We start from the raw sequence: 54558 nt of genomic DNA on the forward strand, positions 1-54558 counted from the left end.
ATCTCCAGCTCATGGTGCTCGGCGTACTTCTCCAGATAGCGCACCACGTTGTCCCGGGCGACCCAACGCCCGAACTTCCGGGGGAACTTCAGGCCGGGGAGTGCCGACAGCCGCCGGGTGGTGTGCAGCTGGAGGCGGTCGTAGTGCCCGCGCCAGGAGGCGCCGACCCGGTCGGCCTTCTCCAGCACCACGGCCCGTATGCCCCGTGCCCGCAGCGCGTACGCGGCGGCCAGACCGCCCGGGCCTGCGCCTATGACGTAGACCGGGCGGTCGGCGGGTGTGGCGGAGAGGTGCACGGAAGCACAACGGGAGACGGCCATGTTCCGGAGCGTAATCACCCACTCCGTTGATGGGTCTCGGTCAAGACCGGAATTGGTTGCGGATTGATCACGTGTGTGGAGATGTGCGCGCTACAAGTGACGTAGCCCACGCGGATCAGGGGAAAGTGCGGGCGATTCGGAGCGGACTCACCGGTGGGCTTTGCGCGCCAGCTGACGTACCGTCAGATTCATGGACTCGATATGGCTCGATGGCGCGGAGTGGCTGGCGCTGCTGCGGATCGGTCTCGGTCTGTGGTGGCTGGAGAGCTGGCGGCACAAGGACAAGAAGGCCTGGTTCGAGCGCGGCAGCGGCATCGCCTGGGCGGCGGGGATCGCGGAGAAGCACCGCTGGGCACCGGTGCGGACCGGCTTCGCGACGGTGGTGAAACCGCGTCCGAAGCTGATGGCGTACGTCGTCGCCTACGCCGAACTCTCCCTCGGCCTCGGCCTGATCCTCGGCTTCCTGACCCCGGTCGCGCTGATCGGCGGCCTGCTGCTGAACGCGATCTACTTCGTCCTGATGATCCACGACTGGGCGGAGCAGGGCCAGAACTCGATGATGGCGCTGATCTCCCTCGTCGGCTTCTTCGGCATGTCCTGGCAGACGTGGTCGCTGGACGCGTGGGCGGGGTGGTTCTGATGGACCCGGTGCGTCACGACGTCCCCGAGCCCGACGCCTTCACGCGTCCCTACTGGGAGGCGGCCGCGCGGGGCCGGCTGCTGATCCGCCGCTGCGGGGCCTGCGGCCGGGCCCACCACTACCCCCGCGAGTTCTGCCCGCACTGCTGGAGCGAGCAGGTGACCTGGGAGGAGGCGAGCGGCCGGGCCGCGCTCTACACCTGGTCCACGGTCCACCGCAACGACCTGCCGCCCTTCGCCGACCGTACGCCGTACGTCGCCGCGGTGGTCGATCTGGAGGAAGGGCCGCGGATGATGACGCAGGTGGTGGAGTGCGCGGCCGGGAACCTGCGGGCCGGGCTGGAGCTGCGGGTGACGTTCGCCGAGCGAAAACCGGTGTTCCGTCCGGAGGCCGCGGCCGATCATGGGTCGTATGCGCCCTGAGAACTGGCATCTCACCGAAGACCTCGACGAGTTCCTCTCCCGCGCGGGCGAATTCCTGCGCTCCCGGCCGGCCCTGCACACGGTGCCGCTGTCGGTGACGGACGCGCTGCGCCGGCGCGGGCTGCGCATCTTCAGCGCCGAGGCCCCGGTCTTCGGCGTCCTGGACGACGGCACGGTCCGCGCGACCCTGCTCCACACGCCGCCCTTCCCCCTCCATGTCACCCCGCTCGGCCCGCGGGAGGCCGACGCGCTGGCCGCCCGGCTCATGGACCTGGACCACCCGGTGCCCGGGATCTCCGCCCGGCGGGAGACGGCGGAGGCCTTCGCGGCGGCCTGGCAGCGGCGCACCGGTACGGCGGCCACGGTCCGCCAGCATCAACGTCTCTACCGGCTGGGCGAGTTGGCCGTACCCGAGCCGAGCCCGCAGGGGCGGGCGCGGATCGCCGGGAGCGAGGACCGTGAGCTGCTGATCCGCTGGAAGGCCGCGTTCGACGCGGACACCGGCCACGGCGTCGGCATGGACCCGGCCGCGTGGGCCGACGCCCGTATCGCCGACCGCGGCATCACCCTCTGGGAGACCCCGGACGGCACCCCTGTCTCCTGCGCCGGAGTCACCCCTCCGACCGCCGGCCAGGTCCGTATCGCCCCGGTCTACACCCCGGCCGAGCTGCGGGGCCGCGGATACGCGGGCGCTGCCACGGCGGAGGTGAGCCGGGCCGCGCGGGCGGCCGGGGTCACGGAGGTCCTCCTCTTCACCGACCTCGCCAACCCGACCAGCAACGGCCTCTACCAGCGGCTCGGCTACCGGCCGGTGGCGGATTTCGCGGTGTGGGGGTTCGGGGACTGAGGGCGGGGGGCGCCGCGCACCCACGTCCCGCCGGTTCCTCCCGCTCCTCGCTCCCAGTGCCGGGGCACTAGGGCCAGAGCAGCGACTTGCTCCAGCCGAACTCGGTCCTGCGGTACTCCAGGCGCACGTGCCGCCGGTCCGCGTCCCCCTGGAAGAACTCCACCGTCCGGGGGTGCAGCCGGTACAGGGTCCAGGTCGGGGACGGCTCGGTCGGGTTCTCGCGGGCCCGCTCCCAGGCGGACTGCGACGCCTGCCGCAGTTCGTCGAGCGAGGACAGCTCCTCGCTCTGCCGGCCGGTGAGCGCCGCGGCCAGCGCTCCCGTGGACCGGGCCTGCAGATCCGCCTGGCTCTCCTCGGCCGGGGCCGCCGTCACCGGCCCGCGCACCCGCACCTGGCGGCCCAGCACCGGCCAGTAGAAGGCCAGCGCGGCGTACGGGCGGGCGGCGAGGGCCCGGCCCTTGCGGCTCGTGGCATGCGTGGCGAAGGACCAGCCGTCCGCGTCGGCGCCGTGCAGCATCACGACCCGTACGTCCGGCTCGCCCTCCTCGTCCGCCGTGGCCAGCGACATCGTGTGCGGTTCCGGCTGCCCGGCCGCCACCGCGTCCGCGAACCAGCGGGTGAACAGCGGCAGCGGGGTCGGCGGGGCGGTGTCCGGGTCGAAGGCGGGCAGCGTCGTAGTCCCCGCGTCCCACACCCGCAGCGACCTCAGCAGCGCCGGGAGATCAGTTCCCATGCCCCATGCTCACATCCGGCCCCGCCTGCTCACATCCGGCCCCGCCGACGCACGTCCGACCTGACCTGGCCTGACCTGACCCGACCCGGCCCGGCCCGCTCACACCTGGCCGAGATCCGACGACACCCACCGCTCGGGACGCATATGGACCACCACCTGCTCCCCGTGGTTCTTCCACGCGAAGTCGACATAGCCGTCGACCTTCTCGGCGGGCAGGTAGCGCGCCGAGATCTCCCGCAGCCCCTCGATGGTCGCCGGAGCCGTGCTCACCACCGGTCCCTCCACCGACACGTACCTGATCGTCGGCTCCAGCCGGTCGATCATCAGCGTGAACCGGCCCGCCGCGCTGATCAGGTCGTACTTGCGGGACTCCCGGCCGGTCATGATCCACACATCGCCGCCGGGCACGTACCAGTACCAGATCGGCACGGCCAGCGGCGCCCGCCCCGGGCCCGCGTCCACCGCCAGCGCGGCGACATGCGCCTCGGCCAGGAACGCCTCTCGCTCTTCACGGCTCAACGCCATGTGGGTCTCCTCCTGCGGGTCGTCCGTGGCCGGCCACAACACCGGCCCGCACGAGCCGTCTTCCCGCGGCGGCCCCGGAGCCGATCAGTTCCGGCCGAGCACCACCGTCCCGGAGGAACAGAACCAGCCCCCCGTCCCGGACACCACGCCGAGCTGCGGCAGCCGGCCGCCGCGCCGCCGCACCTGTCGCTCCCCGGCCTCCCCGCGCAGCTGCCGCACCGCCTCGACCAGCAGGAACAGCCCCCGCATCCCCGGATGCTGGGCCGACAGCCCGCCGCCGTCCGTGTTCACCGGCAGCTCCCCGCCCCGCACCAGCAGCCGGCCCTTCTCCACGAACGCCCCGCCCTCGCCCTTCCCGCAGAAGCCAAGGTCCTCCAGGGTCACCAGGGTCATGTAGGTGAAGGCGTCGTAGAGCTGGGCGAAGTCGATCTCGTCCGGTCCCACCCCGGCCCGCTCGAACGCCAGCCGCCCGCTGACCGCCGCCGGGGACACCGTGAAGTCCGCCCACTCGGACATCGCCGCGTGCGAGACATGCTCGCCGGTGCCGAGGATCCACACGGGGGCCGTACGGCAGTCCCGCGCGTACTCCTCGGCCGCCAGCAGGACCGCCGCGCCGCCGTCCGAGCGCAGACAGCAGTGCAGCTTGGTGAAGGGGTCGGCGATCATCGGGCCGGCGAGAACGTCGTCGACCGTGATCGGGTCGCGGAACATCGCCTCTGGGTTCAGTGCCGCGTTGGCCCTGGCCTGGACGGCCACCTGAGCGAGCTGCTCGATGGTCGTACCGTGTTCGATCATGTGGCGGCGGGCGGCCATCGCGTACTTGGCGATCAGCGTGTGGCCGTAGGGGACCTCGAACTGCAGGGGCCCGCGGGCGCCGAAGGACAGGTCGCCGGTCCGCCTGCCCGCCTTGATGTCCGCGCGTGCCGTCGAGCCGTAGACGAGCAGAACGGCGTCCGCGTGCCCCGCCGCGATCGCGTCGGCCGCGTGCGCCGCCATCACCTCCCAGGTGGAGCCGCCCACCGAGGTGGAGTCCACCCAGGTGGGGCGCAGGCCCAGATACTCGGCCACCTCCACCGGGGCCAGCGTGCCGAGGCCCGCCGAGGCGAAGCCGTCGACGAGGCCGCGCTCCAGACCGGCGTCCGCGAGGGCGCGGCGGGCGGCCTGCGCGTGCAGCGTGTAGGCGGTGGCGTCATCCACGCGTCCGCAGTCGGAGAGGGCCACGCCGACCACGGCGACTTTCCGGCTTCCACGACTCATGAAGGGCTCCTCCCCCTGGGCATATCGCTGCGGCCCTCCTAATATGACGCACCGTCAGATATGGAGGGAAGGCCATGGACACGCGCCTCACCGCCGAGCAGGACGAGATCCGCCGCACCCTGCGCGAGCTGCTGCACAAGCGGTGCGGCCCGCCGGAGCTGCGGACCGCCGTCGACAGCCCCGCCGGACACGACCCCCTCCTGTGGTCCGCCCTCGCCGACCAGCTCGGCCTGCCGGGGCTGGCCCTGCCCGAGCGGTACGGCGGTGTCGGCTGCTCGCTCACCGAACTGGCCCTGGCCTGCGAGGAGACCGGCCGGGCCCTCGCCCCCTCCCCGCTGCTTGCCACCTCCGTCCTCACCGCCCCGCTGATCCTCGCCCTCGGAACGCAGGCGCAGCGCGCCGAACTGCTGCCCCGGCTGGCCACCGGCACCCTGACCGCAGCGCTCGCCGTCCCCGGCCCGGCCCTCGCCACGGCCCTGGCCCTGACCTGTGGCAATTCCGGGTTTGCGGCGGGCGGCGGCCGGGCCGGCGGGGTCCAGGCCCGGCGCGCCGACGGCGACTGGCTGCTGTACGGGCAGGTCGACCAGGTGCTGGACGGACACAGCGCGGGGCTGCTGCTCGTCGCCGCGCACACCGGGGGCTTCGCCCGGTCCCGGACCCGGCTGTTCCTGGTGGCGGGGGACGCGCCCGGCGTCGTACGGACCCGGCAGACCGCGCTCGACACCACCCGTCCACAGGGTCGCGTCCAACTCCGCGACGTACACGCCGAGTTGCTGGGCGAAAAGGATGCGGACGCGGATGTTGACACGGACACGGACACGAGGGACACGGCGGTACTGTCCGCCCTCGCCGCACTCGGGGACCGGGTCGCCGCCGTACTCGCCTGCGAGGCCGTCGGGGCGGCCGACCGGGTGCTGGAGCGGACCGTGGAATACGTCGGCCGGCGCGAGCAGTTCGGGCGTCCGGTCGGCTCCTTCCAGGCGGTGAAGCACCGGCTGGCCGATGCCTATGTGACGGTGCAGGCGGCGCGGTCGGCTGCGTATTACGCCGCCTGGGCGACGGCGCAGGGGGAGAAGGCGGGCGGACTGGCCCTTGCCCAGGCGCTGGAGGCGCTGCGGTGTGCCGCCGCGGAAGGTGTCCAGCTGCACGGCGGGATCGGGTTCACCTGGGAGCACGACGTGCAGCTGTACTTCAAGCGGGCGGCCGGGGACGAGTTGCTGTTCGGGCCGGTACACCGCTTGCGGGACCGGGCCGCCGAGGTCGCCGGTCTCTTCGCGGGCGGCGGGGCGGCCCTCTGATGGCCGGCCTCGGTGTCCGCCTGGTGCAGCGGGTGTCCTCCACCCGCGCCTTCGCGAAGGTCGCCCCGCACGTCGTCCCGGCGCTCGACCGGACCGTGCACCGGCTCACCGGCGGCCGCGTTCTCCTCAGCGCCCAGATGCTGCCCGGGGTCATCCTCACCACCACCGGCGCCCGCAGCGGCCTGCCCCGCCGGACCCCGCTCGCATGCATGCCGGAGGACGACGGCAGGAGCTGGCTGCTCGTCGGCTCCAACTTCGGCCGGACCGGGCATCCGGCGTGGACCCACAACCTGCTCACCCATCCGGACGCCTCGATCAGCCGCCGTGGGCGGGACATCCCGGTCACGGCCCGGTTGCTGGAGGGGGAGGAGAGGGCGGAGGCATGGACGGCACTTCTGGTGTTCTGGCCGCCGTACGCCACGTACCAGGCGCGGGTGGACCGGGAGATCAGGGTCTTTCGGCTGACGCGCGCGGGGGGTTAGGCCTGTTGGACGGGTAGCCGTGCTGGCCGCCGGGCGTCTTCATGCAGTCACCATGCGGCGATCTCCCCGGCTGTGGGACGCCTCGGCGGGTCGACGTCGAGGCAGGAGATCAGCAGCTCCTCGAACTCCGGCCACGGCCATGGGCGTACGCGGTGCAGGGGGCGCAGACGAGCACCGGCCAGGACGCTCAGTTTTCCCTCGCGGGGCATGTCCTGCGGGTACGCTCCGGGCCGCTGGCCCGTCCAGCACCAGAACAGCGATGCCCCGAGTGCCCATACGTCCGCCTGCGGGGTGGGAGGGACGTGTACACGCTCGTCGGTGCTCCGCAGGGCCGCAGCGATTTCGGGGGCCATGGTGTGGGTGATCGCGCCCCGGTAGGGAAGACCGGTATGGGCCTCTCCCACGGGATGACTGAGGGCATAGTCGATAAGGTGCGCCCTTTCCGCCCCGATGATGGTGTTGGTGGGCTGGACATCGCCTTGTGCCCAGCCGTGCGCGTGCATCCGGGCGAGGCCCGAAGCCCACGTCGTGGTGATCTTCCGTACGTGGTCCCGAACCTGGGGTGTGTCCTTCTCCCGGGCGTCGGCGAACGCCTCCCACACCGGTCGTCCCGAAAGCCACGCCACCGCCGACCAGGGGGAGCATCCGGCGTATCCGGAGGCGACGGGATAGGAAGGGTCGATCGCGCCGTCCTGGACGAGGCGAGACATCGTGCGGATTTCCGCAGCGATTTCGAGAGCCTTGTTCCGCTCGGGATCGGGCACGCTGCTCAGTGTCTTCAGGGCGACCGTCCGCTGTGCCGTCTCCACTCGCCAGGCGCAGGAGCCTCGCCGGTCGCTGATCTTGAGCCAGGACGTCACCTCTTCCCCGAGCCGATCTCGAAGAGCCCGGATCTGCGGCGGCATCACAGCAGCGTCGCTGACCACGCCTTCAACTCCTCCCATGAATGCCCTCTGATCACGTCCCGTCCGTCGTCCTGTCCGGTGGCCACGGCGTCGGCCAAGTCGCCCAGTGCGGCCACTGCAACGCTTCACGCCCCGCACCGACGACGGTGACGTTCTCACCCACAGCGCGCCATGGTCGCCGGACGTTTCGGCGAGGGCTTGTGCCTCGGCCATGTGCGGGCTCCCGGCGTTCTGGAGGTTCAGTGCCTCGCCGACGAGTGCGGCGGCCCGCTGCTCGAAGCCGAGTTGCCCGCCGTGGCGGTGGTCGCTGGCGATGATCTCGGCGAAGCGCTTCTGTAGGCGGCCGACGTCGTGCGGCGACGGTCTTCAACTCGTCAGCCAGGGCGGCGGGGCCGAGCGTCATGAGGCTGGTGACGGCGCTGTCCCTTCGGCCGGAGGACCAGACACTGGCAGTCGGCGGCTGGAACGGCGTCACCGTGATGCCCTGGGCCGCGAACGGGGCATCATCGAGATAGTTCATGCCGCCGGTCCCGCAGAGATACGAGCGGGCGCCTGTCGCGGCGGCAAGGTCGGCGAGCCGAACAGAGCGGCCGGGCCGGGCGGCCAACCCGCTGCTGGTGAGGATCTGTCCCCGCCAACCGAGGAGGTCCAGCAGGACGCGGGTGGAGGCCTCGGCGACAGCGGCGGTCCGGCCGGTGTCGAACGCGGCCAGCACCGGCTGAAGGGCCCGGGCGAGGTGGGGCCAGTGGGGACTGGATTTGTAGTGCTGCCGCAGCATTCCCGCGGTCCGTCGCCGGGCGAGGTCCACATCGGCGATCAGGGCCTCACGGATGGTCGTTTGCCGCCCCCGGGGCAGGTGGGTGGGGATGGACAGCCACAGGCGCCGGTCCGGGCCGTCCAGGGCCGTCAGGCGGGCCCGGTGCTGGTAGTCGCGGCGGGTGAACTGCACGTCGTCCAGGACGATCCAGTAGTCCGCCGCGAACAGCTTGGCCAGCGTCGTGAGCCGGGGCAGGAAGTTCGGCTGGTGGATCGCGCACAGGCCGCCCGGCTCGGGCAGGTCAGGAGGCGATGAGGCGGCTGGTGAAGCCGTCGCGGATGAGGGATTCGTACGCTGCATGTACGTCCTCCGGGACGTCCTGCTCGATGGCGAACCCCAGCTTGGGATACTCGATCACCCGCTGGAGGTCGCCGATGAGCTGGTCGGTGACGAGCTTCTCGTCGCCGATGTTCTTGAGATAGTCGTCGAACTCCAGTGGCTCCGAGGCACAGGTCACGTCAACCTCGGGCCACAGTTTGCGGGCGGTGGCGAAGGAGCGTCGCTCCATATACGGCATGGAGATCAGCAGCACGGTGTTCACCGTGATGCCGGCGTCGGCCAGCACCTCGCGGGAGAAGGTGATGTTCTGGCCGGTGTTGCGAGCCGTGGGCTCCACCAGGATCGCCTGGTCGGGGACGCCGAGTTCGAGGGCGTGCTCGCGGAAGTGGACGGCCTCGCCACGGGGGAACCGTTCGGGGGCGGTGGGGTTGGGGCCGCCGGTGAAGACCAGGGTCGGGAAGAGTCCGGCGCGATACAGGTGAGCGCAGAACGCGGGCACACCGAGGTCGTGGCTGCCCAGGCCGATCGCGGCATCGGCCGGGCGGGCCTGGTGGTGCATCTGGTGGTAGTCCCAGATCAGCTTGGCCTGCTGGCGCTGGTCCTCGGTGAGGGCCCGCTGGTTGTCCGTCACGCTGCATCTCCCTGGTCACCGTCGTCGGGAGCCAGCCGGCCCCTCGGTCATTGTCCGGATGCTCTCGATGCTGCGGAGCTGGTGGCTCAGGCCGGCCTTGGCGGCCAGCTTCGCGGCGTCGTCGAGCACGCGCAGCCCATCATCCCGGGTGGCCGGGTCGGACAGCAGGATGTGACTGTGAGCGGTGTCCAACCGCACGCGTTGCATCGGCGAGTCGGTTGCCGCCGTGCTGCGGGCGATGTCGATGAAGTGCAGGGCGTGGTCCAGTTGGCCGGCCCCGCGATGAGCGAGGGCGAGTTTCTGGTGGGCGACTGACCAGTCGTCCACTTCGCCCAGGTCCTCGAAGTCGCGGGTCGCGGCCAGCATGACACGGGCGGCGTAGTCGTGGTTGCCGTCCTTGCTCAGCGCGGTTCCCACCCACAGCCGGGCCCTGGCGCGGTCGCGGCGGGAGAGCCGGTCGTCGACGGCGAGGGTTTCGTACTGGCGGGCGGCGATCTCCAGCTTGTCGGACATCTCCGCGACCACGGCCAGGGACAGGTCGAGCTGGGCGACGCGGCGGGGGATGTCGAGCTGGGTGAAGACCTGGCGGGCCCCGGCGTAGGAGTGCTGGGCCGAGAGCGGGCCGAGTACGGCGCCCTGGTCGCGCTTGAGGCCGCCGAGCAGGGTGGTGGACCGGGCGAACAGATACAGGCCCTTGTCGTCCAGCTCCAGCGGCCTGAACCGGCCGAGCCAGCGGCCCAGCAGGTTGTCGGCGAAGGCGAAGTTCTGACGGGACAGAGCGACCACGACCCGGTCCAGGTCGTCGGCCCAGGATTCGTACTCCCAGGCCCGGGGCCCGGAGGCGGTGACGCGTCGTCCGGCGCTCGTGACGGCGCTGGCCATCTCCGACAGGAGTGTCTCGAAGCGCAGGTGGACGGAGGCGTCCGCGCGGCCGAGTGCGGTGTCGAGGATGGCCTGGGTGTCGGGTCTGGGCTCGGTGTCGGCGAGCTTGCTCTCCCACTTGGAGACGGTCGCGACGGCCACGCCGAGGTGCTCGGCGAAGGCCCGCACGCTCAGTCGCAGAGCGAGCCGCAGGGCCCTGGCCTCCAGGCCGGTCCAGTGGTGCACGGTCGCCACGCGTCGCCCCCTTCCACCAGTCATCGAAGCAGACGCGTGCAGGCGGCGGGACGAAAGTGGAACGGAAGTAGAACGGCTGGTGATTGGCCAGGAGTTCGGCAGCGGCCACGCTTAGGGGCGTCACCACTTTTCCACCTCTTGGACGGTCCCCAGCATGGAACCTCTCACGGAGCATCGCCTGGTCAGCGGCCCGGTTGTCTACGGCTTTCTGCGGCTGGCGCGGGTCTCCAAGGCCCGCCAGGAGGCGCTGACCGACTCGCTCACCGAGTACTGCCGCAGTCACGAACTGCAGCTGTCCGGTGTCTTTTCAGACCGCGAGGTGAGTGCCGGGCCCGCCTCGGCGGCCTTCACCGGCCTGCTGGACGTGCTGGCCATGCCGGACGTCTATGGCGTGGTCGTCCTGGCCGCGTCTCACCTGGGCCCTAAGGCCATAGCCGCCGAGCGCGGCCGGCGCATCGAGGCGGCCGGCTCACGTCTGCTGCTGGTCCGCCCGGCCCGCCCCACACCCTCGTCGGTCTCCCGGAGCGGGCCGGTCCGCTGCTGTCCCGGAACTACCCGCGTCCTGGACCCCGAGTCATGAAGGCCACGATGACCGAAACGAACCAACAGTTCTTTGAGGCCCGGCCCGAATCCATTGGACAGGCACGGGATTTCACGACCATGACCCTGGCTGGGTGGGGCCTTCATGACCGTGTGGAGGACATCCGTCTGTGCGTCTCCGAACTGGCGACGAACGCCCTGGTCCACGGCACGGTCGCCGACCACGGTTTCCTGGTCAGACTCGATGCCGACGAGGAAGTCGTACGCCTGGAAGTACACGACAGCCGACACCGGCACCCCGAGGCCCGGCAGGCCGCCGACACCGATCTGTCCGGACGCGGTCTGGTCCTGGTGGCTGCGCTCGCCGACGGCTGGGGAGTCAAGGACCGCACCCCGATCGGGAAGATCGTCTGGTCCTGCTTCAAAGCCGCGGGAGGGACGACAGCGTGAGCGTGGTCCTCACCCCGACCGGCCCCGAGCTGCGGCTGCTGGTCTCACTCGCCGCCTGGACCTGGCCCGGCACCGGACCGGACGACGGCGAAGTCGTCCACATCGTGATCACCCACAGCCCACCTTCACCGGCCATCAGCCGACCGAGGTGATCGAGGCCCGCATGCGGTGCCTCGCCGACAGCTTCGGAGGACTGGGCCGGGCCACGGACGTCGTCCCGGACGTCGGCCAGTGCCTGCAGATCATCGGCAGCCAGGTACTGCTGCACTTCCCCGGCGCCTCCCGCCAGATTCAACCGCCCACCCGCCCGGCCTGGACGGCACTGCTCGCCCACAACACGGAGGCCGTCCTCCTGCTCGTCGTTCGGACGCGCCCGCACCCGCTGAACCCCTGGAACTTCTTGCACGGCCCCCGGATGGACGGATGAGAGGGAACTGCCATGGAAAACTTCGAACGAGCCCGGCTGGACGCCTACTTCGCCCGGATCGCCGCCCAGTTCGCCCCGGACGAGCAGACTGCCTCGTTTCTGGTCACGCACCTGCTGGCCGAACGCCCCGCGTTCGTCCGCGCCGTCGCCGCGATGACCCGGCTCACAGCGGTGCTGCCCAAGCCGAAGTCCATCCAATCGGCCGCCCGGCGCGAGGTCGAGCAGTCCCACACGGTCGACACCCTCACCCGCGACCTGTTCAACGACGAGACCACCGCGCTGGACTACCTCGAAGCCCGGGCCGCCGACCAAACCGTCACCCTGCTGGACGTTGGCGGCTACTTCGCCCCCACTCTCACCACCGTCCACAGCCGCTTCACCGGCCGCCTCGCCGGGGTGATCGAGGACACCGAGAACGGGCACCGCCGCTACGAGGACCTCGACAAACTGCCCTGCCCCGTCATCTCCGTCGCGCGGTCCCCGCTGAAGGACCCCGAGGACTTCCTCGTCGGCCAGTCCGTGGTCTTCTCCACCGAAGCCGTCATGCGCGACCGCGGCGACATCCTCCACGGCCGCCCCGCCCTGGTGATCGGATTCGGCAAGCTCGGCAGCTCGATCGCCCGCCTCCTGCACGCCAAGGGAGTGCAGGTCACCGCCTTCGACATCGACCCCGTCCGCCGCACCCAGGCCCTCTCCCAGGGCTTCGCCGTCGCCCGCGACCGCGAAGCCGCCCTCACCGGGGCCGGCCTGGTGCTCTGCGCCACCGGCGCGGTGTCCCTGCGCGGCGAGGACTTCTCCCACCTGCGCAACGGCGCCTACGTCGCCACCGTCACCTCCGGCGAGGACGAACTCGACCTCGCCGGTCTCCCCGACGTCTACACCCGCACACAGGTCGGCGACCACGTCACCCGCTACCAGACGACCGGCCACTACTTCTATCTGGCGAACGGCGGCAACGCCGTCAACTTCATCCACGGCGCAAGCGTTGGGCCGTTCATCTTCCTGGTCCAGGCCGAGATCCTCGCCGCGATCAGGATGCTCACCCGAGCGGACCTCGCCCCCGGCATCCACGAGGTCCCCGCGCCCGACCGCGAAGCCATCGCGGCGACGTGGCTCTCCTACTTCAACAGGTGATCACCATGGCCATCACGGCAGACCACATCCGCACCACCCTGACCGGCTACCTCGACCAGTACCCCGACGACAGGCCCGAACTCGAAGTCATCCGAAGCCTCCTCGGCGACGGCCACGACCTCACCAGCCGCAAGACCCTGCCCGGCCACGTCACCGCCGGCGTGATCCTCGTCGGCCCCGACAGTCGCGTCCTGCACATCCACCACAACGCCACCGGCAAATGGCTCCTGCCCGGCGGCCATCTGGAGCCCTCCGACAACTCCCTACTGCAGGCCGCTGGCCGCGAGCTCACCGAGGAAACCGGCATCCCGCCATACGTGATCACTTCGCACGGCGAGATCTTGCTGCACATCGACGTCCATCCCATCGATGCCAACCCTGCCAAGGACGAACCCGCCCACCAGCACTTCGATTTCCGGTTCCTGTTCCGCACGACCGCCGGCATCGGCGAACTGCAGACCGACGAGGTCTCCGATGCCGCCTGGCGTGACATCGGCGAGATCACCGACCCTCAACTCCGACACCGCATCGCTGCCGCCCTGCGCTGACAACCGACAGAGCCGACCGCCCCTGCGCGGTCGGCTCTCGGCTTATCCGGAGTGCCCAGGGTGGGCCCCCGGTCAGCGTGACGAAACCCGGGCGCAGGCCACGTCGTACTGCGAGACCGAGTGGGCGTTGCCGGAGTTCTGGGGCTGTTGGCCCGCGTAGTGGCTGCCCGCGACGCCGTCGGGGTTGAAGGCGGAGCCGGGCGCGGTCTCCGCCTGTCCGGGGCGGGAGGGCTGGTCCTCGCAGGACTGGTTCGGCTGGCCGCCGCCTGCGAAGGCGGGGGCGGCGGCGAGGCCCGCGGTGCCGGCCACCAGCGCGGCGGAGGCGACGGCGAGCGCGGCACGCTTCGGGAGCATCCTCTTCAGGAGCGTCATGATGGGCTCTCCTTTCCTGGCTCGGCAGGCGACACCTGTTCTGGCTCGCCCAGTGACTGGCTCACCCGGTGACACCTGTCCTGGCTCACCCAGAGATACGTGCGCGGGCCAGGAAAGGATTGCCCGCCCGGCTACAGCGTGGCCAGCCGTTCCACCAGCAAGAACGCGCCGATCCCCAGCATCGCCGCCCCCGACGTCCGGGTCACCGCGCGAGCCGCGGCGGGCCTCGCGGAAAGCAGCGCACGCGACAACGCGCCGACGGTGAGGTACACCGCCGCGCAGCACGCCATGTGGAGCAGGCCCAGCACCGCCGTCTGGGCGGGGACGGGCAGGTGGGTGCCGCGCAGGGTGAGGAACTGGGGGAGGACGGAGAGGTAGAGGAGCAGGCCCTTGGGGTTCAGGCCGCTGATCGTGGCGCCGCGGAGGAAGAGGCGCCCGTCTCCGGGCGCCGGGGTGTCGTCCGCCCCCGGTACCGCCGGGCGACGCAGGACGCTCCAGCCGAGCCAGAGGAGATAGCCGGCGCCGGCCACCGTCAGCGCGGTCAGCAGCTTCGGTGAGCCCGCCACCAGGACCGCGAGGCCCGCCGTCGCCAGGGCCGTGTGCAGGGCGTAGCCCGAGACCAGGCCGGCCACCGCGCGCGGCACCGAGCGGTCGCGCAGGGCGCTCGCGATGACGAACGCCCAGTCGGCGCCCGGTACGCACACCAGCAGCAGGTCCACGGCGAGGAAGGAGAAGAGCAGTCCCGAGTCCATACAGGGGACATTAGGCGTGAATGGCCCGAAAGTGTTCCCGGAATTTGCTCGCTGTCTGGGGTTTTGAGCAAGAATCTGTCTCATGGATGAGATGGACCGGAAAATCCTTGCTGAGCTGCAGCAGGACGGGCGGCTGACCGTGACCGAGCTGGCCGCGCGGGTTCGGCTGAGTGTCTCGCCGTGCCACCGGCGGCTGCGGGAGCTGGAGCGGTCCGGGGCCATCCAGGGGTACCGGGCGGTCGTGGACGCGGCCGCCCTCGGGCTGAACTTCGAGGCGCTGGTCTTCGTGTCCATGCGGCAGGAGGACCGGGACACGGTCGCCGAGTTCGAGCGGGCGGTCGGCGAGCTGGAGCACGTCCTCGACGCCCAGCGGCTGTTCGGCGAGCCCGACTATCTGCTCCGCATCGCCACCGCCGACCTCGCCGCCTTCCAGCGGCTGTACGACGAGCGGCTCGCGACCCTGCCCGGAGTGCAGCGGCTGACCTCGACGCTGGTGATGAAGCATGTCGTACGCGATCGTCCGCTGCCCGCGTGACCGTGCACAGCAGTGCAGGCGGCGGTTCGTCCGCTCACCGCGGGTGAACCACCGCCTGCCAGACAGGACTTGGGATAACCGGAACGCCGGGTGAAGAGGCGTGTGTTACTTGCTCGGCTTCTTTCCGGTCACGCCCAGGTGGACCAACAGCGCCAGGTTCGGCTTCAGTTCGGCCTGTTTCACACCCCAGGACGAGAAGCCCTTCTGGTGTGCGGCCACGGCCGCGAGCATGGCGACCAGCGAGCCGGCCACCGCCGCCGGGTTCACGTCCTGGTCGACCCTGCCCTTGGCCTGCAACTGGGCGATGGACTCCGCGAGGGAGTTGTTCACCGAGTTCAGGATCTTCATCCGGATCTTGTAGAACCGTTTGTCCCCCTCGGCCGCGCCGAGGTCGACGACCCTGAGGATCGCGTCGTTCTTGCGCCAGAACTCCAGGAAACCGTCCACGAGTTCCTGTGCGGTCTGCCACCCGGACTTCCCGGCCCAGGACCGCCCTTCGAGCAGTTCGGTCAATCCGGCGCCCTCGGTCGCCATTTGCTCGGCGATCTCCAGGACGGCGCCCTCGACGTCCGGGAAGTACTGGTAGAAGGTCGCGGGCGAAGTACCCGCCTTCCGGGCGACATCGATGACCTTGACGTCCCGGTAGGGGGAGGAGCTGAGCATCTCGCTGAGGCAGTCGAGCAGCTTCTGCCGGGTCGCCTGCCCACGCCGGCCGGCCACGCGGCCGTCGACGGTACGCACTTGTCCTGTCATGCCGTCAGCTTACCGAGGGGTGATCGGAGCGCGATTCGGCCGAGTGCAAATGGGGTGCATGAGTGCTCTGAGGGTGGTGTGCCTGGTCTGCGGGGTGCGCGCGGCCCGGTTACTTTGACGACATGGCCGAAAACAGGGCATCCGGGAATGAAGAGGGGGAAGAGGAAGAGGTGGTAGAGGCAGAAGTGGTGGAAGAGGCGGAAGAGGTGTATGGGGAGGGCGTGCCCTGCTGGGTGGACGCCCAGCTCGCCGACGTCGAGGCGGGCAAGCGGTTCTACGGTGCGCTCTTCGGGTGGACCTTCGAGGACGCGTACGGTGCCTCGGTGTGGGCCCGGCTGGGCGGGGCGCCGGTCGCCTCACTGGCCCCCAAGCTGGACGGCCGTATGCCCACCGTCTGGACCGTCTCCTTCGCCACGCCGGATGCCGAGGCCCTCGGCCGGCGGATCACCGCGACCGGCGGCCAGCTGGTCATGGCCCCGTTCCCGGTGGGCGACCTCGGGGTCGCCGCCCTCGCCGCCGACCCGGGCGGCGCGGTGTTCGGGCTGTGGCAGGCGGGCTCCCACCGGGGCTTCGGGCGGCGGCACGAGCCCGGCACCTTCGTCTGGGCCGAGCTGTACACCCGGGACACGGCCGCCGCCAACACCTTCTACGGCTCCCTCTTTCATGACGCCCTGTTCGGGGCGGGTGCCGAGCCCGACTTCGGCCGGGCGCACGTCACCGAGGTCTTCCCGGCCGAGATGCCCCCGCACTTCCTCACCCATTTCCGGGTCGCCGACCTGGACGGCGCTCTGGGGGGCGTACAGCGGCTCGGCGGCCGGGTGCAGGCGCCACCCTTCGACACGTCGTACGGACGAGTGAGCGTCGTCACCGACAATCAGGGGGCGTCTTTCGCACTGTTGCAGCGCTGAACCGTCCATTTTGGTCTGCTTTGGCGTGAGACACCCTTAATGTCACTGGGTTCGCAACCGGGCGCCCGGCCAGGAAGAATCGGGGTGCGTGCCGCCACGGCGGTGCGGTGGTGAGACGCTGCACTTCGGTCGCGTACATATATGAGATGGCGCGGCTCGTACGGGGAGGTGGCAGGCAAGTGGTGGATCAGCTGACACAGCACGATCCGCGGCGGATCGGGCCGTTCGAGGTGCTGGGCCGGCTGGGCGCCGGCGGCATGGGGCTGGTCTATCTCGCGCGCTCGGCGTCCGGCCGGCGCGTGGCGATCAAGACGGTGCGCACCGAGCTGGCCGAGGACCAGCTCTTCCGCGTCCGCTTCACCCGTGAGGTGGAGGCGGCCCGCGCGGTCTCCGGCTTCTACACGGCGGCCGTCGTCGACGCCGACCCGCGCGCCGCCGTGCCGTGGCTCGCGACCGCGTACGTCCCCGCGCCCTCCCTGGAGGAGATAGTGAACGACTGCGGGCCGCTGCCGGCCCAGGCCGTGCGCTGGCTCGCCGCGGGAGTGGCGGAAGCCCTGCAGTCCATCCACGGCGCGGGGCTGGTCCATCGCGACCTGAAGCCGTCCAACGTCCTCGTGGTCGAGGACGGCCCGCGGGTGATCGACTTCGGTATCGCCTCCGGTGTCTCCAACACCCGCCTGACCATGACGAACGTCGCCGTCGGCACCCCCGCCTACATGTCCCCCGAGCAGGCCAAGGACTCCCGCAGCGTCACCGGCGCCAGCGATGTCTTCTCGCTCGGCTCGATGCTGGTCTTCGCGGCGACCGGCCATCCGCCCTTCCACGGCGCCAACCCGGTCGAGACGGTCTTCATGCTGCTGCGCGAGGGCCCGGACCTCACCGGCCTGCCCGACGAGCTGCGTCCGCTCATCGAGGTCTGCATGCAGATGGAGGCCGCGGGCCGCCCCTCCCCGGCCGACCTGCAGGCCCAGCTGGCGCCGCATCTCTTCGGGTCCGGCTCCGACGACAGCGGCACCGCCTCCGCCTGGCTGCCCGAGAAGGCCGTCGCCCTCATCGAGTCCCGCCGCGGCGGCCGCCCCGCGGCCAAGCCCGCCCCGGTCACGACCGGCGGCCCGAGGAGCGGCGGCCGCTCGGCCATGCCCCCGCCGCCGCCGTACGACCCGCCCGTCCCGGTCGGCGCCCCCGACACCGGCCCGGTCCGACTGGCCGGTGCCCAGGTGCCCATCGGTCCCGGCCCGCGCGTCGCCGACGCCCGCGCCGCCGCCGTCAAGGCACCCCCGCCGGAGGCCGGCCTGGTCGCCAGCTGGTCCCGCCCCCGCCCCGGCGTCAACGGCGCCGACCCCGCCGTACCCTCCGCCCCGCCCGCGCCCCCGGAGCCGGCGAGCGGCTGGCGGCCCTGGCGGTTCCGTATGTCCAACGAGGTCTGGGGCACCCCGGCCGTCGACGGCGACCTGGTCTACGTCACCTCCTTCGAGGTGCACGCCCTGGACGTGGCCACCGGCCGGCGCCGCTTCAAGACCAGGGACGTCGCCTGGTCGATGGCGGTGGCGGACGGCCGTATCCACGCCTCCGACGGCCCGACCCTGTTCGCCCTGGACGCCCGCGAGGGCAGCGACCTGTGGCGGCTGTCCACGGACGCCTGGGTGTACTGCCTGAAGGCCGACCACGGCACGGTCGTCACCGGCACCCGCGGCGGCGGCGTCCAGGCCTGGGAGGCGTCGAACGGGCAGAAGCTGTGGGAGATCGCCGGCTGCCAGACCGACTTCGAGTCGCCCGAGGCCGGGCCCCTCGTCCACGACGGCACGGTCTACGTCTGGCAGGACGCCCGGCTGCGCGCCCTGGAGGCCCGCACCGGCGAGGAGCGCTGGTCGTACCCGGTCGGCGACGCGGCCTCCTGCGGCGGGGTGCCCGTCCGGCTCGCCCCGGCCCCCGACGGCTATGTCTACGTCTCCGCCGGCACCCGGGTCCTCGCCATCGAGGCGGCGAGCGGGATGGTCCGCTGGCACTTCGAGGCGCCGGCGGTCTTCCTCTGCCCGCCGGCCTTCGCCCCGGGCCCGGCGGTGACGGGCGGCGGTGTCTACCTGGCGGACTACCTGGGCACCGTGTACGCCCTGGACGCCACCGACGGCCGTGACCGCTGGCGCATCGCGACGGAGGCCCGCTCCTCCATCGAACCGGTGCTGGTGGCGGCCGGACACGTCCATGTCGGCAGCGGCAAGGGCCTGTACACCCTGGACGCGGTCACCGGCACCCCCAAGTGGCGCTTCCAGGCGGGCGGCGACGTCGTGGGCGCGCCGGCCGTGGCGGAGGGCCGTATCCACTTCGGCTCCACCGACCATCTGCTGTACACCCTGAAGGCCGACGACGGCCGGCTCAGGTGGAAGCTGGCCACGGGCGGCGAGATCACCGGCTCCCCGGTGGTCAGGGACGGAGTGGTGTACGCGTGCAGCAAGGACCGGTGCGTGTACGCGCTGGACGCGGAGAAGGGGACGGGGACCGCACGCACCGCATGAGGTGGTGCGACGGCCGTCGTACCGGTGTGTCACGGAAGGGCTCCAGACGGCGGCCGTCCCAGGGCTGACGCTACCCCCGGCACGCGTCCCCCGCCACGCGGTCACTCACCGTGTCCGTGGCTCCGTACGGCCCCTGTTCCCGAACAGCTCCGCCTGCCGCTCGGCCGGCAGATTGCCGAGCGCGACGAGATGCGGCGCCTGCGCGAACGCCTGCGCACGCGCCGCCTCCTTCGCCGCCCACAGCGCCCGCACCGTCCCCTGCACCCCCTGCGGCGGATACCCGGCGACGACGGCGGCACAGCGCACCGCTGCGGCCAACGCCCCGCCCTCCTCGGTGACTTCGGAGACGAGCCCGATCTCGTGGGCCCGCCGGGCGGAGATCCGCTCGGCGGTCCCCATGAGCATCATCCGGGCCGCCTCCCCGTACGGCATCCGCGCGGCCATCAGCATCGACTCGAAGGCGCTGACCATGCCGTAGGTGGTGTGCGGATCGAAGAACTCGGCCGTCGGGTCGGCGACGACGAACTCGCTCTCGCCCAGCAGATAGAAGGCACCCCCGCAGGCCATGCCGCGCACGGCGGCCACGACGGGCTTCCACAGGTCGTTCGCCTTGGGCCCGATGGCCAGCAGCGGATCGTCCAGCATGTACGGCGACGAGGGCTGCGGCACGACGACGTCCCGGTCGATCCCGGTGCAGAACGCCCGCTCCCCGCTTCCGGTGAGCACGACGGCCCGCACGGTGTCGTCGAACCGCAACGCCCGCCACACGCCGGTCAGTTCCCGCACCATCTCCAGATCGACGGCGTTGAGCCGCTCGGGCCGGTCCAGGGTGACGACGGCGACCCCGCTGTCCTGGTCGGCCTCCACCCGTACGGTGCTCACGCCAGCACCCATTGCGGCAGCCCGCCGTCGCCGAAGACGACCTGCACCCGGGCGCCGACCCTGAGGCGCCCCGGGGCGACGGAGTCGAGCCCCGCCCCGGCCCGGCTCACCACATTGCCGACGAGCCGGATCCGCGGGGCGTCCTCCAGCTCCACCACGACCACGTTGTACGGCGCCTGCTCGGCGTACCCGGGCAGCAGCGGTGGATGCGGCACGACGTACGACCACACGCGCCCGCGCCCCGACACCGGCCGCCACTCGCTCGCGAAGGACTGGCAGTGCGGGCAGCAGGGCCGGGGCGGGAAGCGGGGTTCACGGCAGTCGGCGCAGGCCTGGACGCGCAGTTCACCGCGGGCCGCGTACTCCCAGAAGGGCGCGCCGTCGGTGTCGGTGAGCGGGGTCAGCATGATCAGCTCCTGAGGAGGAGAGCGGAGGTGGGGACACCCTCGCCGGCGGTGACCAGACAGGTGGCGGCACCCGGCACCTGCGCGGTGCTGGTGCCGCGCAGCTGCTTCACGCCCTCGTTGATGAGGTTGAAGCCATGCACATAGGCCTCGCTGAGCCCGCCGCCACCGGTGTTGAGGGGCAGCCGCCCGCCGATCTCCAGGGCCCCCTGCTCGGTGAAGGCCCCGCCCTCACCGCGCCCGCAGAAGCCGTACCCCTCCAGGGAGAGCGGGACAAGGGCTGTGAACGCGTCGTAGATCTGGGCGACGTCCACGTCGTCCGGGGTGAGGTCGGCGTGCTTCCACAGGTGCCGGGCGGCGGTCCAGGCGGGCCCGGTGAGGGGGTCGTCGTTCCAGTAGTTGACCATGCCGTGGTGCTGGGCGGGCAGTCCCTGGGCGGCGGAGTGGACGTAGACGGGGGCGCGGCGGCAGTCCCGGGCCCGCTCCCGCCCGACGATCACGCAGGCGAGTGCCCCGTCCGTCTCCAGGCAGTTGTCGAAGAGGCACAGCGGCTCGCTGATCCACCGCGAGGTCATGTACATCTCGCGGGTCAGCGGCCGTTCGTACATCACGGCGGCCGGATTCTGGTTGGCCCGGTTGCGGCAGGCGAGGGCGACGTTGAAGAGATGGTCGCGGGTGGCCCCGTACTCGTGCATGTACCGCCGGGCCAGCATGGCGATCTCGTCGGCGGGCCGCAGCAGCCCGAAGGGCCGGGTCCACTGGGCCGGAGTGGGCAGCTGCACGCTGGTGTTGTTCCACGGCCGGGGCCCGCTGCCCCGCTTGCGCGACCGCCAGGCGACGCCGACCGTGGCCTGTCCCGCGGCGATGGCGGCGGCGAGGTGCGCGACGGTGGCGCAGGAACCGCCGCCTCCGTACCCCACCTTGCCGAAGAAGGTCAGATCCCCGAACCCCACGGCCTTCGCCAGCTCGACCTCGTCGGTCTCCTCCATGGTGTAGGAGGCGAGGCCGTCGACCTCGCCGGGCGCGATCCCCGCGTCCTCCAGCGCCGCGAGCACGGCCCGGCAGGCGAGCGTCTTCTCGTCCTCCGCAAGCCGCCTGGCGAACGCGGTCTGCCCGATCCCGACGATGGCGGTGGCGTCCTTCAGCCCGGTACCTGCCATGGTGTCCCCCTCTCCTGACAGGTCGTCAGATTACAGCTAATCTGACGGACAGTCAGCTACGTGGTGCAGGGGGCCTGCTATGAGCGACTGGGAGACCATCCCCGACCTGGTCCGGTGGTCGGCCGAGCGGTACGCGGACGCCGAGGCCGTGGTCGAGGGCCGTACGAGGATCACGTACGCCGAACTGGGCGCGCGGGTGGAGCACGCGGCGGCGGCCTGCCTGGCGAGCGGTGTGGCGGCGGGCGACCGGGTCGCGGTCTGGGCGCCCAACTCCCTGGACTGGATCGTGGCGGCCCTCGGCGCGGTCTCGGCGGGCGCGGTCCTGGTCCCCCTGAACACCCGTTTCAAGGGCGGGGAGGCGGCGGAGGTGCTGCGCCGCAGCGGCACCCGGCTGCTCTTCGTCACGGGCACCTTCCTGGGCACGTCGTACGTGGCGTCCCTGCGCCGGGCGGCGGGTCAGGGGGCGTCGGACGGCCGGGGCCCGCTGCCCGGACTGCCGGAGCTGGAGCAGGTGGTGGTCCTGTCGGAGGACGCGCCGCCGGACTTCCGCACCTGGAAGGAGTTCCTGGCGCAAGGGGAGGGGGTATCGGCGGCCGAAGTGCGGGACCGCGCAGCCGAGTTGGCGGGCCGGTCCGTGTCGGACATCGTCTACACATCGGGTACGACGGGCCGCCCCAAGGGCGCGGTGATCACACACGAGCAGACCCTGCGGGCGTACGCGATCTGGTCGGAGCTGGCAGGCCTGCGCCCCACGGACCGCTACCTCATCATCAACCCCTTCTTCCACACCTTCGGCTACAAGGCCGGGGTGATCGCCTGCCTGATGCGGGGCGCGACGATGATTCCGCAGCCGGTGTTCAGCGTGGAGACGGCACTGGCGAACATCGCGGCGGAACGGGTGTCGGTGCTGCCGGGCCCGCCGACCCTCCACCAGTCGCTGCTGGACCACCCTTCCAGGAACGCGCACGACCTCTCGGCGCTGCGGCTGGTGGTGACGGGCGCGGCGGTGGTGCCGTTGCGGCTGGTGGAGCGGCTGAGGGGGGAGCTGGGGGTGGAGACGGTCCTCACGGCGTACGGCCTCTCGGAGGCGAGCGGCATCGTCACGATGTGCCGGCGCGGCGACGACCCGTCGGTGATCGCGTCGACGTCGGGGCGGGCGATCCCCGGCACGGAGGTGAGGGTGGTGGACGCCTCTGGCGCTCCGGTGCCTGCCGGCACACCGGGCGAGATCCTGGTCCGCGGCTTCAACGTGATGCGCGGCTACCACGAGGACGCCGGGGCCACCGCCGAGGTGATCTCCGCGAAGGGCTGGCTGAGCACGGGCGACGTGGGTGTCCTGGACACGGCGGGCAACCTGCGCATCACGGACCGTATCAAGGACATGTTCATCGTCGGCGGCTTCAACGCCTACCCGGCGGAGATCGAGCAACTGCTGGGCGTCCACCCGGATGTGCGGGAGGCCGCCGTGATCGGCGTCCCGGACGCCCGGCTGGGAGAGGTCGCCAAGGCGTTCGTGGTGCGCGGGCCGGGCTCGACCCTGACCTCGGACGACCTGATCGCCTGGGCGCGGCGAGAGATGGCGAACTACAAGGTGCCGAGGACGGTCGAGTTCGTGGCGGAACTGCCCCGCAACGCCAGCGGGAAGGTGATCAAGGGGGTGCTGCGGGGGACAGGGAGGAGGTGAGGGGGCGATCTTGAACGGCCTTGCCTCGACGCGCTGTTGATCACCTGGTGTGAGTCACATCTCGTTGTACGTGCACGGCGCATCTGCCTAGCCTTCGGGGGTCCTCCCGGGCGGCCTCAGTCGCCGGGACGCCGAGTCCTGCGGGACGGGACCGTGGTCCCCACGACGAACTCCCCCCGCAGGCGCCGTTGAGGAAGCCCCCACCATGCGCCCTTCCATATCTCCTGCCCGCCTGGGCGTGGTCGGCACAGCCGCCGCGCTGCTGCTCCTGCCGTTCGCCACTCAGGCCTCCGCCGCCACCTCCGTCACCCAGGACAGCCTGACCCCGACCGCGATGACCGCGGGCGTCGCCGGCTCGGCCCAGCTGACCGTGCACTCCTCCAGCTGCTTCACGGCCAAGACGCTCGGTGTCGGCGTCCGTGACGCCTCCGGCCACAATCTGGACTTCCCGGGCAACGCCTCGAATGTCCGAATCTGTCCGAGTGGCGTGCACTTCACCAGCGCCCGGCAGTCGCTGTCGGCCGGCGCGTACACGATCTTCGGCTTCTGGCAGGACTCCGGCGGGGCCTGGCACAACCTGCCGTCGCACCGGCTGACCGTCGCCTCAGGCTCGACCACTCCGGCACCCACACCCACGCCCACCCCGGCCCCGTCGCCGTCCGGCGGCTCGCCGATCCCCGGCCAGTCCGTGGTCTGGTCGGACAATTTCTCCAGCGGCATAGCTTGGGGCTCGAAGTGGGTCGGCGACAAGTCCTCGTCGTACCACTACGGCAACCACAACCCGGACGACAACAAGCTCGACTGGCTGGACCCGGCCGACGTCACGGCCTCGAACGGTGTCGCCACGTTCACCGCACAGCCCTCCTCGCACACCCTGGAGAACGGCAAGCAGGCCTGGACCACGGGCCTGCTCACCACCGAGCGCTCCAGCGAGGGCTTCCAGGTGAAGACCGGCGACTACGCCGAGACACGGGTCAAGCTGTCCTCCGGCACCGGCGCCTGGCCGGCCCTGTGGACCTGGAAGGACGGCAACGGCGAGATCGACTCCTTCGAGTACCACCCGGACCACCCCAACCTGCTGGAGCTGACCAACCACATCACCTCCGGCTCGGACTACTACACCGACTCCGGTGCGGTGAAGCCCGGCGAGTGGGTGACCATAGGCACTCATTACGGCGCCAACTCGGTGGACTGGTACGTCAACGGCAAGAAGGTCTACTCCGACGGCCACGGGGTGGGCAGCACGTTCTCCGCGTACCTGATCCTCAACCTGTCGGTCAGCGCCGGCCAGTACCACCCCGCGCCCACCGGCTCGACACCGATCACCATGCAGGCGGACTACGTGAAGGTGTACCGCTGACCAGCCCTTGAGGTCCGCCCCCGGACACACCTCGGCCGCGACGGCTCCCCCTCGGTGCCGTCGCGGCCGGTTCCCCCGTCGGTCTTCGGATCAGGCGGGCTCGGACGTGACGTGGGTGTTGTCCGGAGTCGCCGTGCCGTCGGCGGCCACTGCCTCGACGTCCGTGACGTGGGTGTTGAGCGGCTTGACCGTCCCGTCCGCCGGAGCGTCGGTGACGTGGGTGTTGAGCGGCTTGACCGTCCCGCCCGCCGGAGCGTCGGTGACGTGCGTGTTGTCCGGCTGGACGATCGTGTTGTTCTCGGCGTTGCTCATGGTGCCTCCCCGATGGGTGGATCGTGTGGAGCGTGAGGGCCCGCCCGGTCATTCCCCCGAGGACGGCCGGGCGGGCCACTCGGGCCGCCCAACCCTAATCCCCCGATGGCGGCGACCCTCACAGCGGTCCGTCTGCCCCCCGACGCGACGGATCGACAACCAGGAGAATGCCGGGCCGCGATAAACGAACGATGAACGTCCCCGCAGAGGCTCAGGCGGCCGCCACGGGTGTCAGGAGTTTGAGGACCACGGCGGCCTCCGGGGAGTTCAGGTTCTCGTAGATCTCCAGGGCTTCCTGCCAGCAGACCTGGGCCCGGCCGGAGTGGCCGATACCGTTCAGGGCTCTGCCCAGCACGGTCAGAACGTGGCCGCGGCGCCATTCGCCTCCGATGCCCCGCAGGACGGTCAGCGCCGTCTCGGCGTTGCTCGCGGCCTGGGCCGGTTTGCGGGCGTCCAGGTCGACCTCCGCGAGCCGGCAGAGCGTCATGCCTTCCCACAGCCGCTGACGGCTGTCGCGGAAGACGCGCAGCGCCTCTTCCAGCTGCTCGGTCGCGCTGCCGTGCTGGCCGGTCTTGCCGAGGGCCATGCCGAACGCGTAGCGCCCGTTCGCTCCCCTGAGGGTATGGCCGAGTTCCTGGTAGATGTCCGTGCCCTGACGGGCGAGGACGACCGCGGTGTCGGCTCGGTCCGTCGCCAGGTGCAGACGCGACAGGTTGCACAGGGCGGCCGCCGTGCCCGCGAGGTCGCCGCAGCTGCGGAACTTCTCGATGGCCTGGCTGAAATAGACTTCGGCGTCGTCGTGCCGGTTCTGGTAGAACGCCGTGCTGCCCAGCACGTTCGCCGCCCAGCAGGACGGCAGCGGATCCTGGGCCGTTTCGGCGAGCTGGAACGCCTCCAAGGCCTCGCGGTACGCCTGCTCGAACACCCCGGAGAACAGTCGCGCATTGCTCAGCACGACCGAGGCTCTGGCCTCGGCACCCACGTCGCCCGCTGCCTGCGCGGCCCTCCGCAGGGCGGCGGCGGACGCCTCGTACTCCCTGGAGTTGGCGCCGGACTCGGCAAGGTCGACGGACGCCCACAGGAGATCGATCGCGCGCCGCAGCGTGCTTCCGTCGGCGGACTGCCGTACGCAGGCGAGCAGGCAGACCGCCTCCGCGTACAGCCAGTCCTGGGCCCGATGCCGGTCCTCGAATCTCAGCCCCGGATACTCGGTCTTCTCCAGGTGGTCCACCAGCCGATCCCCCGGCCGCTCGATCGCGTACACCTGGGCCGCCGTAGCCAGATAGAAGTCCAGCAGCCGCGACATCGCGGCCTCCCTCCCCCACTGCCCGAAAGGCGTGGGAGGTGCCCCCACGCCCGGCGGCTGCTCGTCCCGTTCCGCGCAAGCCCGCGCGTAGAGCCGGACCAGGTCGTGGAAGCGGTAGCGGCCGGGCGCCGCGGACTCCAGCAGCGACGTGTCCACCAGGGCTTCCAGGAGGTCCTCCGTGTCCTCCGCGGGGAGGTCCAGGACCGCCGCGGCCGCCGGCAGGGAGATGTCCGGGCCGTCGGCCAGGCCCAGCAGGCGGAAGGCCCGGGCCTGGGCCGGCTCCAGCTGGCCGTAGCCCAGTTCGAAGGTGGCCTTGACCGCCAGGTCGCCGGCCTGGAGTTCGTCCAGGCGGCGGCGTTCGTCCGCGAGCTTCGCCGCCAGCACCGAGACCGTCCAGGTGCGGCGGGCCGCCAGGCGGGAGGCTGCGATGCGAATGGCCAGAGGCAGGAAGCCGCAGGCCGCCACCACGTCCAGGGCGGACTCGCGCTCCGCCGCCACCCGCTCCTCGCCGACGATCTTCGTGAAGAGCGCCAGCGCCTCCTCCGGGGACATCACGTCCAGGTCCACCAGGTGCGCCCCGGCCAGGTCGACCATGCGGACGCGGGAGGTGACCAGGGCCGCGCAGCCCTCCGTGCCCGGCAGCAGGGGCCTGACCTGGGCCGCGTCCTTCGCGTTGTCCAGCAGGACCAGGACCCGGCGGCCGTCGAGGACCGAGCGGTAGAGGGCCGCGCGTTCGTCCAGCGAGTCCGGTATCGCCGAGTCCGCCGTGCCGAGCGCCCGCAGGAACGAACCCAGCACCGTCTCCGGTTCCGCCGGGCGAGGGCCCGCGCCCTGGAGGTCGACGTACAGCTGGCCGTCCGGGAAGGCCGTGCGCGCCCGGTGGGCCACATGCACGGCCAGGGTCGTCTTGCCCACGCCGCCGATGCCCGCCAGCGCCGAGACCGCCATCACCCGGCCGTCGGCGTCCGGGGACTCCGACGCGGACGCCAGCACCTCGCTCAGTTCGGACACGAAAGCGGCCCGGCCGGTGAAGTCCGGGACCGAAGCGGGGAGTTGGGCCGGACGGACCTGGACCGGCGTGGGCTCCGCCGCGGGCGACGGCGGCTCCGCCAGCGCCGGGTCCGCCTGGAGGATGCGCTGCTGCAGCTCCCGCAGGCCGGGGCGCGGATCCACGCCCAGCTCCTGTGCCAGCAGGCGCCGGGTGTCGGCGTAGACCGCGAGGGCCTCCGCCTGGCGGCCGCTGCGGTACAGCGCCAGCATCAGCAGTTCGCGCAGGCGCTCGCGCAGGGGGTGCGCGGCGGTCAGGGCGGTCAGCTCGGAGACCGCCTCCGCGTGGCAGCCCTGCTCCAGGTCCATGTCGAGGCGGGACTCCAGCAGGACCAGGCGCCATTCCTCCAGGCGGACCCGCTGGGTCTCGGCGTACGGGCCGGGGACGCCGGCCAGGGCCTCGCCGTCCCAGATGCCGAAGGCCTGGTTCAGCAGCTCGCGGGCCCGGGACAGGTCGCCGGCGGCGCGTGCCTTCTCCGCCTGGGCCGCGAGGTCCTGTGCGGTCACCAGGTCCAGGGCACCCTCGCCCAGCCCGCGGATCGCATAGCCGCCGGACTCGCTGACCAGGACTCCGGGGTCCATGATCTTCCGTAGCCTGGACGCGTAGGTGCGTACCGCCGCCAGTGCCTGGGGCGGGGGCTCGCCGCCCCAGAGGGCGTCGATCAGCTCCGCCGCCGTAGCCGTACGGCCCTCGCGCAGCAGCAGGGCGGCCAGCAGGGCGCGCTGCTGGGGGGAGCCCGTGCTGAGCTGCTCCTTGCCGCGCCAGGCCCGCACCGGACCGAGCACGCCGAAGCGCAGCGCCTGCGCGTCCGTGACGGTCACGGATCCGGGACGCCGCTGCTCAGGCACTCGCGGCCCACCGTCCATGCGTTCGTCCCCCTCGGCATTACGAACAACCCCGTCAGTTTGCCTTGTTCGGGCAGGTTCCGTCAGCCGTGGGAGACGCCGATCACAGGGTGGTGGGTTTCAGTGCACAAAGCCCTCACACCTCACTCCGCAAAGCCCTCACACCGTCCTCGCGCGCGTCCCGTCCGCACACGATAGCTGACGGGTCGTCAGATCGGCGCTACCGTGAGGGACATGGAGACCACACAGTTCCCGCTGATCATCTCCGTCGACGACCACACCGTGGAGCCCGCCGCCGTCTGGCAGGACCGGCTGCCGAGGAGATACCTGGACGCCGGGCCCCGGATCGTGCGCGCGCCGGTCAAGGAGATGACCTTCCTGGGCGGGCGTTTCAGGCCCGTCATGGGCGAACCGGGCAGTTCGGACGGTCCCCTCGGCGACTGGTGGGTGTACGAGGGCCTGCGCCGGCCCCTCACCCGGCTGGACACCGCCGTCGGCTGCGCCCGGGACGAGGTCAAGCTCGAAGTCATCACCTACGAGCAGATGCGGCCCGGGTCGTACGACGTGCCCGCCCGGCTCGCCGACATGGACGTCAACCATGTGCAGTCCGCCGTCTGCTTCCCGACCTTCCCGCGCTTTTGCGGGCAGACCTTCGCCGAGGCCGCCGACAAGGACCTCGCCCTGCTGTGCGTGCGCGCCTACAACGACTGGATGGTGGAGGAGTGGTGCGGGCCCAAGGCGCAGGGCCGGCTGATACCGCTCACCCTCGTACCGCTGTGGGACGCCGAGCTGGCCGCGGCGGAGGTCCGGCGCAGCGCCGCGCGCGGCGTGCGGGCGGTCGCCTTCTCCGAGATACCCCCGCACCTCGGGCTGCCGTCCGTGCACGGTGACGACTGGGATCCGTTCCTCGCCGCCTGCGACGAGACCGGCACGGTCGTCGCCATGCACATCGGCTCCAGCAGCCGGATGCCCTCCACCTCGGCAGACGCCCCGCCCGCCGTCGGCTCCACCATCACCTTCGCCAACTGCTGCTTCTCGATGGTCGACTGGCTGATGAGCGGCAAGTTCGAGCGCTTCCCCAACCTCAGGATCATGTACGCCGAGGGTCAGATCGGCTGGATTCCGTACATCCTGGAGCGCGCCGACGTCGTGTGGGAGGAGAACCGGGGCTGGGGCGGGGTCGCCGACAAGGTCACCCGGCCGCCGTCCGAGACCTTCGCCGGGCATGTCTACGGCTGCTTCTTCGACGACGCCTTCGGCCTGCGCAGCCTCGACTCCATCGGCGCCGGCAACGTCCTGTACGAGACCGACTACCCGCACTCCGACTCCACCTGGCCGAAGTCCCGGGAGGTCGGCGAGGCGCAGATGGGGCATCTGCCGGCGGACGTGGTCGAGCGGATCGTCCGCGGCAACGCCATCGAGCTGCTGGGGCTCACCCCCGAAGGGCTCTGGCGGTGAGTGCCCTGGCGTACGGCATCCAGCTGCCCGTGCAGGCGCAGAGCGCCCTGTTCGCGGAAGGCTGGGAGGCGGGCGCCGGGCCGGCGGACCTGGTGGCGCTCGCGCGGGCCGTGGACGGCGCCGGGTTCGACTACCTCGCCGTCTGCGACCACGTGGCGATCCCGCGCCGGCTCGCCCCGGCGATGGGCACGGTCTGGTACGACCCCGTCGCCACCCTCGCCCACCTCGCCGCCGTGACCGAGCGGGTGCGCCTGCTCAGCCACGTGGCGGTCGTGGGCCTGCGCCATCCCCTGCTCACCGCCAAGCAGTACGCCACCCTCGACCACCTCTCCGGCGGCCGGCTGATCCTCGGGGTCGGGGCCGGGCACGTACGGGAGGAGTTCGAGGTGCTCGGGGCGGACTTCGAGCGGCGGGGGGCGGTGCTGGACGAGGTGATCGACGCCCTGCGGGCCGCCCTCGGGCCCGAGGAGTTCCCCGAACACCACGGGAAGCATTACGACTTCGGCGGTCTGGGGCAGCGGCCGCGGCCCGCGCAGCCGGAGGTCCCGCTGTGGGTCGGCGGCTCCTCGCCCGCCGCCGTGCGCCGGGCCGCGCTCAAGGGCGACGGCTGGCTGCCGCAGGGGGATCCGCGGGAGCGGCTGCCCGCGCAGATCGCCCGGCTGCGGCGGCTGCGGGAGGAGGCGGGCGTCGGGGCGCCCTGCACCGTCGGCGCCATCGCCGAGCCGCTGTACGTCGGGCGGGCCGGCTGGGAGGTCGGGCGGCGGACCCTCACCGGGACACCGGAGGAGATCGCCGCGTCGCTGCGGGCCTACCGGGCGATGGGCGTGGACCAGGTCCAGGTGCGGTTCCGCAGCCGGAGCCGGGCCGAACTCATCGAGCAGATCGGGTTGTTCGGGGCACAGGTCGCGCCCCTCCTGGGCTGAGGAGGCCTCATGGGCAAGCTGGACGGACGGGTCGTCATCATCACCGGGGCGGCGCGCGGGCAGGGCGAGCAGGAGGCGCGGCTCTTCAGGGCGGAGGGCGCGCGGGTGGTCGTCGCCGATGTGCTGGACGACCTCGGGGAGGCCCTGGCCAAGGAGATAGGGGCGCTGTACGTCCATCTCGACGTCGGCACCGAGGACGGCTGGCGGGAGGCGGTGGCGGCCGCCAAGGCGGCCTACGGGCACCTCGACGGGCTCGTCAACAACGCGGGCATCCTGCGCTTCAACGCCCTCGTGGACACCCCGCTGACGGAGTTCATGGAGGTCGTGCAGGTCAACCAGGTCGGCTGTTTCCTGGGCATGAAGACGGTGGCGCCGGAGCTGGCCGACGGCGGCACGATCGTCAACACCGCCTCCTACACGGCCATGACCGGCATGGCGGCCGTGGGGACGTACGCGGCCACGAAGCACGCCGTGCTCGGGCTGACCCGGGTCGCCGCCCTGGAGCTGGCGCCGCGGCGGATCCGGGTCAACGCCGTCTGCCCGGGAGCCATCGACACCGCGATGTCCAACCCGGCCCGGCTGGACCCGGGCGCCGACCCGGAGGAGATGAGCCGGGCGCTGGACGAGCTGTACCGGGGGCTCGTGCCGCTCGGCCGGGTCGGGCAGCCGGAGGAGGTGGCCCGGCTGGCCCTCTTCCTGACCTCGGAGGACTCCTCGTACATCACCGGGCAGCCGTTCGTGATCGACGGCGGATGGCTGGCGGGGGTCAGCGTCATCTGACGGTCCGTCATCTATTGACGAATCTGACGCCACGTCAGAAAGTTCGTAGGACGCGAAGGAACCACCTGGACTGGGACGGTGAACCGCCTTGGAATTCGGGCTCTTTGTACAGGGATACGTGGGCAAGCGTGCCGAGACCGACCCGCTCGCCGAGCACAAGGCACTGATGGAGGAGACCGAGTACGTCATCCAGGCGGACAAGTCCGGCTTCAAGTACGCCTGGGCCTCCGAGCACCACTTCCTGGAGGAGTACTCGCATCTGTCGGCCAACGACGTCTTCCTCGGCTATCTGGCGCACGCGACCGAGCGCATCCACCTGGGCTCCGGGATCTTCAACCCGCTCGCGCAGGTCAACCACCCCGTGAAGGTCGCCGAGAAGGTCGCCATGCTGGACCACCTCAGCGAGGGCCGCTTCGAGTTCGGCAGCGGGCGGGGGGCCGGGTCGCACGAGATCCTCGGGTTCATACCGGGCGTGACCGATATGAACTACACCAAGGAGATCTGGGAGGAGACCATCGCCGAGTTTCCGAAGATGTGGCTCCAGGACGAGTACGCCGGTTTCCAGGGCAAGCACTGGCAGCTGCCGCCGCGCAAGGTCCTGCCGAAGCCGTACGGGAAGTCGCATCCGGCGATGTGGTACGCGGCCGGGTCGCCGCCGTCGTACGCCATGGCCGCGAAGAAGGGGCTCGGCGTGCTCGGCTTCAGCATCCAGAAGGTCTCCGACATGGAGTGGGTGCTGGAGCAGTACAAGACGGCGGTCGTGAACGCGGAGCCGGTCGGGGACTTCGTCAACGACAACGTGATGGTGACGACCACGGCGATCTGCGCGCCGACGCACGCGGAGGCGATCGAGACCGCCGTGCGCGGCGGGCTGCACTATCTGCCCTCGCTCGTCTTCCGGTACCACGACACCTTCCCCCGCCCCGAGGGCTTCCCTCAGTGGCCGGAGACGCTGCCCGAGTACACGCCGGAGTTCGTGGAGCTGCTCATCGAGGAGGAGCTGCTGATCTGCGGGGATCCGGACGAGGTGCTGCGGCAGTGCAAGCGGTGGGAGCAGGCCGGGGCGGACCAGCTGAGCTTCGGGCTGCCGGTGGGGGTGCCGAAGGAGGAGACGCTGCGGACGATCCGGCTGATCGGGGAGCACGTGATTCCGAAGATCGACACGGATCCCGTGCACCGCACGTCCCGCTTCCGCCAGGCCGTCTGAGGGGGTTCCCGGCATGCTGGACCACCTGATCAAGGGCGTGACCGTCGTCGACGGCACCGGTGCGCCCGCCTTCACCGCCGACGTCGGCATACGCGACGGCCGTATCGCCACCGTCGGAAAGACCGGTGCCAAGGCCCGGACGTCCGAGGACGCGCACGGCCTCGTCCTCACCCCCGGCTTCGTCGACCCGCACACCCACTACGACGCCCAGCTCTTCTGGGATCCGTACGCCACCCCCTCCCTCAACCACGGGGTGACCACCGTCGCCGGCGGGAACTGCGGTTTCACCCTCGCGCCCCTCAACCCCTCCCGGCCCGAGGACGCCGACTACACACGGCGGATGATGTCCAAGGTCGAGGGGATGTCGCTGGTGGCGCTGGAGGAGGGGGCGCCCTGGAGCTGGCACTCGTTCGGGGAGTACCTGGACGCCCTGGACGGCCGGATCGCCGTCAACGCCGGTTTCATGGTCGGACACTGCGCGTTGCGGCGCCATGTCATGGGGCCGGCGGCGGTCGGCGGGCAGCCCACCGATGAGCAACTGGCGCAGATCGTCCGGCTGCTGCACGAGGCCATGGACGCCGGGGCCTGGGGGCTGTCGACCACGCAGTCCGGTACGCACTCCGACGGCGACGGGCAGCCCGTCGCCTCGCGGCACGCGCGGCCGGCGGAGCTGCTGGCGCTGTCCAAGGCCGTCGGTGAGCACGAGGGCACGCAGATCGAGGCGATCGTCGCCGGCTGCCTGGACCAGTTCAGCGACGACGAGATCGATCTGCTGGTGGAGATGAGCGCGGTGGCCGGCCGCCCGCTCAACTGGAACGTGCTCACCGTCGACGCCGCCGTTCCGGAGCGGGTGCCCCGGCAGCTGAGCGCGAGCGAGCGGGCCCGCAAGGCCGGGGGGCGGGTGGTGGCGCTCACCATGCCGATCCTCACCCCGATGAACATGTCCCTCGGGACCTTCTGCGCCCTCAACCTCATCCCGGGCTGGGGGCCGGTCCTCGGGCTGCCCGTGCCGGAGCGGATCGCGCGGCTCAGGGACCCGGCCGTCCGGGCGGAGATGCTGCGCCGGGCCCAGTCCAAGGAGGCCGGCGTCTTCAGGCGGCTGGCGAACTTCGGGCGGTACGTCGTCGGCGACACCTACAGCGCGGCCAATGAAGGGCTGACCGGCCGGGTCGTGGGGGACATCGCCGAGGAGCGGGGGCTGGACCCCTTCTCCTGCCTGGTGGAGATCTGCGCCGACGACGATCTGCGTACGGTGCTGTGGCCGATGCCCAGCGACAACGACCCGGCGTCCTGGGCGCTGCGCGCCGAGACCTGGCAGCACGAGGACGTGCTGCTCGGCGGCTCGGACGCGGGCGCCCACCTGGACCGGATGTGCGGGGCGCCGTACACCACCCGGTTCCTCGGGGACTGCCTGCGCGGCCGCAAGCTGGTCGGGCTGGAGCGGGCGGTGCGGATGCTGACCGACGATCCGGCGCGGCTGTTCGGGCTGCGGGAGCGGGGGCAGGTGCGGGAGGGGTGGCACGCGGACCTCGTGCTGTTCGACCCGGAGCGGATCGACGCCGGCCACGCCCGGCTGGTGCACGACCTGCCGGGCGGCAGCCCGCGCCTGGACTCCAGCGCGATCGGGGTACGGGCCGTGTGGGTCAACGGGGTCGAGGCGATCCGGGACGACGTGGTGACCGGGGCCGTACCGGGCAGGGTGCTGCGCTCGGGCACCGACACACGCACGGTGAGCACACGGTGAGCGAGGGGCAGCGGCTGTTCGTCGGCGGGCGGTGGACGGAGCCGGACGGCGGGCACTACCCGGTGACCGACCCGGCCACCGAGGAGACCGTCGGCTGGGCGCCGGAGGCCTCGCCGGCGCAGGTACGGGCGGCCTGCGCGGCGGCCCGGGAGGCGTTCGCCATATGGTCGCGGACCCGGCCCGAGGAGCGGGCGGCGGTCCTGGGCCGGGCGGCGGAGATCATCCGGAGTTCGATGGAGCCGTACGCCGAGCTGGCCCGCGCGGAGACCGGCGCGACCACGGGGACCGCCCGGGCGATGCAGGTCGGGGTGGCCGCCGCCCGGTTCCGCCGGTACGCGAGCGTGGAGCCCGCCGAGTGGGCCGTCGCTCCGCAGATCAACGAGGCCGGGCCGATGGGCAGGGCCGGGGTGGTGGGCGCCCTGGCGGTACGGCAGCCCGTCGGTGTCGTCACCTGCGTCACCTCCTACAACAACCCGTGGGCCAACCCGGCCGGCAAGGTCGCACCGGCGCTGGCGATGGGCAACACGGTGGTGGTGAAACCGGCCCCGCAGGACCCCCTCTCCGTCTACCGGATGGCTCAGGCGCTTGAGGCGGCCGGTGCGCCGCCGGGCGTGGTGAACGTCGTCTCCGGGCGGGACGTGGGCGTGGGCGAGGCGGCGGTGGCGTGCGACGACGTCGACATGGTCAGCTTCACCGGGTCCACGGCCGTCGGCCGGCGCATCGCCGAGGTGTGCGGACGGGACATGAAACGCCAGCTGATGGAGCTGGGCGGCAAGGGCGCGGCCCTCGTCCTCGACGACGCCGACCTCGGCTCGGCCGTCGCCGGCATCGGCACCACCTTCTCCTTCTACAGCGGGCAGATCTGCACGGCACCGACACGGGTGCTGGCCCAGCGGGGCGTGTACGACCGCCTGGTCGAGCAACTTGCCGCCTACGCGGGCCGGTTGAAGGTCGGGGACCCGCGGGAGGCGGACACGGTGGTCGGGCCGGTGATCTCGGCCGAGCACCGGGCGCGGGTCGAGGCGTACGTCGAACTCGGCCGGAAGGAGGGCGCCACGGTCGTCCGCGGCGGCGAACGCCCGCCGCTGGAGCGTGGTTTCTACGTCTCGCCCACCCTCCTCGCCGACTGCGCCAACGACATGCGGGTGGCCCGGGAGGAGATCTTCGGCCCGGTGGTCGTGGTCATCCCCTTCGACGAGGAGGACGAAGGAGTGGCCCTCGCCAACGACTCCGAGTACGGGCTCATCGACTACGTCTGGTCCGGCGACGTGGCCAGGGCCTTCCGCCTGGCCCGGCGGCTGCGGGCCGGCGGGGTCGGCGTCAACACCGTCGGCCGCAACATGGAGGCCCCGTTCGGGGGCTTCAAGAAGAGCGGCGTCGGCCGCGACGTCGGCTCCTACGCCCTGCACGCCTACAGCGAGGTCCAGGCCATCGTGTGGCCGGGGTGAGGATCTGGCACCTTGGGTGCCATGGAGCAGACGGTCGCGGTGACGGGCGGGGAGATCCGGGCGGACGACTCGGGAGGTGACGGCCTGCCCCTGGTACTGCTGCACCCGGGCATCGCGGACTCGCGGGTGTGGGACCCGGTGCTGCCCGCGCTGACCGCGCGCCACCGGGTGATCCGGTACGACGCGCGCGGCTTCGGCGGCTCGCCGCCGCCGACCGGGCCGTACACCCAGAGCGCCGACCTGGAGCGGGTCCTGGACCACTTCGGGGCGGACCGGGCGGTGCTGGTCGGCAGCAGCATGGGCGGGAGGACCGCGATCGGCTTCGCGCTGAGCGAGCCGGACCGGGTGGCGGCGCTCGGGCTGCTGGTGCCGGGCGTGAGCGGTTACCCCGAGCTGGAGTCGCCGGAACTGACCGAGCAGATCGTCCGGTTGGCCACGGCGGGGGACATGGACGGGCTGCTCGCCCTGTTCCGGCGCACCTTCGCGGCAGCGGGCTCCGACCCGGACACCCGGGCCGCCGAGCTGATCCGGGCCTCGTTCCAGGGCGTCTTCTCGTCCTACGGCCATGAGCAGCCGGAGCCGCCCGCCTTCGAGCGGCTCCGCGAACTCGGCATGCCCTGCTCGCTGTTGCTGGGTGAGCAGGACATGCCGCAGGTGGTCGCCTGCAATGAGGCGATGGCCGCCCGTATCCCCGGCTGCCGGCTCGTCCGCGTCCCGGAGAGCGATCATCTGCCGACCCTGCGGGCCCCGGAGACCGTGGCCCGAGTGATCACCGACCTGATCGAGCGTGCCGAGTGAGCCGACTGCGGGTCCAGAGGCCGGCTCAGTCCTCCAGGTCCACCCGGATCGTCAGCAGGTCCGTGCCGAAGGCCCGTACCGCCGCGCTGTTGAAGCGGGGCAGGGAGCGCAGGCGGGTCACCGGGTCGTCGTCGGGCAGGAGGTGCGCGGTGCCGTGGTGCCAGCGGCCGGCGATACGGACGCGGACCTGGGGATCGGCCTGGATGTTGCGCACGTACTGCGACTTGTGGCCGAACTCGGAGACCAGCCAGAAGGATTCACCGACCCGGCGCCCGCCGACCGGGGTCTGCCGGGGCAGGCCCGAGGTGCGGCCGGTGGTCTCCAGCAGGGTCTGGAACGGCAGCCGCCGGTTGAGCGGATTGGCGAGGTGCCGCTGGAACCGGGTCACGAGGCGGTGCTTGAGGTCGCTGCGGCCTGCCATGTCTCTCGCTTCTCCTGCTCTGCGGGCGCGGACGGCGCCCCACGCGGATGCCGTGCCGGCCCCGTGCGAGGCCTGTGATGCGTGGAGGGTCGTACGACGTACGCGTGTTAGCCTCCCCCGCGGACATGAGCCAGCGCAAACGGGGGAGCGTGATGGGCGCGTCTTCGGACGGCTACACGGTCAGGTCCGGCGTGTCCGGACAGGCGACGGAACTGGACGGCGCGGGCGACGACGCGGGACGCATACACAAGGCGATCGTCTCCGAGGTGTGCGGCACCGAGGACGACCTGGGCAGCGCCGAGTCGGCGCAGGCGTTCAACGCGTTCGCCTCGGCCTGGCTGGACGACGCGGCCACCCTGGAGTCGGCGCTGCACGAACTCGCGGGCAAGGTGCGCCTCGCCAAGGGCGCCTACGGCGGCGCCGACCACACCGCGGCGACGCGTAACGCGGCCGTGTCCGTGCCGGGGGCGGCGATCGGGAACGGGATCACCACGCTGCCGGTACACGCCGACCGCCCGTCGGCCCTGACGACGTACTGAGGGCGGGCCGGTCATGGGATTTTCGGACCTGAACCCCTGGGGCGCTCTGCAGACCCCGGCCGGCCGCCGCGACTGGCTGGCCGAGCTGTGCACGAGCATTCCCCGGGCCGCGAACAAGAACGAGCTGCTGGACCAGATCGACAACGCGCTCGTCGTCTCCGCCCCGCAGGGCGACACGGCCACGCTCGAATCGCTCGGCAAGCGCTACCGCGACCAGGTCGACAAGGCCGGTGATCTGCACGACCGGGTGGACAGGGTGGCCCGCAAGGGGCTGCCGGAGGTCTGGGTCGGGGACACCAGCGTCCTCGCCTCCGCCGCCGTGGCCGCCACCGCCCGCGCCGCGACCAGGATGTCCGAGGCGTTCCAGGGCGGCGCGAAGGCGCTGCACGCGCTGGCCGACGCGCTCGCCGGCGCGAAGGAGCAGGACGCCGCCGGCCGCGCCAGGATGCAGCAGGCCAGGCAGCGGCTCGGCCCCAGGGACAGCGTCTTCGACCTCGGCGGCCTGATCGAGACCGACAAGCAGGAGGCGGAGAGGAAGGCGGCCCTCGCCGCGGGCCGGAGCCTCGCCGCCGACGGGGTCGACCTGATGCACAAGGCGGCCGTCGCCGCGGCCGACGCCCTGCGCGCCGCCACCCGGGACCTGAACAAGTGGGCGGCCGAGGCCCGCGCCGGCAAGACGCACACCGGTCGGCTCAGCGCGGTGGACCGGCTGATGCTCGCCGACACCAGCGGCGCGGCGGGCGCGGCCGACCTCAACGAGATCCTCAGCGCCAACGACCTGGAACGCTCCGGCCGGGCCATGGACCGCCTCTCGCCCGCCGACCGGGCCCGCATGGACCAGCTCCTGGCGGGCGCCGGGACCCCGCAGGAGAAGGCGTACCTGATGAAGGCCCTGGCCGCGGGGCACGGCGTCGACGACATCCAGACGTTCGACGGCAAGATCCACGGCAAGGACGCGGCCTGGCTGCAGCGGCATCTGTCGCCGATCGTCACCCAGGCGGACAGCCTCAAGGACGAGGGGACGGACGAAGGCAACGGCGCCAACGTCAACACCGCCGTCCAGAGTTTCGACGGCCAGAAGTGGATGCAGGGCGGCGACGGCCGGGACAACACCTGTGTCGCCTCGTCCACGGTCACCGCCCGCGCCCTGGTCGACCCCGTCTACGCCCTGTCGCTCACCGGTGGGCCCGGCGGGCAGGAGGACGACCCCGCCGCCTTCCGGCGCCGTCTGGTGGCCGAACAGCACCGGGTGCATCTGGAGGGGCACGGTGGCCCCAACTGGAACAACATGGACGCGAAGGGCAACAACGAGGTCGCCGACAAGGAGGTCGGCCCAGAGACCGGCAGTTCGTACGAGACGCACTTCGTGCAGGACCCGGCTGCCCGGCGCGACGTCCTGCCAAAGATCGAGAAGGCGGTGGCGGACGGCAAGCCGGTGCCCATCGCCGTCGGGGGAACCGACGCGACGGGCAGGTACTACGGGCACGCCATGATGGTCGTCGGCCAGGAGGGGGACAAGCTGGAGATCTACAACCCGTACGGCACGACCACCTGGGTGAGCGAGGACGACTTCGTCAACGGCGGCATGGCGAAGGCCAGCAACAGCCTGACCCCCCACGCGGTCGAAGTTCACCTGCCCCAGGGCTGAAGAACGACCTGGACGACCGGAACCGAGGCCTTCATGCCCCCAGCACCCGAAAGCCGCGCCGACGACGAGGTCCTGGCCGCCACCGACGTCGCCGTGCTGCTGCGCTACGGCCTGACCCGGGACGCGTTCCACACCGCGCTGTTCGGCGACGGCGCCATCGCCGCCGCGGTCACCCTCGACCGGCTCGGGGTGCTGCCCCGCTCACTGGTGTTCGTCGCCGAGATCGTCCGCTCCGGCGGCCTGGCCTACGCGGCGGAGCTGCCGGAGCCGCTGCCGTCCCCGGAGCCCGCCGGGATCCTGCGCGACTGGCTGACCGACGCCGCGCAGACCGCCACCACCCCGGAGGCCGAGACCCGCGCCGCCCGCTGGCTGAAGGCGGTCGCCGAGATCATCGCCCTGCGCCGGGCCACCCGCGAAGGCACGGCCTGAGCGTTCGTGTTCAAGCAGCGCCGAGGAAGACGGGGTTGGTGAGGGCCGCAAGCGCCCCCGGCACCGGCCCGAGCGCCGTCTCGTGCCGCACCTCGGCGCGCACGTACGCCGCGTAGGCGGGCGTCGTACCCCACTCGACCGTGCCCGCACCCGACACCGGCAGCGGATCGCTGGTGAACAGCACACCCTGGTCGGTGACGAACCGCACCGAGCAGCGCGGGGCCCCCGAGACCTCCAGCCGTACGGTCACCGGGGTGTCGGCGGCCACCTCCAGCCGTTCCCCGATGCCCGCCCGCTGCCCGCGCCCGCCCGTCACCGTGAAGCCGAGGACGACGTTCTTCGACTCGGCCACGTACGAGCGTCCCGCGCGGATGCCCTCCTGGATCGCCTCCCGGGTCAGGTCGTCGGCGAGGACGACCGTCTGGGGGCTGCCGACCGGGTCCGGGTCGCGGTGGGCGTCGCTGTTGCCCATCGCCGGGAGCCAGGCCCGCCCCTGCCGCACGGAGGCGACCAGCTGGTTGTCCCAGTCGGCCAGCGTGACCTCGTCGTCCGGGGTGTACGGGCCGTTCCACACCTCCACGGCGTCCGCCTCGCCGAAGCCGAACTTCCAGCCGCAGCCGACGCAGGTGGCGTGCGGATGGGCGGGGACGACCAGGCCGCCGGCGCGGCGGATCTCCCGGGCGAAACGGGCCCAGCGGTTGTCCCGGGCGCGGTAGCGCCAGTCCACGAACGTGCCGGGCTCCGTGCCGAGCGCCACGACATGGCCGTTGCGGGTCGTGATCTCCTCGCCGAGCATGATCAGCAGATCGTCGCCCGCCTGGTCCGCCCAGTGCGGGTGGGACGAGTGGGTGTTGTGGTCCGAGGAGTTGATGAAGTCCAGGCCCGCCGCCCGCGCCAGGGCCGCGATCTCGGCCGGGGTGCGGCGGCCGTCGGAGTACCAGGAGTGCAGATGGCAGTCGCCCCGGTACCAGTCCCGGCCCCGGCCCTTCGCCCGGGACGGCGGATACACCGGCTGCGGGGTCTCGCCGGCCTCGCCGTAGGTCAGCGTGATCGTCAGCTCGTACGTCAGTCCCTGCGGCGCCACCGTGTAGGGGCCCAGCGCGACGTACCAGGTGCCCTCCCGGACCGGGCCCGGGATGTACCCCGGGGTCGCGTCGTCGGCCCGGACGAAGAACTCCGTGCGCGCCCCGCCCGACCAGCCCCTGAAGCCCCGGCCGCCCAGCTCGGTGCCGCGCTGGTCGAAGAGGCCGATGTCGAGCGCGTTGCCCATGGTGCCGACCGGGACCGAGGGCTTGTCGTAGGTGTAGGAGACCTTGATCTCCTGTACGCCGTCCGGGACTTCGACCGGTACGTACACGAAGTCGGGGGAGCCGGGCGGCAGTGTCCCGCGTGCCGTCCGCGTCTCCTGCCCCTGCCCGTCCGCCGCTGCGAAGCTCACGCTTCCCAACGTAAGGGCAGCGGCGGCTCCCGTCACGAACAGCGCGCGTCTGCCGATGCCCTGGGCCTGACCGTGCGTGTCGTCACACATGGTGGTCATTCTTCCGCCTCGGCGTGAACTCCCGTGAAAATGGAGGGGGTTGGCAGACGGGATCTGGCCAACGGCTGCGTGTCATGCGCGCGACATCATTACTGGCAGTGGTCCGATGGTGCCGACCAGTCGGTATGGACAGGGGTCTTCCGGCCCGGTACAGATGGGTCATGCGTATCGCCGTCACCATCTTCCTCACCGACGAGACCGTCACGCCGGTCCGACTCGCCCGCGAACTGGAGCAGCGCGGCTACGCCGGCCTCTACCTGCCCGAGCACACCCACATCCCGGTCGAGCGCACCACCCCGTACCCGGTCGGCGGTGACCTCCCCCGCGAGTACGGCCGCACCCTCGACCCCTTCGTCGCCCTCGGCCAAGCCGCCGCCGTCACCCGGCGGCTGGCCCTCGGCACGGGCGTCACCCTCCTCGCCCAGCACGACCCCATCGCCCTCGCCAAGCAGATCGCCACCCTGGACCACCTGTCCGGCGGCCGCTTCACCCTCGGCCTCGGCTACGGCTGGAACGTCGAGGAGGCCGCCGACCACGGTGTGGCATGGCGCCGGCGCCGGGAGCTGGTCCGGGACCGGATGCGGCTGATGCAGGCGCTGTGGGCCGCCGAACCGACGCCCTACGACGGTGAGTTCGGCGGCGTACGGGCCAGCCACGCGTACCCCAAGCCGGCGCAGAAGCCGCGCGGCCCGGTCACCGGCCCGCGCACCCTCGTCGGCGGCACCGCCGGGCCGAAGCTGTTCGCGCACATCGCCGAGTACGCCGACGGCTGGCTGCCGATCGGCGGCCGGGGCCTCGCCGAGTCCCTGCCCGTCCTGCGCTCGGCCTGGGCGGACGCGGGCCGCGACCCGGCAGCCCTCCAGGTCGTCCCGTACGCGGTCCAGCCGACCCCGGGCAAGCTCGCCCACTACGCGGAGCTGGGTATCGAGGAGGTCGTACTGCAGTTGCCGCCGGCGGGGGAGGCGGAGGTGCTGGGGGTGCTCGACGAGTACGGAAGCCTTCTGCAGGGCGACCTTTCGGTAGGCCGGGCGGAGCCCCCTTGCTCTGATCACCCCGAACGTATCCTCGAGGGATGACGACTTCCGCGACCTCCGGAACCGGCCCGACCGAGAACTCCATGCGTCGCGCCCTCAAACGCGCCCGGGACGGCGTCGCCCTCGACGTCGCCGAGGCGGCGGTGCTGCTCCAGGCCCGCGGCGAGGCCCTGACCGACCTCGCCGCGTCCGCCGCCCGGGTGCGTGACGCGGGCCTCGAACAGGCGGGCCGGTCCGGCGTCATCACGTACTCGAAGAGCGTCTTCATCCCCCTCACCCGGCTGTGCCGGGACAAATGCCACTACTGCACCTTCGTCACCGTCCCCGGCAAGCTGCGCCGGGCCGGCCACGGGATGTTCATGTCCCCGGACGAGGTGCTGGACATCGCCCGCAAGGGCGCCGCCCTCGGCTGCAAGGAAGCCCTGATCACCCTCGGCGACAAGCCGGAGGACCGGTGGCCCGAGGCGCGCGAGTGGCTCGACGCGCACGGTTATGACGACACCATCGCGTATGTCCGCGCCATCTCCATCCGGATCCTGGAGGAGACGGGGCTGCTGCCCCATCTCAACCCCGGCGTGATGACGTGGACGGACTTCCAGCGGCTCAAGCCGGTGGCGCCCTCCATGGGCATGATGCTGGAGACGACCGCGACCCGGCTCTGGTCCGAGCCCGGCGGCCCGCACCACGGCTCCCCGGACAAGGAACCGGCCGTGCGGCTGCGGGTGCTGGAGGACGCCGGCCGCTCCTCGGTGCCCTTCACCTCCGGGCTGCTCATCGGCATCGGCGAGACCCACGAGGAGCGGGCCGAGTCCCTCTTCGCGCTCCGCAAGGTCTCCCGGGCCCACCACGGCATCCAGGAGCTGATCATCCAGAACTTCCGCGCCAAGCCGGACACGGCGATGCGCGGCATGCCGGACGCCGAACTGGACGAGCTGGTCGCCACGGTTGCCGTGGCCCGGCACATCATGGGCCCGTCCGCGTGCCTGCAGGCCCCGCCGAACCTGGTCGACTCCGAGTACGAGCGGCTGATCGGCGCCGGCATCGACGACTGGGGCGGGGTGTCGCCGCTGACCATCGACCATGTCAACCCCGAGCGCCCCTGGCCGCAGATCGAGGAACTCACCGCACGCTCCCGGGCCGCGGGGTTCGAGCTGCGTGAACGTCTCTGCGTCTACCCGGAGTTCGTGCGCCGCGGCGAGCCCTGGCTGGACCCGCGGCTGCGCCCGCACGTGAGCGCGCTCGCCGATCCGGAGACGGGCCTGGCCCGCCCGGACGCGACCGTCGAGGGCCACCCGTGGCAGGAGCCGGAGGAGGCGTTCGTCCCGGCCGGCCGCACCGACCTGCACCGCACGATCGACACCGAGGGCCGCACCGCGGACCGGCGCGACGACTTCGACGAGGTGTACGGCGACTGGGAGGCGCTGCGCGAGGCGGCCGCCCCAGGCATGGCCCCGGAGCGCATCGACACGGACGTCCGGCAGGCGCTGCGCACGGCGGCCGACGACCCGACGAGGCTGACCGACGCCGAGGCCCTGGCCCTGCTGCACGCGGACGGCCCGGCGCTGGACGCGGTGACGGCAATCGCCGACGACGTACGGAAGTCGGCGGTCGGCGACGAGGTGACATACATCGTCACCCGCAACATCAACTTCACCAACGTCTGCTACACCGGCTGCCGCTTCTGCGCCTTCGCGCAGCGCAGGACGGACGCCGACGCCTACACCCTCTCCCTGGAGCAGGTCGCCGACCGCGCCCAGCAGGCCTGGGACGTGGGCGCGGTCGAGGTGTGCATGCAGGGCGGCATCCACCCCGACCTGCCGGGCACGGCGTACTTCGACATCGCCAGGTCGGTGAAGTCCCGCGTCCCTGGCATGCATGTGCACGCCTTCTCGCCGATGGAGGTGGTCAACGGCGCGACCAGGACGGGGATGCCGATCCGGGAGTGGCTCTCCGCCGCCAAGGAGGCGGGCCTCGACACCATCCCCGGGACGGCGGCGGAGATCCTCGACGACGAGGTCCGCTGGGTGCTGACCAAGGGCAAGCTGCCGACGGCGACGTGGATCGAGGTGATCACGACCGCCCATGAGCTGGGCATCCGCTCGTCCTCGACGATGATGTACGGCCATGTCGACCAGCCCCGCCACTGGCTCGGCCATCTGCGCACGCTGGCCCGGATCCAGCGCGAGACGGGCGGCTTCACCGAGTTCGTGACGCTGCCGTTCATCCACACCAACGCGCCGGTGTACCTCGCGGGCATCGCCCGGCCGGGCCCGACGGCCCGGGACAACAGGGCGGTGACGGCGATGGCCCGCCTCCTGCTGCACCCCTGGATCCCCAACATCCAGACAAGTTGGGTCAAACTGGGCGCGGAGGGGGCGGCGGAGATGCTCCGCTCCGGCGCGAACGATCTCGGGGGGACCCTGATGGAGGAGACGATCTCGCGCATGGCGGGCTCGTCGTACGGCTCGTACAAGTCGATCCGCGACCTGGTGGCCGTGGCGGAGGCGGCCGGCCGCCCGGCCCGTCCGCGCACCACGTTCTACGGCGAGGTCTCCGCGGAGCGGCAGCGGGCGGCCGAGGCGTCCGACGGGCACCTGCCGGAACTGCTGCCGGTCCTGGACTGAGTACGATGATCCGACCCCGGACCTGAGACGGGGCCCCGTAGCGGAGGAGATGCGTACCCGTGGCTGCCCGACTGCCCTCGTGGGCCTGGGTCACCGGCCTGACGGCGGGGGCGACCGCGGCCGTCGTCGCCCTCGCCGTACAGGCGGACCACGGGCCGCATCCCACGGCCGCCGTGGCGAAGCCCGGCGCGACGGCGTCCGCGGGCGCCCATGCGTCCGCGACCCCGAAGCCCTCGGCCCCGCCCGCGCTGCCGGCCGGGTCGGGCGAGGGTCGCCGGATCGTGTACTCGCTCGGCGAGAAGCGAGTGTGGCTGGTCGACGCGACGGGCAAGGTGATCCGTACGTTCACGGTGTGGCCGGGCACGGTGAGCCCGCAGCCCGGCCGTTACTCGATCATCGCGAGCCGGCAGTCCCTGAAGGGGTCGGACGGCGTCGAGATCGAGCACGTCATGTACATAACCAGGGTGCAGGGCGTGAACGTCGCCTTCTCCAACGCCCTGGACGGCTCCTCGCCGCCCCCGGCGGGCGGTCAGAAGCTGGGCGGCATCCGTATGCACAAGGAAGACGGCGCCGCCCTGTGGTCCTTCGGTGATCAGGGCATCAAGGTGATGATCGTCACATAGCTTCCCGCTCCCGCGGGGGAAGCTGGTTGACGATCAGGGCGACCCCGCTGAACAGGAAGATCCGGGTCGCGGCCTCCAGCCCGTTCCAGGCCTTGGACTGCCACATCGAGAACCACTCGCCGCCGATCGCGATGAACCCGGCGCCGAAGAGCAGCAACAGCATCAGCAGCCCGTAGGTGGAGATGCGCCGGGCGAGGTCGCTTCGGCGCCGCGCCCACAGATACGTGCCCCAGATCAGGACCAGGGCGGATGCCGTCTCCCACGCGATGATCAGGACGTAGGCGGTGTCCTGAAGCCCGGTGCTGGTGATGGCCCGCCACATCAGGTCCTTGTCGTGGAAGGTCGTGTCCATCGCCAGCACATGCCGTACGAACTGCTGGTTCGTCCCGAAGTCGGTGATGTTCCCGAAGGCGACGAGGGCGATGTAGAGAGCGAGTATTCCGGTGAGCACACCGGCGGCCAGCGTGAGGCCGGTGTGACGCGTGGGGGTGGTGGTCATGGCTGAATTCTCCACTGCCGGACGGCGCTTATCGCGTGGCCATTGCGCCAGAATGAGGAGGCGGGCTGCGGGAGGGGCGTGGGGATGGCGCGGGAACGGGCGTCGATGCAGGAGCTGATCGGGCGGCGCAGACGGGCGGGCTTCGTCGGACGCGGCGACGAACGGGCCACGTTCCGGGAGAACTTGGACCTTCCGCCCGAGGACGAGCGGCACCGCTTCCTCTTCCACGTGCACGGGAACGCAGGTGTCGGAAAGACCTTCCTGGTCCGGGAGCTGGAACAGATAGCGCGCGAGCGCGGGGCGCTGACGGCGTACGTCGACGAGAGCGCGGGGAGCGTGCCGGAGGCGATGGCGGCGATCGGCCGTCAACTCGCGCAGCAGGGCCACCGATGCAAGGAACTCGAACGGCAGCTGGCCGCCTACCGTGAGCGGCGGCACGAGGCCGAGGCCGCGGCCCTCGCCCTCGACCCGGAGACGGCGCCGCGCCCGTCGGCGGGTGCGCAGGCCGTGGCACGGGCCGGGCTCGTCGGGCTCGGCATGGTGCCGGGCGTCGGACCGTTCGCGGGCGCGCTGGACGCGGACCGGCTCGCCGAGGGCGCCGACCGGTTGCGCGCGGGACTCAGCGCACGGTTCCGCAACCAGGACGACGTGAACCTGGTGCTGTCGCCGGAGCGGGCCCTGACGCCGACCCTGCTGGGCGAACTCGCGGCCGCCGCCTCCGCCGTACCGTGGATCGTCCTGCTCTTCGACACCTACGAGCGCACGGGCCGGTTCCTGGACGGCTGGCTGCACGACATCATGACGACGGACCGGTACGGCACCCTGCCGGCCGACGTCGTCCTCGTGACCGCGGGCCAGCTTCCGCTCGCCCCGGCCCGCTGGGGCGGATTCGCGGACTTCGTGGCGGACGTGCCGCTCGGCCCGTTCACGGAGGCGGAGGCGCGCGGACTCCTCGCGGGCAAGGGCGTCAGGGACGAGCCGGTCGTCGCCGAGGTGCTGCGGCTGACCGGCGGTCTGCCGGTGCTCGTGTCGACCCTGGCCGAGACCCGCCCGGCCGACCCGCGGGACGTGGGCGATCCCAGCGCGACGGCCGTGGAGCGGTTCCTGAAGTGGGAGCAGGATCCGGTGCGCCGGGCCGCCGCGCTGGCCTGTGCGCTGCCCCGGACGCTGGACGCGGATGTGTTCCGGGCCGTGGTCGAGTGCCCGCAGGACGAGTTCGACGCGCTGTACGCCTGGCTGCAGGGCCTGCCGTTCGTCAGCGGGCGCGGCGACCGGATGCGGTACCACGACCTCGTCCGGGCGCCGATGCTGCGGCTCCAGCGCCGCCAGTCGCCCAGGGGCTGGGCCGAGCGGCACCGGCGGCTGGCCCGGACGTTCGGGCGATGGCTCACGGAGACCGAATCCGCCCTGGAGCCGGGCGAGTTCTGGAAGGAGGAGGACTGGCGGGAGCTGCGCCTTGCCGAGTCCTACCACTCGCTGTGCGCGGATCCCCGCGCCGCGCTGCCCGCCGTACTGGCGGACGTCGTCACGGCCTGCGACCACGGCGACGACGTCCTGTGGCGCTGGGTGCGGCTGCTGGTGGAGGCAGGCGAGGACGCGGGTGCCACCGGTGCGCGGAACCTGGAGAGCTGGGGGAGCGCGCTGGCGGAGGCGTTCGTGGCGGACGCGGTGGCCGGGGTGGCGGCCCTGCTGCTGGACCGGGCGCGCGGCGAGGAGCCGTGGCGGGCGGCGGCGTACGCGGTACGCGGTGACGCCCTGGCCCGCGACGGCGACCAGCAGGGAGCACTGCAGGAGTACGACCGTGCCCTCGCGCTCGACCCCACTCTGGTGCGGGCCCTGCGCGGCAAGGTCCTGGCGCGCAGCTCGCTCGGCGACTACCGCGGGGCCCTGGAGGATCTGCGGCGGGTGCTGGAGCTGGAGCCGGACAACCCGTACAACATGTTCCTGCGCGGCGAGCATCTGCGGATGCTGGGCCGGTACGACGAGGCGCTGACCGACCTCGACCAGGGGATCCGGCTCGATCCCGCCCAGTCCTTCGCCTGGGCCTCCCGGGGCGCGGCCCGCCTCGCCCTCGGCGAGCTGGACGAGGCCCTCGCCGATCTGAACCGGGCGCTCGAACTCAACCCCGACTACGCGTGGGCGCTGGCCCGCAGGGCCCGCCTGTGGCGCGCCCACCGGGACTGGACCCGGCAGCTCGCCGACCTGGACCGCGCCCTCACCCTCCAGCCGGACTGGGCCTGGGGCCGCTGCCAGCGCGGTGACGCGCTGCGGGTGGCCGGCCGGGACGAGGAGGCCCTCGTCGACTACGACCGGGCCCTCGCCCTGGACCCCGACTACGCATCGGCGTACGCGAGCCGCGGCGCCTCACGGGCCAACCTGGGCCGCCTCCGCGAGGCCCTCACCGACTTCGACCGCGCCCTGCGGCTCAACCCCGTCTATGTGTGGGCGCTGGAGCGCCGGGCAGAGGTGCACCGCCGCCTCGGCGACGACGACCGGGCCACGGCCGACGAGGCGCACGCCGCCCGACTGTCCACACCGGCGCCCCCGCCACCGCGCCACCACCCGTCTTCGGTCAACTGAAGTGCAGTACGGACGCGTTAGGCGGAGTGAGCGGCGAAGCCGACGAACTCTGTCCAGGTCTCTTCGCCGACGGCGAGCTGAGCGCCGTCCTTGTCCTTGGAGTCGCGGATGTGGATGGTGACGGGGGTTATGGCTACTTCGACGCAGTCGGGACCCTCGTTGCTGCTGTAGCTGCTCTTGAACCAGTTCAGTGGAGTGGAGGTCATGTCACTTCTCCGATCAACTTCTCGATGAAGGCCAGCGATTCCCGGGGCGAGAGAGCCTGCGCCCGGTGATCCCATAGCGCATCTCGACGAGCTGTACCTCCCGTGGATCACTGACCACGCGGTTGTAGGTCTGTCCCTCTTCGTGGGCAACTGTCTTGCCGTTCCGGAGCTTCAGCAGGCGGATGGGCCCGCCCATTCCCGCGTGATCTTCGCGGTCGGTTGGCATCACCTGGATCTCGACGTGCCTCAACCTCCCGATTGCCAGGAGGTGTTTCAGCTGCTTGTGCAGCACGGGTCGACCGCCGATGGGTCGTCGCAGGGTCACCTCCTCCTGGACGAAGGTGAGAGTGGGACGTGGTACTCGCTCGAAGATTTCCTGTCGTGCCAGGCGTGCACTGACATGGCGGTCGATTTCGTCCTCGGTATACGACGGGCGCCGCATCGTGTACAGGGCTCTTGCGTACTCGGGGGTCTGCAACAGGCCGTGCACGTAATGGTTGGCGTAGGCCCCGAGTTCGCCGGCCTCCTCTTCCAGCTTGGCCAGATCCCGAACCTTCTTCGGATGCCTGGCCTTCTCCACGTCGGCCTTCATCGCGGCCAACTTCCCGCCCGCGCCCAGCACTTCATCGGCCCCGTCGAGGAACTCGGGTTGTGGTGTGCGCACCGCGCGTTCCACAGCGGAGACCAGGTCCTCGCCGTACCCGATCGCGGCCCCCAGCTCCGTCTGCTTCAGCCCGGCGGCCTCCCGCCACAACTTGATCTGCCGCCCGACCGCCCTGAGCACGGCCTCGGCCTCCTCGTCCTCCACCATTCCCTCCCCGATGGTCACACTCGGTGTCTGATGCGTCACTATTCAGAGTAGGGAGGGGCGGCCACGCTGGGTGACATGAATCAGAAAAACCACATGGGTGACTCCAGCCAGGACGGTCCGGGCCAAACTCGTACCGGGTCGCAGCGGGCCATGATCCGGCGATGCCCGACGCCAAAACACCAAAGAACCGGGGAAAGAACCGAACCCACCCCCACCGCCCCCGTCGCTCACTCGCCGGAGTGAATATGCCCAATGCAACTGGCACGGAAGGGCAGTTGTGGTGCAACGTCGGCGACGGCAACCCCAGACATGCATCGGCCCTCGCCGGGACTGCCATCCCAGTGCGAGGGCCTGATCACCGAGGAAGAAAAGGCTTCCCTGTGACTGACAAGCAGCGTAACGCGCCCGCACGCCCCAAGACCCGGCATTCGTCCGGCGTCACCCACGTGAACGAACCCCACCACGACAACTTCACTGTGGTCGGCAATCACCTGGCCCAGCACCCCGAGATGTCCCTGGTGGCCATCGGACTGGCACTGCACATCCAGTCGTTGCCGGAGGGCACGCCGATCGGCATCAAGGCGCTGGCGGCGAAGTTCCCCGAGGGCGAGATCCGGATCGCGGCGGCCCTTCGCGAGCTGGAGGAACACGGATACCTCGCGCGCCCCAGGGAGCGTCTTCAATCGGGGCAAATGACGACCCGGACGATCTCGTACAACAAGCCGAGGCTCGCGGTGGCCGCCGCGGCTCCGGCCGTTCCCGAGCCCGCGGCTCCACCGAAGGCTCCCGCACCGCCCGGCAAGGCCACTGAACTGCTCGCCGGACTCCGGGCCCATGACTCCCGCCTGCTGCTGACCGAACGGGACGTACACCGTCTGGCACCGGCCGTTTCCGAGTGGCTGGAGCGAGGAGTGCCGTCCACCGCCGTAGTGCGCATCTTGACGACCGGGCTGCCCAAGGATCCGATCAAGCACCCGGCGGCCTTCCTGCACCACCGCCTCACCGCCCAACTGCCGCCCCACCTCCCCAGCTCGGCTCCCGCTCCGGTACGGGAACGCCCCTGCCCGCTCCAGACCTGCGACGGCTGCGATCGGGCCTTCCGAGCCCCTCACCCAGGCCGGTGCCGCGATTGCCGGACGTCGTCCGTGGCCGTGGCATGAGCGCCGCGTCGCCCGCGTGTTGCCGACTCCACCGGTAACCGTAAGAGGACCGAGCCACTCGCACCGGAGGTCACCGTGAGCGCCCAGACCGACGGCCCGTACGGACCGCTGATCCCCATGCCCGAGCTGACGCCGGACGCGTTGCGGGCGGCGGTCGCGCGCATCGCTCCGAGTCGGATTCCGGCGCTGACACAGCACCTCTTCGAGGCCACGACCAACGCTCAGCAGACCCAGGGCCTTGCGCCGCTGCATGCCTTCGTGCACTCCTGGGCCGTGTTCATCGCCGTCGAACGACATCCGGAACGGGCCGCCCGCCTGCGCGAACTGGAGCGCATCGTGGATACGGGGGAGCAGGACCCGACGGCGGCCATCGCAGAGATCCGCGCGATCCGCGAGGCGGCCGAAGCGGAGGCCGGGCTTTGACGGACTGGGCTTGGGACTACAACCCGAACGCCGAGTACGTCACGGAGGGCTGCCGCCGGGAGTGGTGGCGGAGGTGGAGCGGCTCGTGGCCGAGCTGGCCGCCCTGGGTCACGACGCCGTCAAAGTGGGTAGGCCTCTCGATCGCGAGGGCGGACTCCGCGAGTTCGACATCCTCGGTGGTCGCGGCTTCATCAGCTTCCTTGCCGTACCCCGCCACGCCTGCGTCTACGTCTGCAACATCACGTGGTACGGCTGACCCTGTCCTGACGCCCCGCCCTCAGTGCCGGGCGGCCTCCCCCGTCACCACCGGCCGCACCTTCGTCAGGAGCAGGTCCAGGAACCGGTCGGGGTGGCGGAAGGACGCGAAGTGGCTCGCCTCCCCGATGAGGGCGAAGTCCTTCACCGGGGCGGTGACTTCGTCGTAGAAGCGGCGGGCCGGTTCCGGCGGGGTGAGGACGTCGCTGTCGCCCTGGAAGAGGAAGAAGGGGAGGCGGAACACGGTGCCCTCGGCGTACTCGTCGATGGTCGTCGCCTGGGGTCCGAGCGGCTCCGAGAAGGTCTGGGCCTTCAGGAAAGCGCGCAGGTCGCGAAGGGTGTGGAGCGGGGAGAACCAGAGGGAGCGGAACACGACGGTCTTCATCGTGTCGTAGGTGAGGGGGTCGGTCGTGACCACCGTCTTCGCGTACTCGGCCCACGCGTGGGCCGACCAGGCGGACCGGTCCGGTCCCATGGCCGTCACCGTCGCCAGCTGCTTCTTCCTGCCCGCCGTCCGCAGTCGGGCCAGCAGCGATTCGTAGGCGGAGGTGTCCCGGCCGCCTTCGATGATGTTCTGGTCCGTGCCGACGTACGCCGAGTACCGCTCGGGGTGGCTGCGGGCCAGGCGCAGGCCGGTGACCGTGCCGAAGCTGTTGGCGAGCAGCAGGACCTTGTCCACGCCGAGGCGGGTGCGGATGTGGTCCGTGACCTCCAGGGCGTCCTGGTGGAGGCGGTCGAGGGTCAGCTCGCCCTGGCCCTGCGGTCCGCCCGCCGCGAAGGTCCGGCCGGCGCCGCGCATGTCCCAGCGGACGATCGTGAAGTGCCGCTCCCAGGCCCGGGTGCGCGGGGTGAAGATCAGGTTGGAGGCGCCGGGGCCGCCGTGGATCTCCAGGATCACGGGGTTGGCCCGGTCCTCGCCGCGTACGGAGATCCATTGGTCGATGCCGCCGATGCGGACGTACGAGGACTCGTCGATGCCGTTCGGGGTGGTGATCGCGAGCTTCCTGGCGAGGGCGCGGCGCTTGAGGGCGCGGTAGGTCAGCAGCATGGTGTTCCCCCTAAACTGTTTATGCCGTCAGCTGTTGTGTTTAAGGTATATACAGTTGGTGGGCGGAGTCAACCGGCTTCGCCGGGACGCGATCGGAAGGGGAGCCATGGGCGGGCGGAAGAGGGAGCAGGAGCAGGACCGTGATCCGCGGGTGGCCCTCGCGCTGCTGTGGGGAGAGCAGGAGCAGCCCACGCGCGGACCCAAACCGAAGCTGACCCCGCAGCGCATCGCGGCCGCCGCCGCCGAACTCGCCGACGCGGAGGGACTGGACGCGGTCTCCATGAACAAGGTGGCCGGTGGCTTCGGGGTGTCGGCCATGGCCCTGTACCGGTACGTCCCGGGGAAGGCCGAACTCGTCGAGCTGATGGTGGAGGCGGTGCTGGCCGAGGGCCCGGATCTGTCCGGCGTGCCGCAGGGGGACTGGCGGGCGGCCGTACGGGAGTGGACCCGGCAGTGCGCAGGTGTCTACGCGGCCCACCCCTGGCTGCTCGGTGCCACCGCGATGCGCCGCCAGATCCTGGGACCCTGCCAGCTGGCCTGGCTGGACGCGGCGCTCGCCGCGCTGGAGCCGACGGGTCTGGACGGCGGCCGGCGCCACCAGGTCTTCCTGCTGCTCATCGGGCTCGTCCGCAACCGCGCCCAGCAGCGCGGCGACTACGACGAGGAACGGGACCGGGAGTGGGAGCGGCTCACCGGCGAACTGCTCACCCGGCACGCGGACCGCTTCCCGGCCCTCGCCAGGGCCCTGGCCGACGGTGCCTTCGCCCCGGACGGGACCGATCCGCTGGAGTTCGGGCTCGACCGGATTCTCGACGGGGTCGAAGCGCTCATGGCTGGGCGGGAATGACCCGTGGGGGGTGATTTGCCCCCGTGAACGGACCGTTCGCCGTCGATTACAGTGCTGAGCGTCGTACGGACGGACGGTGCCGAGGAGGTCTGGGTGAGTGCGACATCCGGCGCCGTCTGGGGCCGAGCCGAGCAGCAGGACTTCCGCAGCCGGGTGCGCGGCACCCTGCTCGGGGCCGCCGTGGGCGATGCCCTCGGCGGGCCCGCCGATCCGCTGTCCCTGGAGGAGATCCGGGCGACATACGGCCCCGAGGGACTGCTGGACCTGGCCTTCGGCCACGGCCGGCGCGGCACGGTCACCCACCACACCCAGCTCACCCTCTTCACGGTGGACGGGCTGATACGCGCCCAGGTGCGCCGCGACACCGGCGCCTGGCATCCGCCGACCGATCTGCACCGGGCGTATCTGCGCTGGGCGGCCACCCAGCGGGACTGGGGACCGGACGAGCGCCGCAAGGACGACGGCTGGCTCGCGCGGGAGGAGTGGCTCTACGCCCGCCGTGAGCCGAGCCGCCCCCTGCTCATCGGATTCGCCGACGATGCCATGGGCACCCTGGAGTCACCGAAGAACCCCGGCGAGCTGGGTCCGGAGGCGGTGGCCCGCTCGGCGCCGTTCGGGCTGCTGGTCGGCTGGGAGCCGCAGCTCGTCGTGCAGCTGGCGGTGGAGTGCGCCGCGCAGAGCCACGGGCACCCGATCGCGTACCTCTCGGCGGGCGCGTACGCCGTGATCGTGCATGCGCTGGCCCGGGGCGAGAGCCTGGACGGCGCCGTGCAGCGGGCCCTCGCCCTGCTCGCCGCCCGCCCCGGCCACCAGCCCGTCTCGGACGCCCTGCAGCATGCCCTCGGTGCGGTGCGGCAGGGGATCCCCGGCCCGACGCGGGTGGAGGAACTGGCCGGGGACGGTACGGCGGACGGGCTGCTGGCGGCGTCCGTGTACTGCGCGCTGGTCGGGGAGGACGTGCGGCACGGGCTGTGCCTGGCGGTGAACCAGGGCGGGCCGTCGGCCGCGGCGGGCGCGCTGACCGGCGGGCTGCTCGGTGCGCTGCACGGCGAGACGGCCCTTCCGCCGGGGTGGCTGGCGGAGCTGGAGGGGCGGCCGACGGTGCTGGAGATCGCCGACGACTTCGCGATGGAGATGACCCAGGGGCCCGCGCTGCACGGTCCGGCGGGATCGTCTCCCGGGTGGCTGGCGAGGTATCCGCGGGCCTGAGGGGCTGGCTACGGCGCCCCCACGACATCGTCCCCGGCAGGGACCGGTAGGGCCGCCGCCGGATCCCCGTCCGTGTTGACCTTCTCGATGACGGCCAGCCTC

56 protein-coding genes and 3 pseudogenes (2 of these 59 only partly in view) are annotated in these 54558 nt (G+C 71.7%); 35 read left to right on the forward strand and 24 right to left on the reverse strand.

Annotation, left to right across the window (positions count from 1 at the left end; translation table 11 throughout):
- A protein-coding gene (locus AB0L75_RS08535; RefSeq protein ID WP_365177180.1) for an NAD(P)/FAD-dependent oxidoreductase crosses the window boundary here: on the reverse strand, positions 1–320 show its start. 877 nt of this gene lie to the left of the window's left edge; only the first 320 of its 1197 coding nucleotides appear in the window; the start codon lies at positions 318–320; its stop codon lies off the left edge, out of view.
- Positions 321–510: 190 nt separating this feature from the next.
- On the opposite strand from AB0L75_RS08535, the gene AB0L75_RS08540 reads away from it, so the two are divergent.
- From AB0L75_RS08540 to AB0L75_RS08550, 3 genes are read left to right on the forward strand one after another with little or no spacing between them, the layout of a single operon-like run.
- Complete coding sequence (locus tag AB0L75_RS08540; protein ID WP_365177183.1) at positions 511–960, forward strand: DoxX family membrane protein; 450 nt, start codon at positions 511–513, stop codon at positions 958–960.
- Positions 960–1382: a Zn-ribbon domain-containing OB-fold protein gene (locus AB0L75_RS08545; protein WP_365177186.1), complete on the forward strand. Its 423-nt coding sequence runs from the start codon at positions 960–962 to the stop codon at positions 1380–1382. The genes AB0L75_RS08540 and AB0L75_RS08545 overlap by 1 nt, the downstream gene beginning before the upstream one ends.
- Positions 1372–2229 (forward strand): GNAT family N-acetyltransferase, encoded by an 858-nt coding sequence (locus tag AB0L75_RS08550; protein WP_365177189.1) that lies wholly within the window; start codon positions 1372–1374, stop codon positions 2227–2229. Before AB0L75_RS08545 ends, AB0L75_RS08550 begins: the two co-directional genes overlap by 11 nt.
- Positions 2230–2296: 67 nt before the next feature.
- Here the strand turns inward: AB0L75_RS08550 and AB0L75_RS08555 are convergent, their stop codons facing one another.
- From AB0L75_RS08555 to AB0L75_RS08565, 3 genes are all read right to left on the reverse strand, one after another.
- Positions 2297–2962, reverse strand: a complete 666-nt coding sequence (locus AB0L75_RS08555) for a pyridoxal 5'-phosphate synthase (protein WP_365177191.1) — start codon at positions 2960–2962, stop codon at positions 2297–2299.
- A gap of 99 nt (positions 2963–3061) precedes the next feature.
- The gene (locus tag AB0L75_RS08560; protein ID WP_365177193.1) at positions 3062–3487 is read right to left on the reverse strand and encodes a pyridoxamine 5'-phosphate oxidase family protein; all 426 of its coding nucleotides are present in this window, start codon (positions 3485–3487) and stop codon (positions 3062–3064) included.
- Positions 3488–3571: 84 nt separating this feature from the next.
- The gene (locus AB0L75_RS08565) at positions 3572–4744 is read right to left on the reverse strand and encodes an acetyl-CoA acetyltransferase (RefSeq protein ID WP_365177196.1); all 1173 of its coding nucleotides are present in this window, start codon (positions 4742–4744) and stop codon (positions 3572–3574) included.
- Between the two features lie 74 nt (positions 4745–4818).
- Here AB0L75_RS08565 and AB0L75_RS08570 point away from each other — a divergent pair, with 74 nt between their 5' ends.
- Both AB0L75_RS08570 and AB0L75_RS08575 read left to right on the forward strand, forming a co-directional pair.
- Entirely contained in the window at positions 4819–6042 is a 1224-nt protein-coding gene (locus AB0L75_RS08570) for an acyl-CoA dehydrogenase family protein (protein ID WP_365177199.1), read from the forward strand.
- On the forward strand, positions 6042–6524 hold the full coding sequence (locus AB0L75_RS08575; protein ID WP_365177202.1) for a nitroreductase family deazaflavin-dependent oxidoreductase: 483 nt from the start codon (positions 6042–6044) through the stop codon (positions 6522–6524). The genes AB0L75_RS08570 and AB0L75_RS08575 overlap by 1 nt, the downstream gene beginning before the upstream one ends.
- 47 nt (positions 6525–6571) lie before the next feature.
- Here the strand turns inward: AB0L75_RS08575 and AB0L75_RS08580 are convergent, their stop codons facing one another.
- The 5 genes and pseudogenes from AB0L75_RS08580 to AB0L75_RS08600 all read right to left on the reverse strand — a co-directional run bounded on the left by AB0L75_RS08580 (position 6572) and on the right by AB0L75_RS08600 (position 10272).
- A complete protein-coding gene (locus AB0L75_RS08580; RefSeq protein WP_365177205.1) occupies positions 6572–7450 on the reverse strand; it encodes a hypothetical protein in 879 nt (292 codons plus the stop codon).
- A gap of 153 nt (positions 7451–7603) precedes the next feature.
- Positions 7604–7780, reverse strand: a pseudogene (locus AB0L75_RS08585) (XRE family transcriptional regulator); the annotation flags it as partial.
- A 118-nt stretch (positions 7781–7898) separates the two neighbouring features.
- Positions 7899–8546: pseudogene (locus AB0L75_RS08590) on the reverse strand (WbqC family protein); the annotation flags it as partial.
- A complete protein-coding gene (locus tag AB0L75_RS08595) occupies positions 8488–9156 on the reverse strand; it encodes a YdcF family protein (protein ID WP_365177207.1) in 669 nt (222 codons plus the stop codon). The gene AB0L75_RS08595 and the pseudogene AB0L75_RS08590, both read right to left, overlap by 59 nt.
- Before the next feature lie 15 nt (positions 9157–9171).
- Positions 9172–10272: a helix-turn-helix domain-containing protein gene (locus AB0L75_RS08600; RefSeq protein WP_365177210.1), complete on the reverse strand. Its 1101-nt coding sequence runs from the start codon at positions 10270–10272 to the stop codon at positions 9172–9174.
- Positions 10273–10426: 154 nt separating this feature from the next.
- Here AB0L75_RS08600 and AB0L75_RS08605 point away from each other — a divergent pair, with 154 nt between their 5' ends.
- From AB0L75_RS08605 to AB0L75_RS08630, 6 genes are read left to right on the forward strand one after another with little or no spacing between them, the layout of a single operon-like run.
- Entirely contained in the window at positions 10427–10852 is a 426-nt protein-coding gene (locus AB0L75_RS08605) for a recombinase family protein (protein ID WP_365177212.1), read from the forward strand.
- An 8-nt stretch (positions 10853–10860) separates the two neighbouring features.
- Positions 10861–11262, forward strand: coding sequence for an ATP-binding protein (locus AB0L75_RS08610; protein WP_365177215.1), 402 nt, complete (start codon positions 10861–10863; stop codon positions 11260–11262).
- Positions 11259–11414: a hypothetical protein gene (locus AB0L75_RS08615; protein WP_365177217.1), complete on the forward strand. Its 156-nt coding sequence runs from the start codon at positions 11259–11261 to the stop codon at positions 11412–11414. Before AB0L75_RS08610 ends, AB0L75_RS08615 begins: the two co-directional genes overlap by 4 nt.
- A complete protein-coding gene (locus AB0L75_RS08620) occupies positions 11411–11689 on the forward strand; it encodes a hypothetical protein (protein ID WP_365177219.1) in 279 nt (92 codons plus the stop codon). The genes AB0L75_RS08615 and AB0L75_RS08620 overlap by 4 nt, the downstream gene beginning before the upstream one ends.
- Before the next feature lie 12 nt (positions 11690–11701).
- Positions 11702–12823 carry an NAD(P)-binding domain-containing protein gene (locus tag AB0L75_RS08625; protein ID WP_365177222.1) on the forward strand — a complete coding sequence of 374 codons (1122 nt, stop codon included), beginning with the start codon at positions 11702–11704 and terminating at the stop codon, positions 12821–12823.
- A 5-nt stretch (positions 12824–12828) separates the two neighbouring features.
- Positions 12829–13371, forward strand: coding sequence for an NUDIX domain-containing protein (locus AB0L75_RS08630; RefSeq protein WP_365177225.1), 543 nt, complete (start codon positions 12829–12831; stop codon positions 13369–13371).
- Positions 13372–13443: 72 nt separating this feature from the next.
- On the opposite strand, the gene AB0L75_RS08635 is transcribed toward AB0L75_RS08630, so the two are convergent.
- Both AB0L75_RS08635 and AB0L75_RS08640 read right to left on the reverse strand, forming a co-directional pair.
- Positions 13444–13743 carry a hypothetical protein gene (locus tag AB0L75_RS08635; RefSeq protein WP_365177228.1) on the reverse strand — a complete coding sequence of 100 codons (300 nt, stop codon included), beginning with the start codon at positions 13741–13743 and terminating at the stop codon, positions 13444–13446.
- 131 nt (positions 13744–13874) lie between these two features.
- Positions 13875–14495 (reverse strand): LysE family translocator, encoded by a 621-nt coding sequence (locus AB0L75_RS08640; RefSeq protein ID WP_365177231.1) that lies wholly within the window; start codon positions 14493–14495, stop codon positions 13875–13877.
- 82 nt (positions 14496–14577) lie between these two features.
- Between AB0L75_RS08640 and AB0L75_RS08645 the strand changes: the two genes are divergently transcribed.
- Positions 14578–15030, forward strand: a complete 453-nt coding sequence (locus tag AB0L75_RS08645) for an Lrp/AsnC family transcriptional regulator (protein WP_365177234.1) — start codon at positions 14578–14580, stop codon at positions 15028–15030.
- Between the two features lie 105 nt (positions 15031–15135).
- On the opposite strand, the gene AB0L75_RS08650 is transcribed toward AB0L75_RS08645, so the two are convergent.
- Positions 15136–15783 carry a TetR family transcriptional regulator gene (locus tag AB0L75_RS08650; RefSeq protein ID WP_365177237.1) on the reverse strand — a complete coding sequence of 216 codons (648 nt, stop codon included), beginning with the start codon at positions 15781–15783 and terminating at the stop codon, positions 15136–15138.
- Positions 15784–16016: 233 nt separating this feature from the next.
- On the opposite strand from AB0L75_RS08650, the gene AB0L75_RS08655 reads away from it, so the two are divergent.
- A complete protein-coding gene (locus tag AB0L75_RS08655; protein ID WP_365178047.1) occupies positions 16017–16691 on the forward strand; it encodes a VOC family protein in 675 nt (224 codons plus the stop codon).
- 179 nt (positions 16692–16870) lie between these two features.
- Positions 16871–19204, forward strand: a complete 2334-nt coding sequence (locus AB0L75_RS08660; RefSeq protein ID WP_365177240.1) for a serine/threonine-protein kinase — start codon at positions 16871–16873, stop codon at positions 19202–19204.
- A gap of 105 nt (positions 19205–19309) precedes the next feature.
- On the opposite strand, the gene AB0L75_RS08665 is transcribed toward AB0L75_RS08660, so the two are convergent.
- Genes AB0L75_RS08665 through AB0L75_RS08675 form a run of 3 tightly spaced genes read right to left on the reverse strand, consistent with a single transcriptional unit; the run spans position 19310 to position 21650 of the window.
- Positions 19310–20098 (reverse strand): enoyl-CoA hydratase/isomerase family protein, encoded by a 789-nt coding sequence (locus tag AB0L75_RS08665; protein ID WP_365177242.1) that lies wholly within the window; start codon positions 20096–20098, stop codon positions 19310–19312.
- Positions 20083–20493, reverse strand: a complete 411-nt coding sequence (locus AB0L75_RS08670; RefSeq protein WP_365177245.1) for an OB-fold domain-containing protein — start codon at positions 20491–20493, stop codon at positions 20083–20085. Before AB0L75_RS08670 ends, AB0L75_RS08665 begins: the two co-directional genes overlap by 16 nt.
- 2 nt (positions 20494–20495) lie before the next feature.
- Complete coding sequence (locus AB0L75_RS08675) at positions 20496–21650, reverse strand: lipid-transfer protein (protein WP_365177248.1); 1155 nt, start codon at positions 21648–21650, stop codon at positions 20496–20498.
- Positions 21651–21729: 79 nt separating this feature from the next.
- Here AB0L75_RS08675 and AB0L75_RS08680 point away from each other — a divergent pair, with 79 nt between their 5' ends.
- Both AB0L75_RS08680 and AB0L75_RS08685 read left to right on the forward strand, forming a co-directional pair.
- A complete protein-coding gene (locus AB0L75_RS08680; RefSeq protein WP_365177250.1) occupies positions 21730–23334 on the forward strand; it encodes a FadD3 family acyl-CoA ligase in 1605 nt (534 codons plus the stop codon).
- Between the two features lie 205 nt (positions 23335–23539).
- Positions 23540–24694, forward strand: a complete 1155-nt coding sequence (locus AB0L75_RS08685; protein ID WP_365177253.1) for a glycoside hydrolase family 16 protein — start codon at positions 23540–23542, stop codon at positions 24692–24694.
- Between the two features lie 90 nt (positions 24695–24784).
- Here the strand turns inward: AB0L75_RS08685 and AB0L75_RS08690 are convergent, their stop codons facing one another.
- Together AB0L75_RS08690 and AB0L75_RS08695 are read right to left on the reverse strand one after the other, a co-directional pair.
- A complete protein-coding gene (locus AB0L75_RS08690; RefSeq protein WP_365177256.1) occupies positions 24785–25006 on the reverse strand; it encodes a hypothetical protein in 222 nt (73 codons plus the stop codon).
- Positions 25007–25217: 211 nt separating this feature from the next.
- The gene (locus AB0L75_RS08695) at positions 25218–28226 is read right to left on the reverse strand and encodes a BTAD domain-containing putative transcriptional regulator (protein ID WP_365177259.1); all 3009 of its coding nucleotides are present in this window, start codon (positions 28224–28226) and stop codon (positions 25218–25220) included.
- Positions 28227–28430: 204 nt separating this feature from the next.
- Between AB0L75_RS08695 and AB0L75_RS08700 the strand changes: the two genes are divergently transcribed.
- The 7 genes from AB0L75_RS08700 (at position 28431) to AB0L75_RS08730 (ending at position 36563) form a co-directional block, all read left to right on the forward strand.
- Positions 28431–29663, forward strand: a complete 1233-nt coding sequence (locus AB0L75_RS08700; RefSeq protein ID WP_365177261.1) for an amidohydrolase family protein — start codon at positions 28431–28433, stop codon at positions 29661–29663.
- Positions 29654–30586, forward strand: coding sequence for an LLM class F420-dependent oxidoreductase (locus tag AB0L75_RS08705; protein ID WP_365178050.1), 933 nt, complete (start codon positions 29654–29656; stop codon positions 30584–30586). Before AB0L75_RS08700 ends, AB0L75_RS08705 begins: the two co-directional genes overlap by 10 nt.
- Before the next feature lie 9 nt (positions 30587–30595).
- Positions 30596–31366: an SDR family oxidoreductase gene (locus AB0L75_RS08710; protein WP_365177264.1), complete on the forward strand. Its 771-nt coding sequence runs from the start codon at positions 30596–30598 to the stop codon at positions 31364–31366.
- Between the two features lie 88 nt (positions 31367–31454).
- Positions 31455–32573, forward strand: coding sequence for an LLM class flavin-dependent oxidoreductase (locus AB0L75_RS08715; protein ID WP_365177267.1), 1119 nt, complete (start codon positions 31455–31457; stop codon positions 32571–32573).
- A 13-nt stretch (positions 32574–32586) separates the two neighbouring features.
- The gene (locus AB0L75_RS08720) at positions 32587–34317 is read left to right on the forward strand and encodes a D-aminoacylase (protein ID WP_365177270.1); all 1731 of its coding nucleotides are present in this window, start codon (positions 32587–32589) and stop codon (positions 34315–34317) included.
- On the forward strand, positions 34314–35765 hold the full coding sequence (locus AB0L75_RS08725; RefSeq protein WP_365177273.1) for an aldehyde dehydrogenase family protein: 1452 nt from the start codon (positions 34314–34316) through the stop codon (positions 35763–35765). Before AB0L75_RS08720 ends, AB0L75_RS08725 begins: the two co-directional genes overlap by 4 nt.
- Before the next feature lie 21 nt (positions 35766–35786).
- Positions 35787–36563: an alpha/beta fold hydrolase gene (locus AB0L75_RS08730; protein WP_365177276.1), complete on the forward strand. Its 777-nt coding sequence runs from the start codon at positions 35787–35789 to the stop codon at positions 36561–36563.
- A 25-nt stretch (positions 36564–36588) separates the two neighbouring features.
- Here AB0L75_RS08730 and AB0L75_RS08735 read toward each other — a convergent pair whose 3' ends face one another.
- A complete protein-coding gene (locus AB0L75_RS08735) occupies positions 36589–36984 on the reverse strand; it encodes a nitroreductase/quinone reductase family protein (protein ID WP_365177279.1) in 396 nt (131 codons plus the stop codon).
- A gap of 152 nt (positions 36985–37136) precedes the next feature.
- Here AB0L75_RS08735 and AB0L75_RS08740 point away from each other — a divergent pair, with 152 nt between their 5' ends.
- Genes AB0L75_RS08740 through AB0L75_RS08750 form a run of 3 tightly spaced genes read left to right on the forward strand, consistent with a single transcriptional unit; the run spans position 37137 to position 39600 of the window.
- The gene (locus AB0L75_RS08740) at positions 37137–37523 is read left to right on the forward strand and encodes a hypothetical protein (RefSeq protein WP_365177282.1); all 387 of its coding nucleotides are present in this window, start codon (positions 37137–37139) and stop codon (positions 37521–37523) included.
- Between the two features lie 13 nt (positions 37524–37536).
- Positions 37537–39171, forward strand: coding sequence for a peptidoglycan-binding protein (locus AB0L75_RS08745; RefSeq protein ID WP_365177285.1), 1635 nt, complete (start codon positions 37537–37539; stop codon positions 39169–39171).
- A 33-nt stretch (positions 39172–39204) separates the two neighbouring features.
- On the forward strand, positions 39205–39600 hold the full coding sequence (locus tag AB0L75_RS08750; RefSeq protein WP_365177288.1) for a hypothetical protein: 396 nt from the start codon (positions 39205–39207) through the stop codon (positions 39598–39600).
- 10 nt (positions 39601–39610) lie between these two features.
- Here AB0L75_RS08750 and AB0L75_RS08755 read toward each other — a convergent pair whose 3' ends face one another.
- The gene (locus AB0L75_RS08755; RefSeq protein WP_365177290.1) at positions 39611–41128 is read right to left on the reverse strand and encodes a CehA/McbA family metallohydrolase; all 1518 of its coding nucleotides are present in this window, start codon (positions 41126–41128) and stop codon (positions 39611–39613) included.
- Positions 41129–41298: 170 nt separating this feature from the next.
- Between AB0L75_RS08755 and AB0L75_RS08760 the strand changes: the two genes are divergently transcribed.
- Genes AB0L75_RS08760 through AB0L75_RS08770 form a run of 3 tightly spaced genes read left to right on the forward strand, consistent with a single transcriptional unit; the run spans position 41299 to position 45418 of the window.
- Complete coding sequence (locus AB0L75_RS08760) at positions 41299–42213, forward strand: TIGR03619 family F420-dependent LLM class oxidoreductase (protein WP_365177293.1); 915 nt, start codon at positions 41299–41301, stop codon at positions 42211–42213.
- Complete coding sequence (locus AB0L75_RS08765; RefSeq protein ID WP_365177296.1) at positions 42210–44795, forward strand: bifunctional FO biosynthesis protein CofGH; 2586 nt, start codon at positions 42210–42212, stop codon at positions 44793–44795. Before AB0L75_RS08760 ends, AB0L75_RS08765 begins: the two co-directional genes overlap by 4 nt.
- 59 nt (positions 44796–44854) lie before the next feature.
- A complete protein-coding gene (locus AB0L75_RS08770; RefSeq protein ID WP_365177298.1) occupies positions 44855–45418 on the forward strand; it encodes a hypothetical protein in 564 nt (187 codons plus the stop codon).
- Here the strand turns inward: AB0L75_RS08770 and AB0L75_RS08775 are convergent.
- Positions 45411–45917 carry a DUF2165 domain-containing protein gene (locus tag AB0L75_RS08775; protein WP_365177301.1) on the reverse strand — a complete coding sequence of 169 codons (507 nt, stop codon included), beginning with the start codon at positions 45915–45917 and terminating at the stop codon, positions 45411–45413. The two genes, AB0L75_RS08770 and AB0L75_RS08775, sit on opposite strands and share 8 nt — an antisense overlap.
- An 84-nt stretch (positions 45918–46001) precedes the next feature.
- Between AB0L75_RS08775 and AB0L75_RS08780 the strand changes: the two genes are divergently transcribed.
- The gene (locus AB0L75_RS08780; RefSeq protein WP_365177304.1) at positions 46002–48497 is read left to right on the forward strand and encodes a tetratricopeptide repeat protein; all 2496 of its coding nucleotides are present in this window, start codon (positions 46002–46004) and stop codon (positions 48495–48497) included.
- 17 nt (positions 48498–48514) lie between these two features.
- On the opposite strand, the gene AB0L75_RS08785 is transcribed toward AB0L75_RS08780, so the two are convergent.
- Together AB0L75_RS08785 and AB0L75_RS08790 are read right to left on the reverse strand one after the other, a co-directional pair.
- Positions 48515–48703: a DUF397 domain-containing protein gene (locus tag AB0L75_RS08785; RefSeq protein ID WP_365177307.1), complete on the reverse strand. Its 189-nt coding sequence runs from the start codon at positions 48701–48703 to the stop codon at positions 48515–48517.
- Positions 48700–49511 (reverse strand): annotated as a pseudogene (locus AB0L75_RS08790) (helix-turn-helix transcriptional regulator). Before AB0L75_RS08790 ends, AB0L75_RS08785 begins: the two are co-directional and overlap by 4 nt.
- Positions 49512–49894: 383 nt before the next feature.
- Between AB0L75_RS08790 and AB0L75_RS08795 the strand changes: the two are divergent.
- From AB0L75_RS08795 to AB0L75_RS08805, 3 genes are all read left to right on the forward strand, one after another.
- Positions 49895–50674, forward strand: coding sequence for a helix-turn-helix domain-containing protein (locus AB0L75_RS08795; RefSeq protein ID WP_365177309.1), 780 nt, complete (start codon positions 49895–49897; stop codon positions 50672–50674).
- 75 nt (positions 50675–50749) lie between these two features.
- Positions 50750–51097: a DUF6247 family protein gene (locus AB0L75_RS08800; RefSeq protein WP_365177312.1), complete on the forward strand. Its 348-nt coding sequence runs from the start codon at positions 50750–50752 to the stop codon at positions 51095–51097.
- A gap of 64 nt (positions 51098–51161) precedes the next feature.
- Positions 51162–51353 carry a hypothetical protein gene (locus AB0L75_RS08805; protein WP_365177315.1) on the forward strand — a complete coding sequence of 64 codons (192 nt, stop codon included), beginning with the start codon at positions 51162–51164 and terminating at the stop codon, positions 51351–51353.
- 21 nt (positions 51354–51374) lie between these two features.
- On the opposite strand, the gene AB0L75_RS08810 is transcribed toward AB0L75_RS08805, so the two are convergent.
- The gene (locus AB0L75_RS08810; RefSeq protein ID WP_365177319.1) at positions 51375–52400 is read right to left on the reverse strand and encodes an alpha/beta hydrolase; all 1026 of its coding nucleotides are present in this window, start codon (positions 52398–52400) and stop codon (positions 51375–51377) included.
- Between the two features lie 106 nt (positions 52401–52506).
- Between AB0L75_RS08810 and AB0L75_RS08815 the strand changes: the two genes are divergently transcribed.
- Both AB0L75_RS08815 and AB0L75_RS08820 read left to right on the forward strand, forming a co-directional pair.
- A complete protein-coding gene (locus tag AB0L75_RS08815) occupies positions 52507–53247 on the forward strand; it encodes a TetR/AcrR family transcriptional regulator C-terminal domain-containing protein (RefSeq protein ID WP_365177322.1) in 741 nt (246 codons plus the stop codon).
- 93 nt (positions 53248–53340) lie between these two features.
- Positions 53341–54456, forward strand: a complete 1116-nt coding sequence (locus AB0L75_RS08820) for an ADP-ribosylglycohydrolase family protein (RefSeq protein ID WP_365177325.1) — start codon at positions 53341–53343, stop codon at positions 54454–54456.
- Positions 54457–54464: 8 nt separating this feature from the next.
- Here AB0L75_RS08820 and AB0L75_RS08825 read toward each other — a convergent pair whose 3' ends face one another.
- Positions 54465–54558, reverse strand: partial view of a sodium:solute symporter family protein gene (locus tag AB0L75_RS08825; RefSeq protein WP_365177328.1) — the final stretch only. Its footprint extends 1460 nt past the window's final position; only the last 94 of its 1554 coding nucleotides appear in the window; its start codon lies beyond the right edge, outside the window; the stop codon is at positions 54465–54467.

The organism is Streptomyces sp. NPDC052101, assembly GCF_040680235.1.
GTDB lineage: Bacteria > Actinomycetota > Actinomycetes > Streptomycetales > Streptomycetaceae > Streptomyces.

What these genes read in the sequence shown, in the direction of transcription:
- AB0L75_RS08575 (WP_365177202.1), top strand. Translation starts at nt 6,042, where the DNA reads ATGGCCGGCCTCGGTGTCCGCCTGGTGCAGCGGGTGTCCTCCACCCGC.
- AB0L75_RS08665 (WP_365177242.1), bottom strand. Translation starts at nt 20,098, where the DNA reads ATGGGTGCTGGCGTGAGCACCGTACGGGTGGAGGCCGACCAGGACAGC.
- AB0L75_RS08735 (WP_365177279.1), bottom strand. Translation starts at nt 36,984, where the DNA reads ATGGCAGGCCGCAGCGACCTCAAGCACCGCCTCGTGACCCGGTTCCAG.
- AB0L75_RS08555 (WP_365177191.1), bottom strand. Translation starts at nt 2,962, where the DNA reads ATGGGAACTGATCTCCCGGCGCTGCTGAGGTCGCTGCGGGTGTGGGAC.
- AB0L75_RS08630 (WP_365177225.1), top strand. Translation starts at nt 12,829, where the DNA reads ATGGCCATCACGGCAGACCACATCCGCACCACCCTGACCGGCTACCTC.
- AB0L75_RS08780 (WP_365177304.1), top strand. Translation starts at nt 46,002, where the DNA reads ATGGCGCGGGAACGGGCGTCGATGCAGGAGCTGATCGGGCGGCGCAGA.
- AB0L75_RS08765 (WP_365177296.1), top strand. Translation starts at nt 42,210, where the DNA reads ATGACGACTTCCGCGACCTCCGGAACCGGCCCGACCGAGAACTCCATG.
- AB0L75_RS08650 (WP_365177237.1), bottom strand. Translation starts at nt 15,783, where the DNA reads ATGACAGGACAAGTGCGTACCGTCGACGGCCGCGTGGCCGGCCGGCGT.
- AB0L75_RS08745 (WP_365177285.1), top strand. Translation starts at nt 37,537, where the DNA reads ATGGGATTTTCGGACCTGAACCCCTGGGGCGCTCTGCAGACCCCGGCC.
- AB0L75_RS08680 (WP_365177250.1), top strand. Translation starts at nt 21,730, where the DNA reads ATGAGCGACTGGGAGACCATCCCCGACCTGGTCCGGTGGTCGGCCGAG.
- AB0L75_RS08730 (WP_365177276.1), top strand. Translation starts at nt 35,787, where the DNA reads ATGGAGCAGACGGTCGCGGTGACGGGCGGGGAGATCCGGGCGGACGAC.
- AB0L75_RS08605 (WP_365177212.1), top strand. Translation starts at nt 10,427, where the DNA reads ATGGAACCTCTCACGGAGCATCGCCTGGTCAGCGGCCCGGTTGTCTAC.
- AB0L75_RS08635 (WP_365177228.1), bottom strand. Translation starts at nt 13,743, where the DNA reads ATGACGCTCCTGAAGAGGATGCTCCCGAAGCGTGCCGCGCTCGCCGTC.
- AB0L75_RS08645 (WP_365177234.1), top strand. Translation starts at nt 14,578, where the DNA reads ATGGATGAGATGGACCGGAAAATCCTTGCTGAGCTGCAGCAGGACGGG.
- AB0L75_RS08670 (WP_365177245.1), bottom strand. Translation starts at nt 20,493, where the DNA reads ATGCTGACCCCGCTCACCGACACCGACGGCGCGCCCTTCTGGGAGTAC.
- AB0L75_RS08695 (WP_365177259.1), bottom strand. Translation starts at nt 28,226, where the DNA reads ATGGACGGTGGGCCGCGAGTGCCTGAGCAGCGGCGTCCCGGATCCGTG.
- AB0L75_RS08545 (WP_365177186.1), top strand. Translation starts at nt 960, where the DNA reads ATGGACCCGGTGCGTCACGACGTCCCCGAGCCCGACGCCTTCACGCGT.
- AB0L75_RS08810 (WP_365177319.1), bottom strand. Translation starts at nt 52,400, where the DNA reads ATGCTGCTGACCTACCGCGCCCTCAAGCGCCGCGCCCTCGCCAGGAAG.
- AB0L75_RS08710 (WP_365177264.1), top strand. Translation starts at nt 30,596, where the DNA reads ATGGGCAAGCTGGACGGACGGGTCGTCATCATCACCGGGGCGGCGCGC.
- AB0L75_RS08785 (WP_365177307.1), bottom strand. Translation starts at nt 48,703, where the DNA reads ATGACCTCCACTCCACTGAACTGGTTCAAGAGCAGCTACAGCAGCAAC.
- AB0L75_RS08740 (WP_365177282.1), top strand. Translation starts at nt 37,137, where the DNA reads ATGGGCGCGTCTTCGGACGGCTACACGGTCAGGTCCGGCGTGTCCGGA.
- AB0L75_RS08550 (WP_365177189.1), top strand. Translation starts at nt 1,372, where the DNA reads ATGCGCCCTGAGAACTGGCATCTCACCGAAGACCTCGACGAGTTCCTC.
- AB0L75_RS08750 (WP_365177288.1), top strand. Translation starts at nt 39,205, where the DNA reads ATGCCCCCAGCACCCGAAAGCCGCGCCGACGACGAGGTCCTGGCCGCC.
- AB0L75_RS08610 (WP_365177215.1), top strand. Translation starts at nt 10,861, where the DNA reads ATGACCGAAACGAACCAACAGTTCTTTGAGGCCCGGCCCGAATCCATT.
- AB0L75_RS08675 (WP_365177248.1), bottom strand. Translation starts at nt 21,650, where the DNA reads ATGGCAGGTACCGGGCTGAAGGACGCCACCGCCATCGTCGGGATCGGG.
- AB0L75_RS08625 (WP_365177222.1), top strand. Translation starts at nt 11,702, where the DNA reads ATGGAAAACTTCGAACGAGCCCGGCTGGACGCCTACTTCGCCCGGATC.
- AB0L75_RS08685 (WP_365177253.1), top strand. Translation starts at nt 23,540, where the DNA reads ATGCGCCCTTCCATATCTCCTGCCCGCCTGGGCGTGGTCGGCACAGCC.
- AB0L75_RS08720 (WP_365177270.1), top strand. Translation starts at nt 32,587, where the DNA reads ATGCTGGACCACCTGATCAAGGGCGTGACCGTCGTCGACGGCACCGGT.
- AB0L75_RS08565 (WP_365177196.1), bottom strand. Translation starts at nt 4,744, where the DNA reads ATGAGTCGTGGAAGCCGGAAAGTCGCCGTGGTCGGCGTGGCCCTCTCC.
- AB0L75_RS08755 (WP_365177290.1), bottom strand. Translation starts at nt 41,128, where the DNA reads ATGTGTGACGACACGCACGGTCAGGCCCAGGGCATCGGCAGACGCGCG.
- AB0L75_RS08640 (WP_365177231.1), bottom strand. Translation starts at nt 14,495, where the DNA reads ATGGACTCGGGACTGCTCTTCTCCTTCCTCGCCGTGGACCTGCTGCTG.
- AB0L75_RS08540 (WP_365177183.1), top strand. Translation starts at nt 511, where the DNA reads ATGGACTCGATATGGCTCGATGGCGCGGAGTGGCTGGCGCTGCTGCGG.
- AB0L75_RS08560 (WP_365177193.1), bottom strand. Translation starts at nt 3,487, where the DNA reads ATGGCGTTGAGCCGTGAAGAGCGAGAGGCGTTCCTGGCCGAGGCGCAT.
- AB0L75_RS08690 (WP_365177256.1), bottom strand. Translation starts at nt 25,006, where the DNA reads ATGAGCAACGCCGAGAACAACACGATCGTCCAGCCGGACAACACGCAC.
- AB0L75_RS08760 (WP_365177293.1), top strand. Translation starts at nt 41,299, where the DNA reads ATGCGTATCGCCGTCACCATCTTCCTCACCGACGAGACCGTCACGCCG.
- AB0L75_RS08570 (WP_365177199.1), top strand. Translation starts at nt 4,819, where the DNA reads ATGGACACGCGCCTCACCGCCGAGCAGGACGAGATCCGCCGCACCCTG.
- AB0L75_RS08815 (WP_365177322.1), top strand. Translation starts at nt 52,507, where the DNA reads ATGGGCGGGCGGAAGAGGGAGCAGGAGCAGGACCGTGATCCGCGGGTG.
- AB0L75_RS08775 (WP_365177301.1), bottom strand. Translation starts at nt 45,917, where the DNA reads ATGACCACCACCCCCACGCGTCACACCGGCCTCACGCTGGCCGCCGGT.